At 70.1% G+C, this 55,723-nt stretch carries 53 protein-coding genes (1 of these 53 cut by a window edge); 29 read left to right on the top strand and 24 right to left on the bottom strand.

Features of this window, described 5'->3' with window-relative positions:
* On the top strand, window positions 1-201 hold the 3' portion of the coding sequence (locus ABEA43_RS62010; RefSeq protein ID WP_345578305.1) for a dihydrofolate reductase family protein. The gene continues 384 nt to the left of window position 1, outside the view; the window shows 201 of its 585 coding nt (coding positions 385-585); its start codon lies off the left edge, out of view; it ends in the stop codon at window positions 199-201.
* Between the two features lie 254 nt (window positions 202-455).
* Here ABEA43_RS62010 and ABEA43_RS62005 read toward each other — a convergent pair whose 3' ends face one another.
* The gene (locus tag ABEA43_RS62005) at window positions 456-1,463 is read right to left on the bottom strand and encodes an RNA polymerase subunit sigma-70 (RefSeq protein ID WP_345578301.1); all 1,008 of its coding nucleotides are present in this window, start codon (window positions 1,461-1,463) and stop codon (window positions 456-458) included.
* A gap of 557 nt (window positions 1,464-2,020) precedes the next feature.
* Here ABEA43_RS62005 and ABEA43_RS62000 point away from each other — a divergent pair.
* Window positions 2,021-2,965 (top strand): NADP-dependent oxidoreductase, encoded by a 945-nt coding sequence (locus ABEA43_RS62000; protein ID WP_345578298.1) that lies wholly within the window; start codon window positions 2,021-2,023, stop codon window positions 2,963-2,965.
* Window positions 2,966-3,182: 217 nt separating this feature from the next.
* Here ABEA43_RS62000 and ABEA43_RS61995 read toward each other — a convergent pair whose 3' ends face one another.
* Entirely contained in the window at window positions 3,183-4,418 is a 1,236-nt protein-coding gene (locus ABEA43_RS61995; protein ID WP_345578295.1) for a hypothetical protein, read from the bottom strand.
* Between the two features lie 336 nt (window positions 4,419-4,754).
* Here ABEA43_RS61995 and ABEA43_RS61990 point away from each other — a divergent pair, with 336 nt between their 5' ends.
* The 4 genes from ABEA43_RS61990 (at window position 4,755) to ABEA43_RS61975 (ending at window position 8,292) form a co-directional block, all read left to right on the top strand.
* Window positions 4,755-4,895: a dihydrofolate reductase family protein gene (locus ABEA43_RS61990; RefSeq protein ID WP_345578292.1), complete on the top strand. Its 141-nt coding sequence runs from the start codon at window positions 4,755-4,757 to the stop codon at window positions 4,893-4,895.
* Between the two features lie 44 nt (window positions 4,896-4,939).
* Window positions 4,940-5,263, top strand: coding sequence for a YciI family protein (locus tag ABEA43_RS61985; RefSeq protein WP_345578289.1), 324 nt, complete (start codon window positions 4,940-4,942; stop codon window positions 5,261-5,263).
* The gene (locus ABEA43_RS61980) at window positions 5,260-6,486 is read left to right on the top strand and encodes an RNA polymerase sigma factor (RefSeq protein WP_345578286.1); all 1,227 of its coding nucleotides are present in this window, start codon (window positions 5,260-5,262) and stop codon (window positions 6,484-6,486) included. Before ABEA43_RS61985 ends, ABEA43_RS61980 begins: the two co-directional genes overlap by 4 nt.
* A 375-nt stretch (window positions 6,487-6,861) precedes the next feature.
* Window positions 6,862-8,292: an MFS transporter gene (locus ABEA43_RS61975; protein ID WP_345578283.1), complete on the top strand. Its 1,431-nt coding sequence runs from the start codon at window positions 6,862-6,864 to the stop codon at window positions 8,290-8,292.
* 115 nt (window positions 8,293-8,407) lie between these two features.
* Here the strand turns inward: ABEA43_RS61975 and ABEA43_RS61970 are convergent, their stop codons facing one another.
* Window positions 8,408-9,301 (bottom strand): NADP-dependent oxidoreductase, encoded by an 894-nt coding sequence (locus ABEA43_RS61970; protein ID WP_345578280.1) that lies wholly within the window; start codon window positions 9,299-9,301, stop codon window positions 8,408-8,410.
* Between the two features lie 70 nt (window positions 9,302-9,371).
* Here ABEA43_RS61970 and ABEA43_RS61965 point away from each other — a divergent pair, with 70 nt between their 5' ends.
* The gene (locus ABEA43_RS61965) at window positions 9,372-10,016 is read left to right on the top strand and encodes a TetR/AcrR family transcriptional regulator (RefSeq protein WP_345578277.1); all 645 of its coding nucleotides are present in this window, start codon (window positions 9,372-9,374) and stop codon (window positions 10,014-10,016) included.
* Between the two features lie 57 nt (window positions 10,017-10,073).
* Here ABEA43_RS61965 and ABEA43_RS61960 read toward each other — a convergent pair whose 3' ends face one another.
* The gene (locus tag ABEA43_RS61960) at window positions 10,074-10,667 is read right to left on the bottom strand and encodes a VC0807 family protein (protein WP_345578274.1); all 594 of its coding nucleotides are present in this window, start codon (window positions 10,665-10,667) and stop codon (window positions 10,074-10,076) included.
* 25 nt (window positions 10,668-10,692) lie between these two features.
* On the opposite strand from ABEA43_RS61960, the gene ABEA43_RS61955 reads away from it, so the two are divergent.
* The gene (locus ABEA43_RS61955; protein ID WP_345578271.1) at window positions 10,693-11,016 is read left to right on the top strand and encodes a TetR-like C-terminal domain-containing protein; all 324 of its coding nucleotides are present in this window, start codon (window positions 10,693-10,695) and stop codon (window positions 11,014-11,016) included.
* Between the two features lie 470 nt (window positions 11,017-11,486).
* Here the strand turns inward: ABEA43_RS61955 and ABEA43_RS61950 are convergent, their stop codons facing one another.
* Window positions 11,487-13,022 carry an alpha/beta hydrolase gene (locus tag ABEA43_RS61950; RefSeq protein ID WP_345578268.1) on the bottom strand — a complete coding sequence of 512 codons (1,536 nt, stop codon included), beginning with the start codon at window positions 13,020-13,022 and terminating at the stop codon, window positions 11,487-11,489.
* A 393-nt stretch (window positions 13,023-13,415) separates the two neighbouring features.
* Between ABEA43_RS61950 and ABEA43_RS61945 the strand changes: the two genes are divergently transcribed.
* Entirely contained in the window at window positions 13,416-14,153 is a 738-nt protein-coding gene (locus ABEA43_RS61945; protein WP_345578265.1) for a helix-turn-helix domain-containing protein, read from the top strand.
* A gap of 135 nt (window positions 14,154-14,288) precedes the next feature.
* Entirely contained in the window at window positions 14,289-14,951 is a 663-nt protein-coding gene (locus ABEA43_RS61940) for a hypothetical protein (RefSeq protein WP_345578262.1), read from the top strand.
* Between the two features lie 208 nt (window positions 14,952-15,159).
* Here ABEA43_RS61940 and ABEA43_RS61935 read toward each other — a convergent pair whose 3' ends face one another.
* Window positions 15,160-15,834 carry a hypothetical protein gene (locus ABEA43_RS61935; protein ID WP_345578259.1) on the bottom strand — a complete coding sequence of 225 codons (675 nt, stop codon included), beginning with the start codon at window positions 15,832-15,834 and terminating at the stop codon, window positions 15,160-15,162.
* A gap of 232 nt (window positions 15,835-16,066) precedes the next feature.
* Between ABEA43_RS61935 and vanY-N the strand changes: the two genes are divergently transcribed.
* The gene (vanY-N, locus tag ABEA43_RS61930) at window positions 16,067-16,639 is read left to right on the top strand and encodes a D,D-peptidase/D,D-carboxypeptidase VanY-N (RefSeq protein WP_345578256.1); all 573 of its coding nucleotides are present in this window, start codon (window positions 16,067-16,069) and stop codon (window positions 16,637-16,639) included.
* A 63-nt stretch (window positions 16,640-16,702) separates the two neighbouring features.
* The gene (locus ABEA43_RS61925; protein WP_345578253.1) at window positions 16,703-18,730 is read left to right on the top strand and encodes an ATP-binding protein; all 2,028 of its coding nucleotides are present in this window, start codon (window positions 16,703-16,705) and stop codon (window positions 18,728-18,730) included.
* Window positions 18,731-18,896: 166 nt separating this feature from the next.
* Here ABEA43_RS61925 and ABEA43_RS61920 read toward each other — a convergent pair whose 3' ends face one another.
* The 3 genes from ABEA43_RS61920 to ABEA43_RS61910 form a co-directional block, all read right to left on the bottom strand.
* A complete protein-coding gene (locus tag ABEA43_RS61920; RefSeq protein ID WP_345578250.1) occupies window positions 18,897-19,454 on the bottom strand; it encodes a hypothetical protein in 558 nt (185 codons plus the stop codon).
* Window positions 19,451-21,034 carry an ATP-binding protein gene (locus ABEA43_RS61915; protein WP_345578247.1) on the bottom strand — a complete coding sequence of 528 codons (1,584 nt, stop codon included), beginning with the start codon at window positions 21,032-21,034 and terminating at the stop codon, window positions 19,451-19,453. Before ABEA43_RS61915 ends, ABEA43_RS61920 begins: the two co-directional genes overlap by 4 nt.
* 119 nt (window positions 21,035-21,153) lie before the next feature.
* Window positions 21,154-21,837, bottom strand: a complete 684-nt coding sequence (locus ABEA43_RS61910; RefSeq protein WP_345578341.1) for a response regulator — start codon at window positions 21,835-21,837, stop codon at window positions 21,154-21,156.
* A 662-nt stretch (window positions 21,838-22,499) separates the two neighbouring features.
* On the opposite strand from ABEA43_RS61910, the gene ABEA43_RS61905 reads away from it, so the two are divergent.
* From ABEA43_RS61905 to ABEA43_RS61880, 6 genes are all read left to right on the top strand, one after another.
* Window positions 22,500-23,444 carry a D-alanyl-D-alanine carboxypeptidase family protein gene (locus ABEA43_RS61905; RefSeq protein ID WP_345578244.1) on the top strand — a complete coding sequence of 315 codons (945 nt, stop codon included), beginning with the start codon at window positions 22,500-22,502 and terminating at the stop codon, window positions 23,442-23,444.
* Window positions 23,445-23,496: 52 nt separating this feature from the next.
* Window positions 23,497-23,892, top strand: a complete 396-nt coding sequence (locus tag ABEA43_RS61900; protein ID WP_345578241.1) for a hypothetical protein — start codon at window positions 23,497-23,499, stop codon at window positions 23,890-23,892.
* Window positions 23,893-24,030: 138 nt separating this feature from the next.
* Complete coding sequence (locus tag ABEA43_RS61895) at window positions 24,031-27,243, top strand: MFS transporter (RefSeq protein ID WP_345578238.1); 3,213 nt, start codon at window positions 24,031-24,033, stop codon at window positions 27,241-27,243.
* On the top strand, window positions 27,240-28,955 hold the full coding sequence (locus tag ABEA43_RS61890) for an ABC transporter ATP-binding protein (RefSeq protein ID WP_345578235.1): 1,716 nt from the start codon (window positions 27,240-27,242) through the stop codon (window positions 28,953-28,955). The genes ABEA43_RS61895 and ABEA43_RS61890 overlap by 4 nt, the downstream gene beginning before the upstream one ends.
* A gap of 19 nt (window positions 28,956-28,974) precedes the next feature.
* Window positions 28,975-29,364, top strand: a complete 390-nt coding sequence (locus ABEA43_RS61885; RefSeq protein WP_345578232.1) for a cupin — start codon at window positions 28,975-28,977, stop codon at window positions 29,362-29,364.
* A 177-nt stretch (window positions 29,365-29,541) separates the two neighbouring features.
* Window positions 29,542-29,694 carry an alpha/beta hydrolase gene (locus ABEA43_RS61880; protein WP_345578229.1) on the top strand — a complete coding sequence of 51 codons (153 nt, stop codon included), beginning with the start codon at window positions 29,542-29,544 and terminating at the stop codon, window positions 29,692-29,694.
* Window positions 29,695-29,757: 63 nt separating this feature from the next.
* Here ABEA43_RS61880 and ABEA43_RS61875 read toward each other — a convergent pair whose 3' ends face one another.
* On the bottom strand, window positions 29,758-31,065 hold the full coding sequence (locus tag ABEA43_RS61875; protein WP_345578226.1) for an NAD(P)/FAD-dependent oxidoreductase: 1,308 nt from the start codon (window positions 31,063-31,065) through the stop codon (window positions 29,758-29,760).
* Between the two features lie 133 nt (window positions 31,066-31,198).
* Here ABEA43_RS61875 and pdxR point away from each other — a divergent pair, with 133 nt between their 5' ends.
* Window positions 31,199-32,650 (top strand): MocR-like pyridoxine biosynthesis transcription factor PdxR, encoded by a 1,452-nt coding sequence (pdxR, locus tag ABEA43_RS61870; RefSeq protein WP_345578223.1) that lies wholly within the window; start codon window positions 31,199-31,201, stop codon window positions 32,648-32,650.
* 9 nt (window positions 32,651-32,659) lie between these two features.
* On the opposite strand, the gene ABEA43_RS61865 is transcribed toward pdxR, so the two are convergent.
* Window positions 32,660-34,015 carry an FAD-binding oxidoreductase gene (locus ABEA43_RS61865; protein WP_345578220.1) on the bottom strand — a complete coding sequence of 452 codons (1,356 nt, stop codon included), beginning with the start codon at window positions 34,013-34,015 and terminating at the stop codon, window positions 32,660-32,662.
* A 227-nt stretch (window positions 34,016-34,242) separates the two neighbouring features.
* Here ABEA43_RS61865 and ABEA43_RS61860 point away from each other — a divergent pair, with 227 nt between their 5' ends.
* Both ABEA43_RS61860 and ABEA43_RS61855 read left to right on the top strand, forming a co-directional pair.
* Window positions 34,243-34,995, top strand: a complete 753-nt coding sequence (locus ABEA43_RS61860; protein WP_345578217.1) for an HD domain-containing protein — start codon at window positions 34,243-34,245, stop codon at window positions 34,993-34,995.
* Between the two features lie 134 nt (window positions 34,996-35,129).
* Complete coding sequence (locus ABEA43_RS61855) at window positions 35,130-35,363, top strand: hypothetical protein (protein ID WP_345578214.1); 234 nt, start codon at window positions 35,130-35,132, stop codon at window positions 35,361-35,363.
* Window positions 35,364-35,393: 30 nt separating this feature from the next.
* Here ABEA43_RS61855 and ABEA43_RS61850 read toward each other — a convergent pair whose 3' ends face one another.
* Window positions 35,394-36,245, bottom strand: coding sequence for an alpha/beta fold hydrolase (locus ABEA43_RS61850; protein ID WP_345578211.1), 852 nt, complete (start codon window positions 36,243-36,245; stop codon window positions 35,394-35,396).
* 193 nt (window positions 36,246-36,438) lie between these two features.
* Complete coding sequence (locus ABEA43_RS61845; RefSeq protein WP_345578208.1) at window positions 36,439-36,639, bottom strand: hypothetical protein; 201 nt, start codon at window positions 36,637-36,639, stop codon at window positions 36,439-36,441.
* A gap of 293 nt (window positions 36,640-36,932) precedes the next feature.
* Here ABEA43_RS61845 and ABEA43_RS61840 point away from each other — a divergent pair, with 293 nt between their 5' ends.
* Complete coding sequence (locus ABEA43_RS61840) at window positions 36,933-37,784, top strand: helix-turn-helix domain-containing protein (RefSeq protein ID WP_345578205.1); 852 nt, start codon at window positions 36,933-36,935, stop codon at window positions 37,782-37,784.
* Window positions 37,781-38,179 carry a VOC family protein gene (locus ABEA43_RS61835; protein WP_345578202.1) on the top strand — a complete coding sequence of 133 codons (399 nt, stop codon included), beginning with the start codon at window positions 37,781-37,783 and terminating at the stop codon, window positions 38,177-38,179. Before ABEA43_RS61840 ends, ABEA43_RS61835 begins: the two co-directional genes overlap by 4 nt.
* Window positions 38,180-38,196: 17 nt before the next feature.
* On the opposite strand, the gene ABEA43_RS61830 is transcribed toward ABEA43_RS61835, so the two are convergent.
* Complete coding sequence (locus tag ABEA43_RS61830; RefSeq protein ID WP_345578199.1) at window positions 38,197-41,340, bottom strand: AfsR/SARP family transcriptional regulator; 3,144 nt, start codon at window positions 41,338-41,340, stop codon at window positions 38,197-38,199.
* A 48-nt stretch (window positions 41,341-41,388) separates the two neighbouring features.
* Window positions 41,389-42,273 carry an RNA polymerase sigma-70 factor gene (locus tag ABEA43_RS61825; protein WP_345578338.1) on the bottom strand — a complete coding sequence of 295 codons (885 nt, stop codon included), beginning with the start codon at window positions 42,271-42,273 and terminating at the stop codon, window positions 41,389-41,391.
* Between the two features lie 216 nt (window positions 42,274-42,489).
* Here ABEA43_RS61825 and ABEA43_RS61820 point away from each other — a divergent pair, with 216 nt between their 5' ends.
* Together ABEA43_RS61820 and ABEA43_RS61815 are read left to right on the top strand one after the other, a co-directional pair.
* Window positions 42,490-43,848, top strand: coding sequence for an FAD-binding oxidoreductase (locus tag ABEA43_RS61820; RefSeq protein WP_345578196.1), 1,359 nt, complete (start codon window positions 42,490-42,492; stop codon window positions 43,846-43,848).
* The gene (locus ABEA43_RS61815) at window positions 43,845-44,669 is read left to right on the top strand and encodes an SDR family NAD(P)-dependent oxidoreductase (protein WP_345578193.1); all 825 of its coding nucleotides are present in this window, start codon (window positions 43,845-43,847) and stop codon (window positions 44,667-44,669) included. Before ABEA43_RS61820 ends, ABEA43_RS61815 begins: the two co-directional genes overlap by 4 nt.
* A gap of 12 nt (window positions 44,670-44,681) precedes the next feature.
* Here ABEA43_RS61815 and ABEA43_RS61810 read toward each other — a convergent pair whose 3' ends face one another.
* From ABEA43_RS61810 to ABEA43_RS61800, 3 genes are read right to left on the bottom strand one after another with little or no spacing between them, the layout of a single operon-like run.
* Window positions 44,682-45,338, bottom strand: coding sequence for a maleylpyruvate isomerase N-terminal domain-containing protein (locus ABEA43_RS61810; protein ID WP_345578190.1), 657 nt, complete (start codon window positions 45,336-45,338; stop codon window positions 44,682-44,684).
* Between the two features lie 49 nt (window positions 45,339-45,387).
* Complete coding sequence (locus tag ABEA43_RS61805; protein ID WP_345578187.1) at window positions 45,388-45,987, bottom strand: histidine phosphatase family protein; 600 nt, start codon at window positions 45,985-45,987, stop codon at window positions 45,388-45,390.
* Window positions 45,984-47,189, bottom strand: coding sequence for a PEP/pyruvate-binding domain-containing protein (locus tag ABEA43_RS61800; RefSeq protein ID WP_345578184.1), 1,206 nt, complete (start codon window positions 47,187-47,189; stop codon window positions 45,984-45,986). Before ABEA43_RS61800 ends, ABEA43_RS61805 begins: the two co-directional genes overlap by 4 nt.
* A 60-nt stretch (window positions 47,190-47,249) precedes the next feature.
* On the opposite strand from ABEA43_RS61800, the gene ABEA43_RS61795 reads away from it, so the two are divergent.
* Complete coding sequence (locus ABEA43_RS61795; RefSeq protein WP_345578181.1) at window positions 47,250-47,645, top strand: DNA-binding protein; 396 nt, start codon at window positions 47,250-47,252, stop codon at window positions 47,643-47,645.
* Window positions 47,642-48,277 carry a transcriptional regulator gene (locus ABEA43_RS61790; protein ID WP_345578177.1) on the top strand — a complete coding sequence of 212 codons (636 nt, stop codon included), beginning with the start codon at window positions 47,642-47,644 and terminating at the stop codon, window positions 48,275-48,277. Before ABEA43_RS61795 ends, ABEA43_RS61790 begins: the two co-directional genes overlap by 4 nt.
* A gap of 45 nt (window positions 48,278-48,322) precedes the next feature.
* On the opposite strand, the gene ABEA43_RS61785 is transcribed toward ABEA43_RS61790, so the two are convergent.
* The 4 genes from ABEA43_RS61785 to ABEA43_RS61770 form a co-directional block, all read right to left on the bottom strand.
* Complete coding sequence (locus ABEA43_RS61785; protein WP_345578175.1) at window positions 48,323-49,180, bottom strand: TIGR03619 family F420-dependent LLM class oxidoreductase; 858 nt, start codon at window positions 49,178-49,180, stop codon at window positions 48,323-48,325.
* Between the two features lie 49 nt (window positions 49,181-49,229).
* Window positions 49,230-49,535 carry a sensory rhodopsin transducer gene (locus ABEA43_RS61780; protein ID WP_345578335.1) on the bottom strand — a complete coding sequence of 102 codons (306 nt, stop codon included), beginning with the start codon at window positions 49,533-49,535 and terminating at the stop codon, window positions 49,230-49,232.
* 102 nt (window positions 49,536-49,637) lie between these two features.
* Window positions 49,638-50,075 (bottom strand): VOC family protein, encoded by a 438-nt coding sequence (locus ABEA43_RS61775; RefSeq protein WP_345578172.1) that lies wholly within the window; start codon window positions 50,073-50,075, stop codon window positions 49,638-49,640.
* Window positions 50,075-50,650: a DinB family protein gene (locus ABEA43_RS61770; protein WP_345578169.1), complete on the bottom strand. Its 576-nt coding sequence runs from the start codon at window positions 50,648-50,650 to the stop codon at window positions 50,075-50,077. The genes ABEA43_RS61775 and ABEA43_RS61770 overlap by 1 nt, the downstream gene beginning before the upstream one ends.
* 61 nt (window positions 50,651-50,711) lie before the next feature.
* Here ABEA43_RS61770 and ABEA43_RS61765 point away from each other — a divergent pair, with 61 nt between their 5' ends.
* A complete protein-coding gene (locus ABEA43_RS61765) occupies window positions 50,712-51,662 on the top strand; it encodes a helix-turn-helix transcriptional regulator (protein ID WP_345578167.1) in 951 nt (316 codons plus the stop codon).
* Window positions 51,663-51,679: 17 nt separating this feature from the next.
* Here ABEA43_RS61765 and ABEA43_RS61760 read toward each other — a convergent pair whose 3' ends face one another.
* A complete protein-coding gene (locus ABEA43_RS61760) occupies window positions 51,680-52,573 on the bottom strand; it encodes a class I SAM-dependent methyltransferase (RefSeq protein WP_345578165.1) in 894 nt (297 codons plus the stop codon).
* A gap of 119 nt (window positions 52,574-52,692) precedes the next feature.
* Here ABEA43_RS61760 and ABEA43_RS61755 point away from each other — a divergent pair, with 119 nt between their 5' ends.
* Window positions 52,693-54,492: an alkyl/aryl-sulfatase gene (locus tag ABEA43_RS61755; protein ID WP_345578162.1), complete on the top strand. Its 1,800-nt coding sequence runs from the start codon at window positions 52,693-52,695 to the stop codon at window positions 54,490-54,492.
* A 38-nt stretch (window positions 54,493-54,530) separates the two neighbouring features.
* Here ABEA43_RS61755 and ABEA43_RS61750 read toward each other — a convergent pair whose 3' ends face one another.
* Entirely contained in the window at window positions 54,531-55,307 is a 777-nt protein-coding gene (locus tag ABEA43_RS61750) for a maleylpyruvate isomerase family mycothiol-dependent enzyme (RefSeq protein WP_345578158.1), read from the bottom strand.
* Between the last annotated feature and the right edge of the window lie 416 nt (window positions 55,308-55,723).

Raw genomic sequence — 55,723 nt, 5'->3', positions numbered from 1 at the left:
GACATCTGCGGCGCCACACTCGCCGCGGCGGCCATGCGGGCCGGGCTGATCGACGAGTACGCGATCGTCACCCATCCGGTCCTGGTGGGCGGCGGCACGCCGTTCTTCACCGCCTTGGACAACTGGGTGAAACTGACCCTGGTGGAGACCCGGACGTTTCCCGGCGGCGTGCTGCTGACCCGGTACGAGACGAGGCGATGAGCACGGGCCACATGCTCGGCTCGTGAGGCCGGGTCGAAGTCCTTCCTGGCGTGCTCACCGTGACCCTCGGCGGTGAGGGAACCTTTTCCCGGCCCTTCCTTGCGTTCCGAGTGAGCTGTTGACCGACTCGCTGGAGATGACGATGTTCTTCGAGCATGAAGATGCCCCGCCGGCAACGCCGGCGGGGCGGTGATGGTCAGCTGGTCGGGGTGCTCATTCCGCGCTGGACTCGTCGATGACGGGGACTTGTCTGATCACAGCGTCGCGGGCAGGCTCAGCCATGGTTTGTCGGTGGCGTCGAATCCGGTGAGCTCGGCGATCTTCCCGTCGACGATGTGCAGGACCGCGATGGTGAACAAACGGTATTCCGGGTCGCCGGGGGCGCGGAGGTACAGCGCGGCGGCAGGCATGCGGTTGACTGTCGTGGCGATGCAGCGCCAGTCGTCGTAGCCACGCTGGAAGAGCCCATTGGAGACCCAGCCGTCCACCGCGTCCTTGGCCGTGACGACCAAGGTGCCCGGATCGGGCAGCATCGCGAAGCGCAGGTCGTCGCGCAGCAGGGACATCAGCCCGTCGAGGTCGTTGCGCTCATGGGCGTCCATATACGACTTCACCACGCTGCGCTCGTCATCCGACAGCTCGTGCGTGGCAGGGCTCCGCCAGTCGAGGCGGCGGTCCGGCAGCTGCTCGCGCATCCTCACGCGCGCCCGCTGCAGTGCGCTGGTCACCGATGCGACGGTCAGCTCGAGGGCGTCGGCGGCCTTCGACGCCGGCCAGCCGAGGACGTCGCGCAGGATGAACACCGCCCGCTGCCTCGGCGGCAGGTGCTGGACGGCGACGATGAACGCCAGCTCGATCGTCTCCCGCGCCACCACCGATTCCTGCGGGTCCTCCGGGAGCATCCGGTCCGGGTAGGGCTGCAGGTACAGCACCTCGGAGCCGGGATCCGGCAGCTCGGCAGGCACGGGTGTGCGGTCGTTGCGCTTCTCCAGGAAGTCGAGGCAGGCGTTCGTCGCAATCCGGTGCAGCCAGGTCCGCAGCGCAGCGTGGCCCTTGAACGACTCCCGCTTGTTCCACACCCGCAGGAACGTCTCCTGCGTCATGTCCTGGGCGTCCTCGTAGTTCGCGAGCATCCGGTAGCAGTGCACCTGCAGCTCACGCCGGTAGCGCTCCGTGATGAGCGCGAACTGTGCTGCGTCATTTGAGCGGGCCGCCGTGATGAACGCGGCCTCGTCGTCGCCCAGCAGTCTGGCGTCGGTCATGGTCGTCAATCCTTCCGTGAGTGGCGAGGGGCTACCACAACTGACGACGTGGCGGAGGATTTCTGAGCGGTGAAGCCGCTGGCACCGGGCCGTTCGTCAGGCCGGATGGGTCGGGTCGATCCAGGGTACGTGTTCGGGTCGGGCACACCCTCGATGTCGAGGTGGGTCCCCGTAGTGCTGGGGAAAGATCGGGCGGATACGGCTGGTCTGGCTGATCGCCCAGTGCAGCGGCCGATCCCAGCCGGCGTCGCGGGACACCTGCGGGTAGCGGCGCAGTTTTTCGTTCGCCGACTCCCGCTCGCTTTGAACAGCAGTTCGGTGGTCATCAAGGTGCCGAACAGCTCCGGCACGTCATCCGCGGCCCGCGCCGACAACGCCACCACCGTGGCCACGAGCACCGCGAGCTTGCGCTCCAGCAGCAGCGTCGCCTTTCCGGACATGCCGTGCGTGGCCAGGGCGAGGGCTATTTGCTTCGAGTTCGAAGCAGTGCTATCTTCATCTCAATGAAGTGCTTCGAATCCGAAGCATACTGATTCCCTCGAGGAAAGAAGTTCGTCATGAAGGCAGTGCGATTCCACGAGTACGGCGATGCTGATGTCCTGCGCTTCGAGGACGTGGCGCTGCCCGTCCCGAGGGCTGGTGAGGTTCGCATCCGGGTCGCGGCGACGTCGTTCAACCCGGTCGACGCCGGTATCCGCAGCGGTGGTCTCCAGGGCCCGTTCCCGGTGACGCTCCCGCACACGCCGGGCATCGACGTCGCCGGAACGGTCGACGCGCTCGGTGACGGCGTCGATGCGGTGGCGGTCGGTGACAAGGTCGTCGGATTCCTCCCGATGATCGGCGACGGCGCAGCTGCTGAGTACGTCATCGCGCCCGCCGAGGTCCTGACGGCCGCGCCTTCGAGCGTGGCGCTTGCTGACGCGGCGGCCCTGCCACTGGTGGGCCTGACCGCATGGCAGGCACTGTTCGAAATCGGCGAGCTCACCGCCGGGCAACGCGTGCTCATCACCGGCGCCGGAGGCGCTGTCGGTGCCTACGCGGTGCAGCTGGCGAAGAACGCCGGCGCGTACGTCATCGCCACGGCGAGCCCGCGCAGCGCGGACCGGGTCCGGGCCGCCGGTGCCGACGAGGTCCTCGACCACACCGTGACCGACGTGGTGGGTGCAGTGACCGAGCCGGTCGACCTCCTGCTCAACCTCGCACCGATCGAGCCCTCGCAGCTCGCCGACCAGGCCGCTCTCGTGCGGTCCGGTGGGGCCGTGGTCAACACCACGGTGTGGATGCAGGCGCCGAGCGACGAAACGCGCCATGTGCGCGGGGTCAACGTCTTCGTCCGGAGCGACGCCAAGCAGCTCGCCGGGCTCGTGGCGGCGATCGACAGAGGCGAGCTTCACATCGACATCAGCCGCCGTGTCCAGCTCAAGGACCTCCCGGCCTTCCACGCGGAAGCCGCCGTTGGTCCCGTGTCCGGCAAGGTCGTCGTCCTCGCGCCGACCGCCTGACCCTCTCCTTGAACCGAACGGAACCGTACACGTCCCTCACCCTGGATCCCGAGGTCGCCGAAGCCATGGCCTCAATGGGCGAAGCGATGGCCGGCATGACCCCGCCGGTCGTCGGCGACGTCGGCGGACGACGCGCCATGCGAAGGTGACCCTGCAGGCGATCGGCCGCCCGCCGACGGCCGACATGATCGCCGCCGAATGAATGGCGACTGCCGTACTAGTTGACGATCTTGACTCTGAACTCGTCGCCTTCGATCACTCGATTGTCGTAGTAGAAGACCTGCAGGTCGTTGCCACCCTCCCTGTTCTGGTCCTCGGGGATCATGCAGACGTTGTAGCCACCGGAATCAGTGATCCCTCGCCGCGCGAGCCATTTCACCTTGCAGTCGATCGCCAATTGACCGGTCTGGAAATTGAAGATGAAGAAGGTCCGGCCGTATGGCTGGTTCGCCGCGCCTTGTTTCGTCGATCGGAAGGGGTACTCGTCACACGACATCCCCGGTGGTCGCATATAGAGGGCGCCGTCGTCCGGCGGGCATGCGATCCGGCCGTTTCGCTCCGCCAGCTCCTGGCTTCCCTTTTCCAGCAGGTCCGGCAGTTTATGGTTGATCGCGAGCTCGATGTGCCTGGCGTACTGGGGAAACCTCTGCCGGGAGATCTCGTGGGTCGGTATCACGTCTTCGTAGGCGCAACCGGCCGGCCTGTTGCCGATCGTTGAGTCGCACCGGTGTCGCGAGGCTGCCACCGTGGTCGGATTGCTCTGCAGCGGAGTGCAGAACGGGCAGGTGAAGGTGAAGGTCCACGCCGAGCCTGCGGTCCAGACGTCATCGGACCCGTGGATCTCCGAGTCGAACGTGGCGATGCCGCTGTGTGAAGCGGGCGGCTCCGCCGATCCGCCGACGAGCGTGCCTCCGACGGGTACACATTCGATGACGCACACACCGGTGCCTGCGACGGTCACGCCTTTGACGAGTCCCCACGAGCTGGTGGACGTGATGGTGAAGTTGTGGCGCCACCGGTCGGCTCGGCCGCTGAGGAACACCTCAGTTTTGACGACGTAGTCGATCGTCCCGACGACAACCCCGTCCGGTTTCGTGAAGATGATGAGCCGGCCGGAGTAATCGGTGCACGACGAGAGGCGCTTGAGGATTTCCGCGCCGAAGCAGAGACCTGCTGCTGCCGCCGCGCTGCTCGTGCCGGTCGATCCGGCCGCCGACGAGCTGGAGCGTACGCAGTTGACCATCCCCGATCCGGATTTGTCCGCCCGTTGTAGCAGGTCGGCGATGTGATTCTTGGCATTGGCACAGTCCGGGGCCCGAACAACGGCCTGGTCCGCGAGCGGGGCAGATGACGCGCCGGCCTTTGGCGCGGCCGCGGCCGCTACCGGGGAAACAACGGCGAGCAATCCGAGCGCCACCAGCGCGCCAATGGCCAGCATTTTCTTACGGAGCATCCGTTCTCCTTGTACGTCAATGAGACGGCATGACACGGATAGTTCGCACGAACCGGAGTCGGGGGATGACAGATTCGATCATCTGCGCGAGATGTGCAGGTGGTCGTAGGGTCCACGGGTTGATGTCGTGGGCCGCCGGCGTAGACCGCCAGGCGGGCAACGGACCAGCTGCGGTGTTGGGCGACCAACAAGGTCGCCCACGAGGGCGGCGCCGAGGTGAATGAAGCTGATGACCGTGGCTCAGGTCACCATCGATGGAGCGATGAGGTCCCAAGTACGTTTCGTCGGCCACGTTCTCCGCGCCGCGTTGAGAGGACACGACCGTTCTCCGCGGCCATGGGTGAGCTGCAGGTGCACGGCAGTGGCATCCTGGCCCGGTGGTTGCTGAAGAATGATCTGGTCGACGAGAGGATTCCGATTGTGGTCCCGGGGATCCTCGGCCAGGGCGCGCGATTGTTCCCGGAGGCCGGCCCCTGACCACCGAACCACGCTGTTGTGACACCACAGGAGATGATCTTCAGATGCAATACCTGGTTTCCGTGATCGATGACAAGAGCAATCCCGGCAGCACGGACAGGCGGCCTGCCATCAGCGCGTTCAACGAACGGCTCCAGGCCGAGGGCTACTGGGTTTTCTCGGGTGGACTCGCGGACACCGACGCGGCCACGGTCATCGACAACCGGGGTGGGGAGGCGGTGGTCACCGACGGGCCCTTTCTGGAGTCGAAGGAGTACCTCGCCGGCGTCTGGGTGTGGGAGGCCCCCGATCTGGATGTGGCGCTCAAGCTCGCCGCCGAGGCGTCGAAGGTCTGCGATCGGAAGATCGAGGTGCGGCCGTTCCTGTGAGCGACGTGAAAGAGGCCATCACCCAGGCCCACCAGGAGGAGTGGGCGCGGGTGGTCGCCGCCCTGACCAGGCGTTTCGGTGACCTCGACATCGCCGAGGAGGCGGCCGCCGAAGCGTTCGCGACCGCCGTGCAGCGGTGGCCGGCCGACGGCGTGCCGCCCAACCCCGGCGCCTGGCTGACCACCACCGCCACCCGCAAGGCCATCGACCGGCTCCGCCGCGAGAACAAACGCGAGGACAAGCACAAGGAGGCCCACCTTGCGTACGACACCACCCCACCCGAGCCGGTCGGCGTCATCGACGACGACCGGCTCCGCCTGATCTTCACCTGCTGCCACCCGGCTCTGGCGATGCCGGCCCGCCTGGCCCTGACCCTGCGCATGCTCGGTGGCCTGACCGTGCCCGAGATCGCCCGCGCGTTCCTGGTCCAGGAAACCACCATGGAACAGCGCATCACCCGCGCCAAAGCCAAGATCAAAGCCGCCCGCATCCCCTACCGGATGCCCTCCGCCGACGACCTGCCGACACGTGTCTCCGGCGTCCTGGCCGTGCTGTACCTCCTCTACAACGAGGGCTACCTGGCCACCGGCCCCGGCACCGACCCCATCCGCCACGACCTGACCACCGAGGCGATCCGCCTCACCCGCCAGATCCGCACCCTCCTGCCGCAGGATGGCGAGGTAACCGGCCTGCTCGCCCTGATGCTCCTCATCGAAGCCCGCCGCCCCACCCGGATCACCGCCGACGGCGAACTCATCACCCTCGACCAGCAGGACCGTCATGCCTGGGACCCGGAACTGATCGCCGAAGGGCATCGGCTGGTACGCGAACGCCTCGCCACCGGGATCGCGCCCGGCCGCTACCAGATCCTTGCCGCGATCAACGCCGTGCACACCTCCGCCCGCGACATCCTCGCCACCGACTGGTCACAGATCCTCGCCCTCTACGACCAGCTCACCCACCTCGACCCCTCACCGATCATCGCCCTCAACCGCGCCATCGCCGTCGCTGAACTCGACGGCCCCGAGGTGGCACTGGCCATCATCGACCGCCTCGAACCCAGCCTGGCCGGCTACCACGCCTACCACGCCACCCGCGCCGACCTGCTCCGCCGCCTCGGCCGCGACCACGAAGCACGCACCGCCTACGACCAGGCCATCGACCTGGCCGGCAACACCGCCCAGACCGCCTCCCTCACCCGCCGCCGCGACCAACTGCAGTAGCACCCAAAGGCGACGCGCGAACGCCATTGACCCGTTCAGACGCCGACTCTTCTCGCCGAGCAACGGCGCAGGATTCGGGGGCGCCGGGTTGCGGCGGCCGTAGAGACGCGGTGTCGTCCTCGTGCACCGCACTCGGATCCGTCCTTGCGGTAGGCGTCGAGCCGCCCGGTCACGTTCCCTCTTGCTCCATCGGCCACGCTCCTGCTCGCAGGTGGTCATGTACTGGCCCCACGTCAGGCCCGATATCGATCCAGAGAACGCCGGAAGATCTCGACGAAATTTTTGCGGGCGGTGTCGGATCGGGCCGGGGGTGTTCGTAGGGGTGGTGAGAGGCCGCCCAGGAGGGGCGCCTCGGGTAAGGGAAGGACGTTCCTGATGACCACCTTGACGGAGCCGGGCACCGTCACCACACGCCGCTCCAACCGCCTGATGTGGGCGATCCTGGGACTGGTGCTGCTTGCCGAAGCCCTCGACGTGATCGATGCGACCGTCACGAACATCGCCGCCCCCACCATCGCCCGCGAGCTCCACGGCGGCGAAGGTCTGATCAAGTGGTTGGGAACGTCGTACATGCTCGCCATGGGTGTCCTGCTCCTGGTCGGCGGACGGCTGGGTGACAAGTTCGGCCAACGCCGGCTTTTCCTGATCGGCATGAGCGGGTTCACCCTGGCTTCGGCGGTCGCCGGATTCTCCCCCAACCCGGGCCTGCTCATCGCCGCCCGGGTTGCCCAAGGAGCGTTCGGGGCTCTGCTCATCCCGCAAGGCATGGCGATCATGACGAAAGCGTTCAGCCGCGACATGCTCGCCAAGGCGTTCGGGCTGTTCGGCCCGATTCTCGGCCTCTCCAGCGTCGGCGGCCCGGTCCTGGCCGGATTCATCATCAGCGCCGACCTGTTCGGTCTGTCCTGGCGCCCGATCTTCCTCGCGAACATCATCCTTGGCGGCGTCGGGCTGGTCATCGCCGCCAAGATCCTGCCGCGGGACGACGACAGCGACCGGTCCACCGTCGTCGACGGCTGGGGCTCCGGTCTCCTTGCCGTAGCCATGCTCGGGCTGCTGTACGGCCTGATCGAGGGCTCGACCAACGGCTGGAGCGCCGTCCCCGTCGCCTCGATCACCGCCGGCGGCCTGTTCTTCGCTGCCTTCGCCTACCGTCAGCGCACCGCGACCCACCCGCTCATCACGCCCTCGCTCTTGCAGAACCGGGGTTTCACCTCCGGAATGCTCGTGGGCCTGTCCGTCTTCGCCGCCGGCACCGGCCTGATCTTCGTACTGTCGCTGTTCCTGCAGGAGGGGCTGCACGCCAGCCCGCGGGACACCTCGCTCGGCCTGGTACCGCTCACCCTGGGGCTCATCGTCGCCGGATTCGCCGCCATGGGCGGTCTGGTTGCCAAGCTCGGTCGCACCCTCGTCTTCCTCGGCCTCGCCATCGTCCTCGCCGGTTGCGGTTGGCTCCTGGCCCTCGTCGATCACTCCGGGACGAACGTCAGCCTCTGGGCGCCGGCCCCGGCGTTGTTCGTCATCGGCATCGGCATCGGTCTCTGCTTCGTCACGATCCCCACCGTTGCTCTCGGCGACGCGAGCCCTGAGGAAGCCGGCAGCGCCAGCGGCTCGCTCAGCTCGATCCAGCAGCTCGCTTCAGCGATCGGCTCGGCCGCGGTCACCTCGATCTTCTTCCAAGCCGCGACCTCCGGACTGGACCACGCGATGAAGGTCAGTCTCATCGTCGTTCTGGCGGTCACCGCCCTCAGCCTCCCGGTCGTCGCCCTGATGCCCCGTACGGCACCGTCAGAACCCCACCAGTGAGCAGGCGGCGAGGCTGGCCGGCCGACGGAACCCGTTGACCGGCCATCCTCGCCGCGTGGCTGACCACCACTGCCATCGGAACCCCGCGCGCAGCGGCAACTGTGCAGAAATGGGCTCAGACGACCACGACCCGGCGCCCGCGCGTGTGACCGGCTTGGCTGTCGGCATGCGCGGCCGCGGCTTCGGCGAGCGTGTACGACCTCTCGACCGGGATGTGGAGCTTTCCCTGCGAGATGAGGCGGGCGGCCTCGGCGAGCGCGTCCGGCAGGCTCCCGGCCACGCCGGAGAACCGGACACCGAGCTCCGGCGCACCGAGATCGGCGATGGAGATCACCTTCCGCGGATCCCCGGTCAGCTCGACGAGCTCACGGATCACACCCGAGCCGGCCAGATCGAGAGCCGCGTCGACATGGCCGAGCCGCCGCACCCGCTCGACCCAGCCCTCGCCGTACGTCGTGGCGACGGCGCCCAGGCCACGCAGATAGTCCTGGTTCGCGGCTCCGGCCGTGCCGATCACCGTGATGCGGCGTTCGCGGGCGATCTGCAGCACTGCGGATCCGACGCCTCCGGACGCGCCGCTGACCAGCAATGTCTGCCCGGACTGCACACCGACCTGGCGGATGATGCGCAGCGCGGTCTCCACCACGGAGGGGTACCCGGCCGCCTCCTCGAACGTCAGGCCCTCGGGCATCCGGGCCCAGGCCGACAGCACGGCGAACTCAGCATAGGTGCTCGAGCCTTCGCCGAAAACGTGGTCGCCGGCCTCGACCCCTTCGACACCCTCGCCGACCTCGTCCACCACCCCGGAGGCGTCCAGCCCGACGCCGGCGGGCAACTCGATCGGATGGACCTTCTGGAACTGGCCTTCACGCTGCCTCCAGTCGTAGGGATTCACGCCCGCCGCCCGCACGGCGATGCGTACCTGACCGGGGCCCGCGTGGGGCTCCTCGGCGTCTATGAGTTGCAGGACGTCCGGACCGCCGAACTCGGCGAAGCTCACTTTCTTCATGCGGCCGACCGTAACACTAACGGTTAGTTTTTTGAAACTGATGCACCTTTGTATCTGATAGTGTCAGGGCATGACCGTGCCGTCCGGACGCCGTGAGCGTAAGAAGGCCGCGACCCGCCAGAAGATCGCCGACACGGCCCTGCGGCTCTTCCTGGAGCGGGGATATGACGCGGTGGGCATCCGCGACGTGGCCGCCGAGGCCGACGTGGCTGTCACCACGATCTTCTCCCACTTCGCCGCGAAAGAGGCTCTGGTGTTCGAGCAGGACGAGGACTTCGAGCAACGCCTCGCGCAGGCGGTCATCAACCGGCCGCCGCACGAGCCGCTCATCCCCGCGCTGCGCCGCGAGATCCAGGCCCTGGTGCGCCATTGCACGGCGGACGGCGCCGCCCCGATCTGGCGTATGGTCGACGAATCACCTGCTCTGCGGGAGTACGAGGCATCGATGCGGCTGCGCCACGCGGAGTCGCTGGCAGCGGCCATCGCGGCCGACCCCGGCCTGTCACAGAGCGCAACGGCCTGCCGGACGATCGCGAGGTTCGCGATCGACGCCCATTCGCTGGCTCGTGAGGCGGCCGATCCGGAGGCCGCGGTGGACGAGATCTTCCGGATGATCGAGGCGGCTTGGGAGGTCACGTTCCCTCCTCCACATGCGCGAGAAACTGATCCAGGGGCCTTGTCGCCGCCGCCATCCCACGCAGCTCAAACAAGGTAGTCGCCCCGGTTCTCGGCGATCCACCGCGACGAATACCGGTCCGAGAATCACCACCCCTCACGCCGTTGCGGCCTGCTCGCCGCGCTTGCCGTACCACGCGCTCCAGGCGCCGGGCAGGCCGAGCGTGCCCAGCAGCAGCCCGGTGGACAGGCCCGTCATCACGTCGACGGGCAGCAGGTAGACCAGCGGAATGCGGATCGCGGACTCCGCCAGGAGCCCGGCTGCCCACACGAGGGTCATGACCAGGTAGACGCGACGGAAGGCGGGCCGGTCGGCGTACAGGACGTCCCAGCGGGCCGCGATCGCCGCGTCCTCGGCGCCGAAGCGCTTGGCGATGCCGAAGGCGGCGGGTTTGCGGGCCACGCACGTGCCGGCGAGCACCACGGCCAGGACCGCGGTGGTGAGCGACTTGACCGCCAGCAGGAGCCGCTCGTCACCGGTCACGAACGACAACGCCATGCCCAGCGCGAACACCAGGCCGGTGCAGGCGGCGAAGCCATCCAGACGCCGGTCCCTGATGGCGACCCAGGCCACGCGGGCGGCGCCGGTCGCGGTCGCCGCCAGCAGCGCGACGTACTCTCCCACGCCCGCTGCACGCAGTACGTAATAGGCGGCGACGGCGGGCAGCACGTCCAGCAAGGACCTGAGCATCCCGCTGATCGCCGAGCGCTCAGGAGTGCATCAGGCGACCATCTACCGGCGATGGGGCTCCCTGGGCGCACTGGTGGACGACATCGTCACCGAGCAGCTCACCGTCGGCTCCCCGGTGCCCGACACCGGTACTCTGCGCGGCGACCTGGAGGCTTACGCGGCGAGGGTGGCCGAGGACGTGGCTTCGCCCATGGGCATGCTGTACGTCAGGGCGGCGATGGTCGGCTCGAAGGGGCCTGAGGGCGAGGCGTACCTGGTGCAGCGGGCCATACAGCTCGAAACCATGCTCGAACACGCCACGGCCGGGGTGAGCGGCCGCCGAGCCTGCTGGAGCTCCTGGAGGTGGTGATCGCCCCGCTGTACTTCCACCTGATCTTCTTCAACCGGCCAGTCGAGGCCGGGCACGCACGCATGCTTGTTGACCGGGTCCTGAGCCTTCCGCGCCCGGAGTGATCGCCGCCCGGCATGCCGACCCGTTCGCAACCGCCTTGAGAGCCGCAGGCGGGATGCGGTCAATCCTGCGTGGCGACGGCAGCCGGATCGTCCGGTCACACCGAGCGCTGTGGTTGACGTCGGCGCCCGCGCTGATGAGGTGCTCGACGAGCCGAAGGCAGCCGTTCATGGCGGCGCTGCTGCGCCCGCGGACGTCAGCACGCTTGATCGGCCGGTATTCCGGCCCCGTCCGCTGGGGTCGCCGAGTACCACACCCGGCGCGCGGCCCCCGGCCGGCGCACGAGCGCACGGGGGAGCCGCGATGGCGGATGCGTGCTGCTTTTCCTGGCTATGGACGTGTCATTGGTCTGGTCGTGGCCGTTCGGATCAGAGTTCGCATCGGGTCCCTTCTGCTGGGGTTCTGAGGTCGATGAGGTAGGTGGCCACGGTGTTGTTGATGCAGGTGTTGTTGGTCAGGAGGGCGCCGTGCTGTTCGCCTTCGACGGTGAGCAGGCTGCCTCCCAGTGCCTTGGCCAGGTTGATGCCGCCCTGGTGCGGGGTTATGGCGTCGCCGGTGACGGAGACGGTGAGTGTGTCGGGCAGGCCCTTGATGTCGGTGGCGTAGGGGTAGCCGAGTGTCGGTTTGACGGGCCAGTGTTCGCAGGCGTCGCGGGCTTGTTTGACGGGGAGACCGGGGTCGGTGAACGGTGCCGCTTTGTACCATGCCCGGTTCAGTGCGGTCTCTTGCCGGGGTGTGTGGCGTTCCTCGTCGAGGCAGTTGATCGCCATGGTGGCTTCGAGTGAGTCGGGGTAGACGCCGTCGGTGCTTCGTCCGTGGTAGCTGTCGCGGAGCTTTAGCAGGGTGTCGCCTTTGCCGGTTCTCAGGTCGATGATGCCGGTGATGGCGGTGGGCCAGCTCGCCTTGTTGTACAGCGCGGTCTGTACGCCTTCGATGGCTTCCTGGAAGGTCAGGCCGCGCCCATCCGATGTGCGTGCGGGCTTGCCGATCAGTGGTCGGACGAGTTTCTGGAAGGTCTTGGTGGCGCGGCCGGGGTTGGTGCCGAGCGGGCAGTCCTGCTGGGTGGCGCATGAGGCGGCCAGGCGTTCGAACGCGGCCTGCATTCCGGTGGCTTGCTGGATGCGTCGCTCGTGCGTGCCGGCGAGCGGGTCCATCGCGCCGTCGAGGATCAGGGCGCGGACGTTCTTGGGGAACATTTCCGCGTACACGGCGCCGAGCCGGGTGCCGTAGCTGGTGCCGGCGTAGGTGAGTTTCGCATCGCCCAGGACCTGACGCAGTACGTCCATGTCTCGTGCGACGTCGCGGGTGCCGACGTGGGCGAGGACTTGTGTGCCGCCGGAGCGTTCGGCGCATTGCTGGAGGAGCCGGCGGGTCTGCTGTTCGGTCCAGTCGTCGAGGCCAGCTGGGATGGAGGAGAGCTTGGCGCCGCGGTCGCGTTCGGCGTCGGTGTAGCAGTTGAGTGCCGGGGTTGAGGCGCCGACGCCGCGAGGGTCGAATCCGATCAGGTCGAAGCGTTCGGTGATCGGCGAGGTGGCCCATACGGCGGCGATCAGGGCTGCGTGATCGGTGCCGGGGAAGCCGGGGCCGCCGGGGTTCAGGACGAGCGACCCGATCGGGTCCTTGCCGCGTGCGGGCACCCGCAGTAGCGCGATCTCGGCCTGCTTGCCTGTTGGGTTTCGGTAGTTGAGCGGCACTTTGAGGCGGGCGCACTCGGCTTTGACGGGTGGCGCGCCTGGCGGCAGTCGTGGATCGCAGGGCTTGAATGCCGGCTTCTGGCGGTAGAAGCGGTCCAGGCCGGTGCCGGGGGAGGAGGGGGCGGGTTGCTGAGCGCGGGCGTCGTCGGCCTGCCCGCTGGGCTGGCCGGCGCAGGCGCCGAGCAGCAGTGTCAGCGCTGCGGCGCCCATGACGACGGCCGGTCTCGTGCGATATGACATGCGTTTCTCCTGTCGTCGGAGGTGGAAGGCAATTGCGCGGTACCGCGGAGAGCGTGGCCTGCTCACGACGAACTGGAGGGGCCAAGGGTCAGGTAGCTCCCCTCGTCGCGCTGTTCGCGACACCGAGCTAACAGCGTGCCCTTGGGGCACGGTCAAGGAGCGCCGCACAATTGGTCACGGAGTGGGTCGAGAAGCACCTCAGCCTTCTTGGCCGAACACGCCTTGTGCGGCCGCCACAGCCCCCGACGTTCTGGCGCGTCTGGGCGCCGTTTTGACTGTGCCCTTGGGGCATGGTGTGGACTGCAGCAAGGGGCGCGTGGCGTAGGGCACCTGCGCAGTTGCTGGCGACGAGGAAGGCAGACGATGGCGTGGAGCACCCGGCAACTTGCCGACCTTACGGGTTTGACGGTGAAGGCCATTCGGCATTACCACGAGATCGGGTTGCTGGACGTGCCCGAGCGCGCGGCCAACGGATACAAGCAGTACAAGATCTCGCATTTGATCCGGCTCTTGCAGATCAAGCGGTTGCGCGATCTGGGGGTGCCGTTGTCGCAGGTCGCGGCGATGGGGCGGGCTGACGAGGAGCCGGACGAGGCGATCCGTGTGCTGGATGCCGAGTTGGAGGCGACGATCGAACGGCTCAATCGGGTACGTGCGGAGCTGGCCGTCATCCTGCGACATCGCGCACCGATGCATGTGCCGACCGAATTCGCTCCCATCTCTCGAAAGCTCTCCGACGCGAACCAGTCTCTGTTCTTGGTCTATTCGACGGTTTTCAGCGAGGAGGGCATGGAGGAATTCCGTCAGATCATCGCCGCGAGCGACGACACCGATGACGAATTCGACGTCCTTCCCCCGGACGCCGACGATGCCACGGTCGACCGGATTGCCGAGCGAATTCTGCCGATGGTCCGCAGGATGCGGGAAGAGCACCCGTGGTCGAACGACCCGGTGGCCGATTCGCCACGAGGAACGGAGCTGGCCAACAGCACGTTGGCCCACGCGGTGGTGGAGTTCTACAACCCCGCACAGCTACGCGTTCTGCAGCGCCTGAACGTTCTCCTCGAACAGGCAACGGACACGGACGACGACACGCGCTGACCACGACTCGCGCGCGGGCCTCAACCGGTCAACGCGCCCCAGGCGCTGAGTCGAGCGCCCATTTCTGGAGACGGCCCTCCTCGCTTCTCCCTGCGCGAGGAGACCGCGTAGGGATCGACTGATATGGAGGCTGAGATGTTCAAGGAGCGGCGGAGACGCCGGGCTGTGCAACGGGTCCAGTCGGGAAATGGCCGTCCCCTAAAGCGTTTCCGCTGGTGGCAGCCGCTTTCCCGGGCTTTGTTCTATCTTCCGCTGACGAACGATGATGGCCGGCGGGTGGTCTACGCCATCGACGTCAACTATGTGCAGCGGTTTCTGTCCGAGGATGGCAAAGGCAAGGCCCAGCTGTACCTCGATGGCAGGCATCACGCCGAGTCCAGACTCCCTGCCGTCTTTCCCGTCCCGGGCGGCACGATCGAAGTAGCGCCGACGGCTTTCGGGCTCAAGCGCTGCCATTACGTCACCGCTGAGGGGGCCGAGCACCAGCTCGTCCCGGATCGGCGCTCCAGCGAAGGGCGCCGCGCGCGTCTCGACCGCGCGTACCCCGTATTGAGCCGTTGGATCGCCTTCTGCTCGTTTATCTTGCTCGTCATTCCGCTGCTTCTCCTCATTCCGCAGCTCATCGAAGTGGCCTTCAAGTTTCCCCCTGTAATTGAGCGCTTCGGGACTTTCACCTCACCCATCCGTCTGCCGGTATGGCTCAACATCACGCTCGCGATCGGTGCCGCGGCGGCCGGCTGGGAGCGGGCGTTGCGCCTGCGGTACAACTGGCTGCTGGACTCGATGGCCAAGGGGTGACGGCCAATGCGCAAGCATGTCGTCTCTCCGCCGCGAAGCCGGATCACGGTGAGAGCTCCGTGGCCACCGACGGCGAGGTAGCGCCCGGTCCGATCAACGGCGAGGGAGCGTATCGGTTCGGCGCCACGGGATGTACGCGCAGCCGTTCGGTCCAGGCGGGAACGTCGTAGACGACCAGCTCGCCCGCGCCGCCGGCAACGGCCAGCCATCAGCCGTCAGGGGAGAGCGCCGATCCGCTGGCGGTCTGTGCCCCGGCTGCGTCATCGTCGCCGTAGTCCACCGTGAACACGGTGAAGGTGGCAGCGGGCGGACGTGGACCCGGTACGAGTGGCGCGTCCTCGGGGCGCAGCCGGTCGGACTGGGTTGGGTACGAGGTGGTGGTCCAGTTCTGGCCCACGCTCAGGTGTGCCAGCCAGCGTGGATCGGTTACCCATACGTCGTAGTCGGTTTGGACCAGCAGCTCTTCGTCGGTGAACCAATGCAGGTCGTAGTGTCTGGTCGGCAGATTGGCGATGTCCGTCTTGGTGAACGGCACGTTTTTGGACGTCACCGCTTCGTACCGCTCGATGAACCGCCAGGTGTTGCCATCGACCCAGTCCTCGTCGAGGATCTCATCCAAGCTGACGTGCTCGCCCAGCGGGCCGCCGTCCTCGAATCGGGTGTCGGCCTCGTCCCACAGCACGCGCAGAAAGAAACTCGCATCACCGTCCAGCAGCGCCTGGTCGTACTCATCGGCGTCGTAGTACGTCACGAAGACGCGCAACCGGGCCCGGCGTTGTTCCGGCTCCAGCGCTATCACGCGGATTCCGTACAGATCTGTCATCACATTCCCCATCACGATCAAGGCGCAAGCGTCGATGATCGTATAGGAGCCGATCTGCATCCAAACGGCGATTAACACTCTGCTTGCGGCTGCGCTCAATGAATTTCGGAAATCGCGTCAATCCAGCGGTGATGCCGACGCCGCACAGCATCGACCCGATCGGGTGGCCGAATCGGTGGTCTTGCGCTGAATCTCCCGTACGGCTGGGTCATCCTGTCACGGTCGCCGCCGTCGAGAAACGGTGACATTCGGCTGACAACGCGCGCACATTGGTCGCCCATCGTGGTTGGTCATGAACGAGCCACGCACGATCCCGACTCGGCCCCGTGACCGGCTGTTCGCCGTGGTCACGTGGGTCCTCGCCGTGCTCCTGCTGCCTGCGGCGTTCATCCGCCGTCCCGGCCGTGCCCGTGAGCTGGCCTGCTGCTGGGCGCTGGGGATGCGGTTCCCGGCCGAGGACCTCACCGGGCTCACCGACGGCGCCAGGGCGGCGTTCGCCGCGGCGCGTACCGAGGCGTTCTGGGGTCATGGCCAGCTCATCGGCCTCACCTCTGGACACCGCGATCCCGCTGTCCAGCAGCGGATGTTCGACGAGGAGGTGCGCCGTTCCGGCTCCCCGGCCTTGGCACGCATGCTCGTGCTGCCACCGGCGGAATCCAAGCACGTCGCGGGCGTCGCGCTGGACGTGCGCCCGCACGAAGGCGCGCGCTGGCTGGAGGAACACGGCGGCCGCCACGACCTCTACCGCATCTACGACAACGAGTGGTGGCACTTCGAGTACCGCCCCGGCAGGGGCGGCAGGCCACCACGGCGACGACCGCACCCCGGCGTGGGCCACGTCAGCCAGTACGGGGACCGGACATAGCCCGGATGCGGGCATTCGAGAGGGGCAAGGGGTATGTCATCGGGGAGCGCCACCACGTCCGGATTGCTGGGATGGCGGCTGCACGCAGCGCGCGAGAGGGCGTTTGTGGGGCGGGAGGAAGAGCTCGCGGTCTTCCACACGGCGTTGTACGGCGGCGGCTGCAGCGTTCTGTACGTGCATGGTCCCGGCGGCATCGGGAAGTCGGCCTTGTTGCGGCGGTTCGCTCACGAGGCCGCGATGGCGGGGCGGCCGGTGTCCATGGTGGACGGGCGCATGATGGAGCCGTCGCCGACGGTTGACGCTGAGGCCGAACGGGTGCTTCGCGATGCGGACGCGGTGCTGCTGATCGACAACGTCGAACACCTTCAGCGCTGGGAGGGCTGGCTGCGCGATCGGTTCTTGCCGCGGGTGCCCATCGGGGCGCTGGTGGTGGTCGCGGGGCGAAACCCGCCGGACATGCGATGGCAGGCCGACCCGGGATGGGCGGAGGCGCTGGAGGTGCTGCCGCTGCGCGACCTGCGGGCCGCAGAGGCGCAGGCCCTGCTGGACTCCTGCGGGGTGCCGGCCGAGGTACGCGAGCCGCTGCTGGCCTTCGCCGGCGGTCATCCGCTGGCGCTGCTGTCGGGGGCGGCCGTGGCGGTGAAGGACGACCGGGCCGGCAGACGATGGATGCCGCATCAGGACAGCGGGGCTGGCAGTCGGTGGATGCCGCGTCAGGACGTGGTGGCCACGTTGCTGGATCAGCTGGTGGGCGAGGTGCCCTCGGCGGCGCACCGGCATGCCCTGGAGATCTGCGCCCACGTGTACACGACGACGGAGGACCTGCTGCGGGCGGCCCTGCCGCAGGAGGCCGGGACGGTGTTCCGGTGGTTGCGGCGGTTGCCGTTCGTGGAGTCGAGCAGCCGCGGGCTGTTTCCGCATGACGTGGTACGGGAGCTGCTGGAGGCCGACCTGCGCTGGCGCGATCCTGCGGGGTATGCGGTGATGCACGACCGCCTTCATGCGCAGCTGGCCGAGCGGGTGCGTACGGCCGGCGAGGTGGACGTGGTCGGCGCGGTGGCGGCCCTGCTCTACCCGCACCGCGACCATGGGGCGCCGGCCGAGGTCCTGTTCCAGGAAGAGACGGTACGCAAGGAGGACGTCGGCACGTTGCTCCAGGCGGCGGCAGAAGGTGCGGCGTCGGCGGGCTGTGCCGCCTTCTGGGTCGAACGTCAGCCGGAGGCCTTCCGGCTGTATCGACGGACCGACACCGGCCAGCCGGTGGCGTTCTCGGCGTGGTTGCGATTCGCCGAACCAGATGAGCAGGAGCTGACGGCCGATCCCCTCGTGGCCATGGCGTGGAAGCATGCGCGTGCCACCACCCCGTTGCGCGCCGGCGAACATCTGGCGGTCAGCCGGCTATGGGCGCTGCCGCCGTATCGCGCGACCGCACCGCTGATGGATGTGATCCAGTGGCGAGTGATCGGCAATTGCCTGCGGGCCGAACGGATGGCATGGTCCTATATCGAGCTTCAGGCGTGCGTGGAGCATGTCCGGCTGCATTTCGGAATGGGTGATATCTGCGAGCAGGCGGGGGATGAGGCGTATGCCCTGTTGGCTCATGACTGGCGCGCGGTGCCGCCGCAGGCGTGGCTGGAACAGCTGAGCCAACGGCTCCTCGCGGCCCCCGCCGGTGGCCCCGGCGCCGCCACGGCGGCGCGACTGGTGGTGCTGTCTGAGGCCGAGTTCACCGAGGCGGTACGTACGGCATTGCGCCAGTTGCGGCGGCTGGAGGCGCTGGCGGCGTCCCCGCTGACGCGCACCCGGCTGATCGCCGAGCGGGCTGGGCAGGACCCGGCCGCGGCGCTGGGTGACCTGCTCCGCCAGGCGATCGACGACCTGCGTGCGGATCCGCGCTCGGTCAAGTTCCACCGGGCGCTGTCGGTCACGTTCCTGCGCGGCGCGCCCACTCAGGAACTGGCCGCGGAACGGCTCGGTCTGCCTTTCACCACCTACCGCCGCCATCTGAGGGCCGGCATCGAACGTGTCTGCGCCGGCCTGTGGCACCGGGAACTGTACGGCACCACCGCACGGGCGTACCGATCCACCTGAGCCGCCACATGGTGCCCGCGCGGTGGGCTGAGCTGGGCGAACACCTGCCGCGCCATCCCGCCGCTCCGGCCACGCGACCAACCTGAAGCGAGGGCGAACGTGGCAGCGTCTGCGGTCGCCGCTCTGGCCATCGCCACGCCGAGCGTCGGCTGCTCCGGCGTGCGGTTTACTTCGGGCAGTTTCGGGGGCCGATGCTCTGGCCGGCGCCGGTGAGGGTGATCTTGGTGGGGGTGTGCGGGGTGGTGGCGGTGGTCGTGCAGACGATCTGGTCGATGGCCAGGGCGGACAGGTCGCCGGCCGGGGTGGACAGGGTCACCACCAGCCGGCCGGCCTGTGGGGAGGTCACCGAGAACGGGCCGGCTTCGAGTGGGACGGCGGTGGTGATGCCGTGCGCCTGTTCCGCCATGGTGGGTCCGGCTGCCAGCAGGGCGAGCCTGTCGGTGGAGAGCAGGGGGTGGTTGCTGGGCCGCGTCACCATGCTGAGGCGGCCGTTCTTGACCAGGTAGAGGGTGATCGGCCAGGTGGGGGCCTGGTGTCCGTCCGGGTCAACGCGTCCGCTGGGTGGCTCACCGGCGGCGATGGCACCGCTGGGCTGCACCCCGCAACCCGCCACCACCAGCGCGAGGAGGCCCACGGCCAGCCAGGCAAGGACCGCAGCGAGCACGCGATGGGCGCGCCCCGGCCTTCCACAGGCCCTCGCGCCGGTCCTCATGCCGGTCCTCATGCCGGGCCTGCTTCCGGGCCTGCTTCCGGACCTGCTTCCGGGCCTTCGCCGGGGCCCGTGTCGGTGTCTGCGTGTGTGTCGGTGTCGGGTGATCGGCGGGGCAGGCGCAGGGTGAACAGGGCACCACCACCAGGCGCGTTGGCGACCGTCAAGTCACCTCCGTGCAGCAGCGCGTTCTCCCGAGCGATGGCCAGCCCCAGACCGCTGCCCTCAGACCTGGCCCGAGCCGGACCGGCCTTGTAGAAACGGTCGAACACCCGCGCCGGCACAACCTCCCCCAACCCCGGCCCATGATCACGAACCTCCACCACCAGCACATCCCGGCCCGCCGACAACCGGACCGTCACCGGCGGCTCACCATGCCGCAACGCATTGCCGACCAGATTCGCCAAAATCACATCCACCCGGCGCGGATCCAGCCACGCCACCACCCCCGGCGCCAACTCCGTCTCCACCTGCCCCACCCAGCCCCGCACCCGCAAACTCGCCCCCACCAACTCCGCCACATCCACCTCATTCACCGTCAACGCCGCGACACCGGAATCGAACCGGCTGATCTCGATCAGATCATTGACCAGAACACTGAGGTGAAGCGTCTCCCGGCTCACCAGCCGAGCCGCCTGCCCCGCAGGCCCCGGCAACAGGCCCGCCTCCCGCTCCAGAACATCCGCCACCGCCGTCAACGCCGCCAGCGGAGTACGCAACTCATGGGAGACATCGGCCACGAACCGCCGCGCATCAGCCTCCATCACCCGCAACCGCTCCACATGCCGCTCCAACTGCGCCGCAGTCGTGTTGAACGTACGCGCCACCTCAGCCAGCTCATCCGAACCCCGCACCACGATCCTGGTCCGCAATTCCCCCCGCCCCAGCAAACGCGCCGCCCGCCCCAACTCCCGCACCGGCCCCAGCACCCCACGAACGGCCAGCAACGCCAGCACCACCGCGAACCCCAGCGCTCCACCACCCGTCAACCACGCCCGCGCCGCCAGCCCATCGATACTGCGCTGCTCGGCCAGCAAACTCCGCACCACATACACCTCGATCCCCGACGCCCGCCGGGTCCGATCCTGCCCGGCGATCAGCAACGGCGCACCGATCACCAGATATGGCTCCCCCTGCAGACCGGGCCCACGCGGCAGACCCGATCCGCCCTGCCACACCACCCGCTGCCACGCCACCTCACCCCTGGCCACCACCCGCCGCAACTCCGGCGGGATCATCCCCGGCTCCAAAAACGGCACGCCCCCACCGCCCGGACCACCCGGACCACTACGCCCCAGCGGCGGCCCGGACGGCGAAGAGAGCGAAGCCGGCGGGAGCGGCGCGTACGTCCCCCCATAGACGGCGACCACCGCGCTGTTCCCCTCAATCGCCGCCGCCGCAGCCGCGATCTCCTCCAGCCCCACCTGATCCGGCGTCGCACTTCGCAACGGGAACAAGTCCTCCAAACGGCTCTTCACCGCCTGCACCGCACCATCCTGAGTCCGCTGCAAAATCTCGTTACGCGCCTGCACATAACTCCCACCGGCCACCGCCGCCGCCGTCACCACACACAACAACCCGAACGCGAACAACAACCGGCCACGCAACCCCAACCCCGGCCACAACCCCCGCCACCAACCCGCCCACGACCCCAGCCGCGACGGTGGCTTCGACGCCGTCACCCGACCCCACCAGCGCACACCCTTCACACCGCTCACACCGGCCCGAACCGGTAACCGAACCCCCGCACCGTCTGCACAAACACCGGCGCCGCCGAATCATCCTCGATCTTCGCCCGCAATCGCTGCACACACGCATCCACCAACCGCGAATCACCGAAATACCCGTGCTCCCACACCGACTCCAGCAACTGCTGACGACTGTGCACCCGCCCCGGCGCCCCAGAAAGCTCCAGCAACAACCGCAACTCCGTCGGCGCCAAACTCACCACCGCCCCCCGGACCGTCACCACCAACCCCGCCCGATCCACCGTCAACTCCCCATACCGCTCCAACTCCGCCTGCTCCCGCCCGATCCGCCGCAAAACCGCACGAATACGCGCCTCCAACACCCTGCCCTGCACCGGCTTGACCACATAGTCATCCGCACCCGCCTCCAACCCCGCCACCACATCCACATCCTCACCCCGCGCCGTCACCATGATGATCGGCACCTCACCAGAAGCCCGCACCCGCCGGCACACCTCAAACCCATCCATCCCCGGCAACATCAAATCCAGCACCACCACATCCACACCACCCGCCCGCAACCACTCCAACCCCGCCTCACCCGATCCCACCGCCCGCACCCGATGCCCCAAGCCCGACAACGCCAGCTCAAGACCCTCCCGCACCGCCGCATCATCCTCGATCAGCAACACCCGCGACCCACCGACCATCACCACACCACACTCCAAAACTCATCCCGGCAGGCCAACCCCACCACTCTCGACCCGGCATATCCCCAAACCGTCCACGCCATGTCATCGTCGTGTCACGAACACCCCGACGACACCGACGAACGCGCCGATGGCGGCCGCCGTCGACAAACGGTGACATACGGCGCACAACGCCCGCACATTCGCGGCCAATCGTAGTTCGTCATGGACGAACCACACACGATCCCGCCCCGCCGCAGGACCACGGCGCCCACCCCGGCATGGGTCACGCAAGGTGCCGGCAGCCGTCAACGGCGGGCCGTTCCAGCTCAACACCCCCGGATGCTGACCCATTGGCACGCTCGTAGCACCAAGCGCCCCACGGGATCCCGAGGGCGGCACAACCAGCCGCGAAGGAACCTCGTCTCCCGGCTGTCGAACGGGTGAGATCTGGGCGTTCCCCGGAGCCTCAGAATCAGCTTCTTCGTGAGGTCCGGTGGGTGGTGGCCACCGTGGAGACGGCTGCTCACGTATCGCGGGACGCGATCGGCTTCAGGTCAACGGCAACGAACCCTCGCGCTACGAACTGCGCCCCAAGCCATCGATCACCACTACGCCGATCCCGACGCACGACCCACGGGGGCGCGAGAAGCGCGCCCCGGTCTCCTGGAGGTGCAGAGCTCTTGTCGTCTCGTCTTTCTCTCACTACGCGGACGCTCGGCGTCGCCATATCCGCCGTCCTCGCCATCGGGAGCTGGCTGGTCTACAGCAGCGCGCAGGCCCAGCCACTGTCGTGGCCGAGCTCCAAGCCGCCGCCGATCACCGTGGCCCGGGGGTCGGCGCTGCCCTGGCCGTCGATGGGGCAGGCGGCGGTCGAGTTCACCGGGCAAGCGGACAGCCTCAGCGTGTACGGCAAACAGCGGCCCGTGCCGATCGCGAGCGTCACCAAGGTGATGACTGCTCTGGTGATCCTTCGCGACCACCCGCTCGGCAGGAACGCCGCAGGGCCGTCCATCCGGGTCGACCGGCAGGCGTCGATCGAGTCAGGGAACCGAGACGAGTCCACGGTGCCGATCACCACGGGCCAGAGCTTCACCGAGCGGCAGCTTCTCGAGCTGATGCTGATCCCCTCGGGGAACAACGCCGCACGTCTGCTGGCCCGCTGGGACGCCGGCTCGGAAGGGGCCTTCGTCCGGAAGATGAACGCGGCCGCCGCCAAGCTGGGCATGAAGAACACCACATACACCGGGGCGAGCGGATATGAATCCACCACGGCCAGCACGGCGGTGGATCAGCTCAAGCTGGCCAGGCAGGCCATGAAGAACCCGGTGCTGCGTGACATCGTCGCCACCGCCAAGATCACCGTTCCGGGTATCGCGGGTGAGATCGTCAACACCAACAAGCTGCTCAGGCTGCCCGGGGTGGTCGGTCTCAAGACCGGCACCAGCACGGCGGCGGGTGGAGCGCTGCTGTGGGCCGTTCGTCCCGCTTCCGGAGACCGCGACCGGCTGATCCTCGGGGTGGTCCTGCGCCAAGGCGACCCCGAGGATTCTCTTGAGGAGAAGAAGGAGGCGGCGCTCGTCGCGAGCAGGAAGTTGATCGTGGCGGCCCGGCAAGCCGCAAGGTAGCGGTCGGGGCAAGTACGTGTTTCTTCGGTGGTCGAGCCCGTTCGTAGCCAAGGTGAGAGGCCGGCAGCGAGCCGAATCGGCGCATCCGACCACCGTACTCGAGGAGAACATCCTGCCCGCTACCTGCACCTTCGACGGCTTCGGCTCCTACAGCAGCAGCGGCTACTGGGGCAAGCAAGGCCCCGAGTTCCTCGACCGTCGCCTCGCCCTGTACGCCGAGGAGCAGCGGATGGTCCTCCGAGCCAACACCTTCCGGCAATTCATGCAGGTGCTGGGCCCGGGCACCGAGGAGTCCGAGGTGCCGTTGCGCTCGCACGGCAGCCTGTCGATGAACCGGGCGCTGATGGCCGCCGGCACCGCGGGCGTGCACCTCGTGTTCGGCCGCCGCACGATCCTGAGCGTCGGGATCGGCGCCGCCGTCTACGTGTTCCTCGTCAACACGTTCTGAATCCCGGCGCGGCGTGATCGAGGCCGCCTCACTACTCCCGGCGATGTAGTGGGACCGGGACTACTGCCCAGGTGCCAGCCGGAAGAGCCTCTCTGGGCATGACGACCGCTGACCGGCCCGGACACCACCATGTCCGGTATGCAAACGATCCGAGTGGACGGGGCCGCCGAGCCAGGCGCGCGCCCGGGGATCACCCTGGCCGCGGTGGCCGTCGTCCAGTTCATGGTGTCGCTGGACCTGTCGGTGGTGAACGTCGGGCTCCCGCAGATCGCGGCCGGCCTCGGCTTCAGCGCGGTGGGGCTGACCTGGGTGATCCACGCCTACGCGCTCACCTTCGGCGGGCTGCTCCTCCTGGGCGGCAAGGCCGCCGACCGCTACGGCCGCAAGCGGGTCCTGCTGCTCGGGCTCGGCCTGTTCGCTCTCGCCTCGCTCGCCGGCGGCTTCGCCCAGGACCCCGGCCAGCTGGTCGCCGCCCGTGCCGCGCAGGGCATCGGCGCCGCCGCACTGGCTCCGGCCGCGCTCGCGCTGCTGACCTCGACGTTCCCCACGGGCAGGGCCCGCGTGCGGGCCTTCGGCGTGTGGAGCGCGATGAACGCCGCCGGGGGAGCCCTCGGCGTGCTGCTGGGCGGCCTGCTCGTCGAGTACGCCGGCTGGCGCTGGGTGATGTTCGTGAGCGTGCCGATGGCCGCCGGCGCACTGGCCCTGGCCTGGCGGGGGGTCGCCGCCGGCCCGCCCCCGGTGCGCGGCGGCCGCCCGGACGTCCTCGGCGCGGTGCTGGCCACGGCGGGCATGACCCTGCTGGTGTTCGGCCTCGTCCGCACCGACCAGTACGGGTGGGCCTCGCCGGCGACCGTGGCCACCCTGGCGGTCGCCGCCGCGCTGCTGGCGGCGTTCATCCATGTCGAACGGAGCACCTCCCGCGAGCCGCTGATCCGCCTCGGCCTGTTCGCCAACCGCGCGGTCGCCGGCGCCAACGCCTACAACCTGCTGCTCGGCGCCGCCATGGCCGCGGCCTTCTACTTCGTCTCCCTCTACCTGCAGCAGGTGCTCGGGACCGGGCCGGCCCTGACCGGCGTCGAGTTCCTGCCGTTCGCCCTCGGCGTGGTCGCCGGCTCCGTACTGGCGGTCAAACTCGGATACCGTTTCGCGCCGCGAACCTTGCTGGTCACCGGCGGGCTGCTGACCGCGGCCGGGTTCGCCTGGTTCGGCCTGATCAGCCCCGACGGTGCCTTCCTCACCGACGTCCTGGGGCCCTCGATCGTGGCCAGCGTCGGCTTCGGGCTCTGCCTCGGACCGGTCGTCTCCACCGCGACCGCCGGCGTCGCGTCCCATGAGACCGGCACCGCCTCAGGGCTGCTCAACAGCTCACGCCAGATCGGCGCCTCGCTCGGGCTGGCCACCCTCGGCACCGTGGCCCACCACCGCGCCGGCCAGGCCGCCACGCCCGTGGAGCTCAGCGACGGCTACGCCTTCGCCCTGACCCTCGCCGCCGCACTCCTGGTCGCCGCCGTCCTCATCGCCCTCACCGTCCTGCGCCGGGAGAGCCGGCCGAGCGGCACGACCGTGACAACGTCCCGGCCGGGGACGAGCCTGGCCGGGCTGTTGCGTCCTCACGGATGGGGGTTCGCCACCGTGGTGCTCCTGCAGGTCATCGGGGCGGTCGCGGGTCTGGCGCCGCTGCTCGCGGTGGTGGAGCTGGGCCGGGTGCTGCTGAGGCCCGGCCCCGTCGATCAGGGTCATGTCTGGTTCGTGGTGATCGCGGGGGCGGCTGGATTGTTCGTCCGGCTGGTGTTCACCGCCGCGTCGTCCGGGCTCGGGCATGTTCTCGACGGCCGGGTGCAACTGTCGTTCCGCCGGCTGCTGGCCGCGCGGCTGGGGAGCGTGCCGATCGGCTGGTTCTCCCGGCGCGGGACCGGTGAGCTGGCGAAGGTGGTGGGGGAGGACGTCAGCGCCGTGCACCCGTTCATCGCCCACGCCCCCGGCGAGCTGGTCGCCGCGTTCGTGGTGCCGCTGGTCTCGCTGGTCTACTTGCTCACCGTCGACTGGCGGCTGACGCTGATCACGCTCATCCCGGTCGTGCTGGCCGTGGCGCTGGTCCCGTTGATGATGACGCCGGCCCGGCTGAGCGAGCAGGAGAAGTTCGACGCGGCCATGGGGCGGATCGCGAGCTCCGTCGTGGAGTTCGTGCAGGGCATCGCGGTGGTCAAGGCGTTCGGGGGAGGCGAGCGCGCGCACCGGAGGTTCCGTACGGCCGCGGACGATTTCGTGGACATCTTCCTGCGGTGGGTGCGCGGCATGTCCGGGATCGCCGCGGGGATGCAGCTGGCGCTGTCGCCGCCGTTCGTGCTGCTGGTCGTGCTGATCGGCGGTACGGCCCTGATCACGACCGGCGGCCTGGCCCCGGCCGACCTGCTGCCCTTCCTGCTGCTGGGACTGGGGCTGACCGCTCCGGTGGCGGCGCTGGGCCACGGCTTCGACGACCTGCAGACCGCCGGGCGCGCGGTCGGCCGGATCCGGGACGTGCTCGGCGTGCGGCCGCTGCCGGAGCCGGCGCACCCGGTCGCGCCGCAGGGCCACCGGGTCGAGCTGCGTGATGTCCGGTTCGGCTACGAGGACGGTCACGAGGTGCTGCGCGGGATCGACCTCGTGCTCGAACCCGGGACGGTCACCGCGATCGTCGGGCCCTCGGGTAGCGGGAAGTCCACGCTGGTCCAGCTGCTGCCGCGGTTCTTCGACCCGACCCATGGCTCGGTCGTCCTGGGCGGTGCCGATCTGCGCGAGATCGGCAGCCGGGAGCTGTACCGGAGGGTCTCGTTCGTCTTCCAGGACGTTCGCCTGCTGCGCGCGTCGGTCGCGGACAACATCGCGCTGGCCGTGCCGGACGCCTCCCGCGAGGACGTGGAACGCGCCGCCCGGCTGGCGAACATTCATGACCGGATCCTCGCGCTGCCGCGCGGATACGACACGGTGATCGGTACGGACGCCGGGCTGTCGGGCGGCGAGGCGCAGCGGATCTCGCTGGCCCGCGCGCTGCTCGCCGCCACCCCCGTTCTGGTGCTCGACGAGGCGACCTCCTTCGCCGACCCGCAGACCGAACGAGCGGTGCGCCGGGCCCTGGCGACGCTGCACGGCGAACGGACGATCCTCGTCATCGCCCACCGGCTGGAGACGGTCGCCGACGCCGACGCCGTCGCGGTGCTGGAGAACGGGTCGATCGTCGAGCACGGCAGCCCCGCCGACCTGCTGGCGCGCGACGGCAGGTTCGCCGCGTTCTGGAGATCCCACCGATCGGCGACCGCCGACGAGAGCGACGCCCGCGGTGGCGTCCTGCAAGGAGGCGAGCTGCGATGATCCGAATGCTCCTGCGCGTGCTGGGACACGAGTACGCCCGGCCGATGCGCCGCACCGTCGCCGTGATGACGGCGACCGCGATAGCCGAGGGCCTGTCCTATGCCCTGCTGGTTCCCGTGCTGCGGGCGTTGTTCGGCAGCACGCCGGCGGCTGCCGTGCCCTGGCTGGTCGCGTTCGGGGCCGCGGTGGCCGGTTACGCGGTGCTGCGCTATCGCAGCGATCTGTCCGGGTTCCGCGTCGGGACCACGCTGTTGCGCGGCATGTATCACCGGCTCGGCGACCACCTGGCCCGGCTGCCCATCGGCTGGTACAGCGCCGGCCGGGTCGGGGAGGTGTCCGTCATGGCCAGCCGCGGCCTGCTGGACACGATGGGGGTGGCGGCGCATCTGCTGGCGCCGTTCATCTCCGCCTGCGTGACGCCCCTGACGATCGTCGCCGTGATGCTCGCCTTCCACTGGCAGCTGGGGCTGGCCGCGCTGGCCGCCGTCCCGATCGTGGCGGCGATCCAGATCTGGACGGGACGCTCGATGGCCGCCGCCGATGCCGAGCGCCACGAACGCGACCATGAGGCCAGCGGCCGCGTCATCGAATATCTGCAGGCCCAGCCGGTGCTGCGGGCCGGCGGCCGGACCGGCGAACGCTTCCAGCTGCTCGACGACTCGCTGCGGGAGGTCCAGCGCGCCTCCCGCCGTCTGACGCTGTCGGTGCTGCCCGGTGTGGTCGGGCTGACGCTCGCGGTGCAGACGACGTTCACCGTGCTGCTGGTGCTGGGCGCCTCCCTCGCGCTCGGCGGGCAGATCGGCGTGGCGGAGGTGCTGACGATCCTCGTACTGGCCGCCCGTTGCGCGGATCCGCTGCTGTCGCTGGCCGACATCGGCGGCAAGCTGCGCGGTGCGCGGTCCGAGCTGGCCAGGCTCGACGCGGTGTTGCGTACCGAGCCGCTGCCGGAACCCCGTGAGCCGATCCAGCCGCAACGCCATGACCTGGAGTTCGACTCCGTCTCCTTCCGGCACGGGGACCGTACGGTGATCGACGGGGTGTCGTTGTCCGTGCCCGAAGGGCAGCGGCTCGCCGTGGTCGGACCGTCGGGGGCCGGCAAGAGCACCCTGCTGCAGCTGGTCGCGCGGTTCTACGACGTGGACGCGGGCGCGGTGCGCGTGGGAGGCGTGGATGTACGCGGCGTCGACGCTGAAGGGCTGATGGCGCGGATCGCCATCGTCTTCCAGGACGTCTACCTCTTCGACGGCACGATCGAGGAGAACGTGCGGCTCGGCCGTCCCGACGCCGGCGAGGCCGAGGTACGGGCGGCGGCGACCGCGGCGCGGCTGGACGAGGTGATCGACCGGCTGCCCGGCGGATGGGCGGCGCACGTCGGCGAGGGCGGCGCGCTGCTGTCGGGCGGGGAGCGCCAGCGGGTCTCGATCGCGCGAGCGCTGCTGAAGAACGCGCCCATCGTGCTGCTGGACGAGGTGACCTCCGCACTCGACCCGGTCAACGAGGCCGCCGTCCACGACGGCATCGAACGCCTCATGGCGGGCCGGACCGTGGTGATGGTGGCGCATCGGCTGCGGACCGTCCGGCGCGCCGATCGCATCGTGTTCCTGGACGGGGGCCGGATCGTGGAGCAAGGCAGCCACGACGAGCTGCTGCGCCGCGGCGGCCGCTACGCCGATTACTGGAATCTCTCCCTGGCAACGGCCACGAGTGAATGAGAAGGAAGGTCGTTCCGGCATGACCGTCACGCCGATCGAGCTCTTCGCGTCCGCCATCCACCTGCGCCAAGGCGGGACGATCCAGACCGGGAAGCGGACAACGGACCCCGAGCAGGACGGCTGGCAGGTGACGACCTTCCACGCGAAGACCGGCGCCGACGTGCACGCCGATCACTGGGAGGTCCATCCCGAGGCCGAGGAGGTCGTGTCCTGCCTCATCGGGAAAATCCGCCTCTACCTGCGGCCGGAGCGGCCGGGACAAGAGGAGGAGGAGATCCGGCTGACGGCCGGGACCGCGGCCATCGTCCCGCGCGGGCGATGGCACCGGATCGAGCTGGACATCCCCAGCAGCATCATGGCCGTCACCCTGCCGCGGGGGAGCCGGCTGGAGAAGCGCACCGAAGCCTAGGTGTCCGTCGCCTGTTGGAGGAGGACGTTCAGGCGCTGCAGGACGCGTAGCTGCGCGGGGTTGTAGATCTCCATCACCGCGTGGGCCATGGTGTTCCGGCCAGCTCGGCTCCCAGTGGCGAATCCGCGACCGGGTCGTTCGACCAGGCGCGACATCCCCACCCCCCACCGCGGCGCCGTGCTGCTCCGCGAGAAACTCGGCGACCGCGCCCGGCTGGTGAGCGTCGATGCCGCCGGCCACGGCGGCAACGCCTGCGCGTGGAACACCACCACGAGCTACCTGGTCGACGGCAAGACGCCCAAGCACGACGTAGCCTGCCGCGCGTCCTGACCGTGGCCGAGACCGGCTCGAACGAGTTGATCGACGCCGACCTGGTCGGTGGCTGACTGCTGGTCAGCCCATCACCGTCCCGCTGGAGTCCGGGTTGACCGGCCGCCTGCGGGAGAAGGCCCCCAGGTCGACGGTGAGCCCGGTGTGCTCACCCTGGTACCGCACCGGGTGGGCGTCGTGGTCGTGGCCGTTCTCCACGGCTGTGATGATCTGTGCCATGAAGCGCCCTGCGACGGGCGCGTTCTTGAACTGGTTGCCGCTGGTGCCGATCGCGACGTAGAAGCCGTCGAGCGAGGTGCGGTCGTAGATGGGGGACCAGTCGGTCGCCACGTCGTACACGCCGGCGATGCCGCGCGGCCTCGGCGGCACGCCCAGATCGCCGAAGCGCCGCGCGGCACGGGTCACCTGCGCCTCGAAGAGGGCCTTGGTCGGGTCGAGGCCCGCCTGGTCCGGGTCGTCCAGCCACTGCATCTGGTCGCACTCGGGTTCGGTGCCGCCGACGTAGAAACCGTTGTCGGGGGCGCCGCGCATGTAGGTGCCGAGGTCGAGGTCCGCGATGACCGGCCCAGGCTGGTCGTCGTGGTCGAACTCCGGGGGTGCGGTCACGAAGTGCACCTCTTGCCGCATCGGTCGCGTCGTGATGGTGAAGTCGTCGCCGACGCCCGCCATCTCGTTGAACGCCGACGACCACGGCCCCGCCACGTTCACCACAATGGGCGCGTCCACCCGTTCGCCGTCGGCCAGGTCAACGCCGGCGACCCGGCCGCCGGACCGTCGTATGCCGGTGACCTGGCTCTTGAACACGAACCGCGCGCCCGCGTGGCGGGCGGCGTTCGCGAGGTTGACCGCGGCCAGCATCGGGTCGTCCACGTAGCCCGCGTCCGGAGTCCACAGGGCGCCGAGCCGCTCCGTGGGCTCTGCCCAGAACGTTTCGTCGTCGAGCCTCTTGGGTGGCCAGAACCGGCCCGTGTCGAGTCCCGGCACCCGCTCCGCCAGCACGGAGGGGCTCCACACCTCGTACGCGACGCCGGCCCGGTCGAACAGCGGCACGATCCGCTCCTTCGGCGCCACGTCCACATCGAGGAACACCATGCCGGTCCGGCAGAACCGGGCCATGCCCGCCTGGTCCACGAACCGGAGGTGGTCCGGCCACGCCGCCCAGCAGTGCTTGGCCTCCCAGGACGCGGCGACGCCGGGGAAGGTCGAGTAGTTGAATCGGACGACCGCGCTCGATGCGCTGGTCGAGCCTTGCCCTGGCCCATTGAGGCGATCGACGACGACCACCTGGAGGCCGGCGCGGGCAAGCTCGAGTGCCGTCGACGAGCCGATCACGCCGGCGCCCACGACGACGACGTCTGCGGTAAGAGTCACCACACCATCCTCACCCGCTCCGGCGCCTGCCCATAACCGTCACCTGCCGAAGAAGGGGCCCGCGCGGATCGGGCGCATGCCCGCCTCGGGAGGGACCTGGCAGGAATTGGTACACGTCGGTAAGGTCCGATCTGTGGAGCGATTGAGGACCAATTCCGGGCTGGCCGAGGACTTGCTCATCGAGCTGGACCGCGACGCCGGGGTGCCGCTGCACCGGCAGATCGAGGCGTCCATCCGCGCGTCCATCCGGGCCGGTCGGTTGCGAGCGGGTGCGTCGCTGCCACCCACGCGCACCCTCGCGGCCGGGCTCGGGGTTTCCCGCGGGGTGGTCGTGGAGGCCTACCAGCAGCTCGTGGCCGAGGGCTACCTTGCCAGCCGATCGGGCGGTTACACCCAGGTCGCCACGTCGATGCCGCCGGCCGCCGCCGGCGCGGGGTCCGCAGCTTCGGCGGCGGCTTCGACGGCGCGGCAGGCCACCCGCCGCGTCGGCTTGAGGGTGGACTTCGGGTACGGGCGCACCGACGTGTCGCAGTTCCCGCGGGCCGCCTGGCTGCGCTCGGTCCGTACCGTGCTCACCACCACACCCAACGACCGGTTCGCCTACCTCGACGGGCGCGGCGTGCCGGAGCTGCACCAGGCCCTGTGTGACTACCTCAACCGGGTACGCGGCACGCTGGCCGTCCCCGGCAACGTGGTCATCTGCAACGGTTACGGGCAGGGCATCTCGCTGCTGATCCAGGTGCTCGCGCGGCACGGCGCCAGGCGGATCGCCTTGGAGGACCCCTCGTCCGACGACGATGCCCGGGTGCTGGCCGGGGCCGCGGGACTGGACGTGGTCGGCATCCCGGTGGGTCCGGACGGCGTTCAGGTCGATGCCCTCGACCTGGCCGACGCCGACGCGCTGGTCCTCACGCCGTCGCACCAGTGGCCGACCGGCGGGGTGCTGTCGGCGGCGGCGAGGGCCGAGGTGATCCGCTGGGCGCGGCGCCGCGGCGCGATCGTGATCGAGGACGACTACGACGCGGAGTACCGCTACGACCGGTCTCCGGTGGGCGCCATGCAGGGCCTGGCGCCCGATCACGTCGTCTACTGCGGTACGGCCAGCAAGACGCTCGCGCCGGGGTTGCGGCTCGGCTGGATGGTGGTGCCTCCCCAGTTGGTCGCCGACGTGGCCGCGGCGAAGCTGCTCGCCGACCGCGGTTCGCCGGTCATCGACCAGCTGACGTTCGCCGACTTTCTCGGCCGCGGCGAGTTCGACCGTCACCTGCGCCGGATGCGTCCGGTGTACCGGCGCCGCCGCGACGCGCTGCTGGACGCGCTGCGCACCCATCTGCCGGATCTGCGACCGGCCGGGATCGCCGCCGGGCAGCACGTGGTCGCCTGGCTCCCGCCCGACCTCGACGAGGCGGCGGTGGTGACGGCAGCCGCCCGGAACGGGCTCGGCATCCGGGGCATCGGGCCGTACCGGATCGCCGGCACCGGGCCCGGTGGCCTGATCTTCGGCTACGCCATCCTCAGCGAGAGCGCCATCGCCGAGGGGGTCGCGCTGCTGGCGACGGCCATCCGGGAGGTACGGGGATCCTGACGCGGCCCATCACAGGGCGGGACGGATGTTCTGGTTCAGGTGGAACACGTTCGCCGGGTCGTAGGCGGTCTTCACCGCGGTCAGCCGGGCCAGCTTCGCGGCCGAGTACGCCCGCCGCACGCCGCGCTGCCCATCGGCCAGTTCGTCGGCCGTCAACGAGTTGACGTAGATCCCGCTGGCGTACGGCTCAAGCGAGGCACCCGCGGCGCGGGCGGCGCCCATCCTGGCGTCGTCCTCGTCCGGGTCGCTCCAGCGGGTGCCGGCACCGAACTCGAACATCGTGCCGCGGTGACTGAAGGCCGCGTCCGCTTCCGGGACATCGGCGATCGCGCCGCCGTGCGCCTGCAGGCCGACGCCCGGCAGGTCCGGGCTCGCGCTCAGGTCGGAGCCGCCGCGCAGCAGGAACGCCTCGATCGCCGCGGTGGGAAGGCTCCGCAGGTAGTGCCCCTTGGCATAGCGGCGGTAGGCGTGGCCGCCGGTGGAGTCCTCGCGTCGCTGAAGTTCGAGGTAGGACGGTGTGGTGACGCGGGAGGCAACGGGACGCCCGAGCGCCCGCATCGCGGGCAGCAGCCGGCGCCCGTCGGCCGGGTCGCCGACCCACACGAACCCCAGCGTGGCGATCGGGCCGGCGGGAGTGCTGCCGACACTGGCGGTGAACGTCGCCTGCCGGGGCGCGACGGCGTTCAGGTCGCGCCAGCCCTCGACGACCGGGACGGCGTCCTCGGCACGGAAGTCGAACTCGGCGACCATGGTCCGCGTGCCGGTGCGATGCAACTCGAACTCGAACTCGGTCACGATGCCGAAGTTGCCACCACCGCCGCGCAGGCCCCAGAACAGGTCGGGGTTCTCGGTACGGCTCGCGGTCATCACGTCGCCCTCGGCGGTGACCATCGTGTAGGAGACGACGTTGTCGCAGGCCAGGCCGTACTGGCGGGCCAGCCAGCCCATGCCGCCGCCGAGCGTGAGCCCGCCGACGCCGGTGTGGGAGACGTTGCCGGCGGTGGTGGCCAGGCCGTACGCCTGGGACGCCCGGTCCAGCGCGCCGAGCAGCGCGCCGCCCTGCACCCGGGCCCGGCGACGGGCCGGGTCGACCCGCACGCCGCCCATGGGCGTCAGGTCGATCATGAGACCACCGTCAGGCACGGCGAAGCCGGCGGCGTTGTGGCCGCCGCAGCGCACGCCGATCTCGAGGTCCAGTTCGCGGGCCAGCCGCACGGCGGCGACCACGTCGGCGACGCCCGCCGCGCGGACGATCATGCGTGGACGCCGGTCGATCATGGCGTTCCAGACGGTACGGGCGGTGTCGTAGCCGGCGTCGCCAGGAGTGAGCACCTGGCCGTCGAAGCGGGTTGCTGTCGTTGTCATGCCCTCAGTCTGGCCGGAATCGGTACCCTCGATAAGGTCCGATCCTGCCAGCCAATTGAGGACCAATTCAGGAGCCGGTCACCCCCGGGAAGCGGACACGATGGCCACGAGCGCGTGGTCCTGATCTGTGGGTTGGTGGTCCTTGTGGATCTTGAACCAGGAGCGCAAGGCTTGGCAGTGGCAAAGCTTCGCGCATCCCTTTCATCGACCACCCCGTAGGAGACCCCATGAGTTCAGCCCTGCACCGCCGCACGCTGCTGGGAGCCGCCATCGTCGGCGCGGCAGGCCTGACAGCCGGTACGCCTGCCGCCCACGGCGCGAGCGGGCCCGCCGACCTGGCCTTCCCCACCACGCGCGTCGCCAAGGCGGCCCGGCAACTGGTGACCGACGCGCAAGAGCCGTACCTGCGCAACCACAGCCTGCGCAGCTTCCTGTTCGCCCAGGCGATCGCCGCCCAGGCCGGACGCCTGCCGGGCCGCGACTACGACGCCGAGGTCATGTTCCTCATCTGCGTGCTGCACGACATGGGCCTGACCGGACGCGCCGACACCGGCCAGCGGTTCGAGCTCGACGGCGCCGACTTCGCCGCCCGGTTCCTGGAGAAGCACGGCATCACCGACAGCCGCGTCGACACCATCTGGGACGGCATCGCCCTGCACACCTCCCACACGCTCTCCCAGTCGCCGGTGTTCGCCCGCCGCCGCCCGCCGGAGATCCCGATCGCCCTGAACGGCATCGGCGTGGATCTGACCGGCGGCCCCGACGAACTCCCCATCGGGTACGCCGAACGCGTGCACACCGCCTACCCCCGCCACGGCGGCGCCCGCGCCCTCACCGACGCCATCATCGCCCAGGGCCTGGCCGATCCGCGCAAGGCCCTGCCCATGACACTGCCCGGCGAGATCGTGCACCAGAGCCACCCGGAAGCCCCGTACATCACCTGGGAGGGCTTCCTCGCCGCCAGCAGCTGGGACGACTGACGACAGGTCGTCAGATGAACGGCATTCGCCTGTCGCGCGGACGGGTTGCGCGATGGGCTGCCGTGATGTCAGATCATGCACATGGCCTCGGTCTTCGCTCTGGCCGGGCCGCCCGATCGGCTGGAGGAGCCTCCATGAAGTTCAAGCGAGGGGTTTTAGCGGCGGCGCTGACCGTCGGCGTGCTCGCGCTCGGCGCGTCCCCGGCTCACGCCATCCCCCCTCCCCCACCCGGGGGAGACCTCCTCATCGTCTACACCTACTACAGCGGCGACCAGGTCATCGGACAGCGCTGGTTCGGGTGCAGTCAGCCTCCAGGCCAGTGGGGGACCCTGGACGGCACACTGAAAGTCTTCTTCACGCCCTGCTGAGCAGGACAAGGGCTTTCCGCCTTTAGGACGTCACTTCGCGGCCGCGCGGAGCCAGTCGAGGCTCTCCGCGGCCGAGTCGAGGATCGAGATGTGCCCGTCGCCAGGAGACAGCCGAAGCTCGGCATCCGGGATGCGCCGCGCCAGCCACTCCCCGTACGAGCTGGGCGCGACCCGGTCCCCGTCACCGTGCAGGAGCAGGACGGGCGCGGTCACCTGGGCCGGGTCGCAACCCCAGGGGGAGACGTACGCGAGATCGTCGTCGATCAGCCCGTCCCGTCCCGCCGCCAGGGCCGGGCCGACGACGCTGCCGAACCAGGACCAGGTGCCGTTGAGCGCGGCATGATCCGCCGGGGCGAACATCTCCGGGTCGTACTCGGCCTGCGCCTCATGACGCTCCTTCGCCGCCCGCCCTTCGGTGGCGGCGCGCAGGGTGGCCTGGCCCGAGCGGGACATGCCGGCGAACCAGTCGAGCCCATCGGCGTCGTACGGAGCCATCGGCGCCACAGCGACCACGGCCTGCACCCGCTCAGGCAGCAGGGCGGCGCAGGCGAGAGCGTGCGAGGCGCCGCCCGAGTGCCCCATGACCGCGAACCTGCCGATGCCCAGCGCATCGGCGACATGCCGGGCGTAGCCGGCCGCGGACGCGACGGTCCGGCCGGGCTCCCGGGTGGAGGGGCCGTATCCGGGGCGGTCGTACGACACCCAGCGGAGGCCGAGCCGCTCGGCGGCCGGGAAGAGAGGCTCGGGTGGCGTGCCGAGGTTCGGGGTGCCGTGGTGCCAGAGGACCGGCAACCGGTCGGCGGCGTCGTCCGCGTCCGTGTCGTACACGTGCAGCGTGCGCCCGTCGGCCAGAGCCAGATCGAACTCCTTGATCTTCGTCACGTGAGATGGCCTTTCGGAGAGTGCCCGCGTTCCCGGTGGAGTCCGCGAGGGTGAGCATACGGGCGGGCCGGATCCCTGCCACCGTGCGGAGCTACCTGCTGGCCCGGGTTCAGGTCAGCCAGGGCGGCCGGCCCTGGCCTGTCGGCAAGGCTGGGTCCACCAGCCGCCAGTAGATAGGGATGGGAGAGGGCGTCTACACGGGGAACTGGTCGATGACGCCGTCGTAGGTTTCCTGGGCGGGTCCGAGCGCGATCTTGGAGTAGATCTCCAGGGAGGTGCGGCTGGCGTGGCCGGAGTAGGGCTGGATGAGGGCGTCGTCGATGCCTTGGGACTTGAGCCAGGTGAACAGGAGCTCATCTTCGTCCAGGGTGCGCGCCACGGGTGCCGATCTCACTTCTACGCTCATGAAGGAGGCGGCCGATCGGCCGCCGCTGGCATATCTGCGTGGAAGTGCCGAGTCCCTTCAGCCATAACGCCAGCGCCAGCTTGGACGGGCCGGTCCGGCCGGTCAGCAGGTCCGGCTCCTTACCGATCAGCAGCCAGTGCTCGATCAGCTGCGGAGACGGCACTTTCCTTCTCCGAACTGGGTCCCAGTTGGCAAGTCGGCAGTTTGCTTCGGTGACGTGGGTGGGGTCACGCCCGAGGCGGGAACCGATCGCATCGCCGGGGCGGCCGTACAGTGAAGGGATGACCATCGCGCCTGCTCATCAGAGGTCTGCGGCTCTGGCACCGTTCGTGGCGACACTGAGCGCCTACGAGCTCGGCCCAGGCTTGGTCGGCGTTCATCGCGGGCTGCCCTCGTCCACGATATCGATCACGATCCCGGAGTCGGACTCGGTGGAGATCGCGTGGCCTGGGCGGCACGGCTCGCCGAAACGGTTCCGAGCCGTCGTCGCCGGGCTTCACTTGGACGCAGCCGAGCTGAGGCAGGAGGGCGGCACTCGCGGCGTGTGGTTGACACTCAGCCCGCTGGGTGCCGGTGCGCTGCTGGGAATCCCGGCGTCGGCGGTGGCCGGGCACGTCGCCGATCTCGCCGACGTGGCACCGGCGATGGCGCACCTGCCGGAGCAGCTGGCGGCCTGCCAGTCCTGGGCGCAACGCCGAGCCCTCGTCGAAGGAGCCCTGATCGCCGGACGGGTCCGGCATGAGGAAAGTTCGGGCGGTCAACTGCGCGCCACGCTGGCCGCACTGTCAGGGACCGCCCGGGTGCAGGAGGCGGCTCGGCTTCTCGGGTGCTCCCGGCGTCGCCTGAGCGGCCGGATCAGCGCCGAACTGGGGGTGACGCCGAAGGAGTACCAGCGCCTGCTTCGGTTCGAGGCCACGCGTGGCAGGCTCGTGGCCGGCGCTCGTGCCGGGACGGTCAGCCTGGCGGCAGTGGCCGCGGCGTCGGGATTCGCCGACCAAGCGCACCTCACCCGGGAATGGCGGGCTATGGCCGGGTGCACGCCGACCGAGTGGCTACGCGCCGAAGGCCTGGCATGGGGCGTTCCCAAATCTTCAAGACTCCTGCCTCCGTCAGGCCCGACGATCGGTGCATGACGCCAAATATTCATCTTTCTCCCCGTCTCATCGTGCCCGACCCGGACCGGGCGTCGGCGTTCTACCAGGTTGCCCTCGGCGCTGAGCAGGTGTTCAGCGCGCCAAGGAGTGACGACGATTGCCGGCCCAGCGTCATTGAACTCCGCGTCGGTGAGTCGTCCTTCCGAATCTCGCCGGCCGTCTCATCGTGGGGGTGGCTGTCACCCGATGATCTCGGCGGATCCGCGGTCCTACTCGAGGTCGAGGTCGACGATCCGGACGCGGTCGGCGAACGCATGATCGCCCACGGCGCCGCGGTGGTTGTCTCGATCGAGAACCGGCCCTACGGCAGGCGGTCGGGACGCATCCGTGACTCGTTCGGCCACCTGTGGATCATCACCGGCGAGCTACGCTGAGCCAGCCTCCCCGCCGTTCACCCCGAAGCGAGCGTGATGTCGGCCAGCTCGCGCCAATCCCGCTGCTGTCCCTCGCGCGTCGCCTCGGTGAACGTGGTTTCACCGAGGCGATCGCGCGTGTCCGCGGTGATCCGGGGAACGTCCGGCAGCGAACGATCCGTCGTGCCGCGCACGCCGTCGCTGGCCGCGAGCAAGCGCGCGGCCTGCTCGTACTGTCCCTGGCGCAGTGCGAGATCCGCGATCCCGATCAGCACCTCGGCGATCAGCGGCGGATACGTCGTCTCCACCGCCATCCGAAGCGCCTCGGCCCGATACTCGCGAGACTTCTCGAGATCCTCGGTGAGGTAGCCCTGCAGGTCCATGGTCCTGGCGCGGACCATGGAGCTCGGCTCCGCGTCGCCCAGCATCGCCTGCACCGTGGCCAGGTGCCGGTACGCCTCGTCCGGCTCGCCGCGCCAGCGCGCCAGCTGCGCCTTCGCATAGGCCAGCTCGGCGAGCACGTCCGGCCAGGTCATCCCGCCCGCGTACCGCTGCGCGTCCGCCATGGCGGCCGTGCTGGATCGCTCGTCCCCGAGCAGCCAGTAGAGCTGAGCCTGCCGCGTCCGCAGGCCGACCGCGTCCTCGGTCCCGCCCACCTCGGTCAACGCGGCGACCGCCTCCTCGTAGTGCTCGCACGCGCGGGCGAACTCGCCGCGCATGCTGAGCCGATCGGCCAGGAAGGTCAGCGCCAGCGAGATCCCCCACCGGTCACCCAGCGTGCGGAACTCGTTGAGGGCGATCCCGGTGTCGGTGTCCACGTCGGTCTCGTCGCGGCCGAGCGTGAGCCGCAGCCGGCCACGAGTGAGCCTGGCCTGCGCGCGCACCCATGGATCGTCGCCGGCGATGAGCGGCTCGAACGCGGGCAGGGACTCCGTCGGCTCCTCCAGCATCCGCTCCAGCGGCCCGACGAACCCGAGCACCGGGTGGCGGGACGTGGTGCGCTGGACGTACCGGTGCGCCTGGAGAATCCACTCCCGCGCCTCATACTGATCGCGGCCGGGCCAGGAGGTCACGAGCATGCTCACGATCGCGTACGCCATCGCCCGCACCTCGTCGGACGCTTCACCGGGCAGCGAGGCCGCCGCGATGCTCAGCTCGGTGCCCTCGGCCTTGTGCCCGCTGAGGAACCAGTACCAGCCCACGGCTCCGACCAGCCGCATCGCCTCCTGAGCCCATCCGTCGGCGATCGCCCCGCGCAGGGCCGTACTGATGTTGTCGTGCTCGATCTTGAGCGTGGCCAGCCATTCCAGCTGCTCGGCCCGGCGCAGATGCGGATCGGCCGTCTCGGCCAGCTCGGTGAAGTAGGCAAGGTGCGCCCGGCGTGCCTGCTCGGTCTCCCCGGCTTCGGCGAGCCGCTGGGCGGCGTATTCCCTGATGGTGTTGAGCATCCGGTAGCGCGGCGTGCCGTCGTCGTCGGCGAGCAGCAGTGACTTCTCGATCAACGCGGTCAGCACGTCGAACACGTGCTCCCCGGGGGACGCCTCGTCCCCGCACACCTGCTCGGCCGCTTCCAGGCTAGCCCCGCCGGAGAACACCGAAAGCCGCCGCAGCACCCCGCGTTCGGCCTCGGTCAGCAGGTCCCAGCTCCAGTCCACGACCGCGCGCAGCGTCTTGTGCCGGGGCAGCACCGTACGGCTGCCGCTGGTCAACAGGCGGAATCGGTCGTCGAGCCGATGCGCGAGCTGGTCGATGGACATGCTGCGCAGCCGCGCCGCGGCCAGCTCGATCGCCAGCGGCATCCCGTCGAGCGCCCGGCAGATCCGCGCCATGGCCGACAAGGTGTCCGCGTCGGAGCCGATGTCCTTGCGTACCAGATCCGCGCGGTCGCGCAGCAGCCGCACGGCGGGCGCGGACCTGATCTCGGCGGGCTCAGCGCCCTGCGCGGGCAGCGCCAGCGGCTCCATCTGCCACAGCACCTCCCCGGTGATGCCGAGCGGCTCTCGGCTCGTGGCCAGGATCCGCAGCCTGCGGCACTCTCCCAGGAGCCGGTCCGCGAGCGCCGCGGCCGGCTCGATCACGTGCTCGCAGTTGTCCAGGATCAGCAGGATCGTGCGCTCCCGGATCGCGGTGATGAGCCGATCCGCCGGATCGCCGTCCCGCGCGTTGCCGAGCAGCGCCTGGTCACGCAGGCCGATGGCGGTGAGTGCGGCCTGCGCCAGCTCGCCGCCCGGCGTCGAGGCCAGCTCGACCAGCCACGCCCCATCGGGCAGCTCGGCGAGCATCGTCCGCGCGGTCTCCGTGGCCAGCCGGGTCTTGCCGGAGCCACCCGGCCCCGTCAAGGTGACCAGCCGGTGCTTGATGGCCAGATCGGCGACCGCGGAGATGTCGTCGTCCTCGCCGACGAAACTCGTCAGCTCGGCGCGCAGGTTAGTCCTGCGGCTCTCCGCCCGTTCGCCCAGCTCGCCACGGAGCAGCGCGGTGTGCAGCGCGGACAGCTCCGCCGACGGATCGGCGCCCAGCTCCTCGGCGAGCCGCTCGCGCGTCCGCTGGTACAGGGTCAGCGCCTCGTTCCCACGTCCCGCCTCGGCGAGCGCCCGCATCAGGGCCGCCACGAACCCCTCACGCAGCGGGTACGTGGCGACCAGCTCGGTCAGCTCGGAGACCAGCTCCGAGCCCCGGCCGAGACGGATATCCGCATCCACCCGGTCACCGAGCGCGTTGACGTAGAGCTCGTCCAGGCGCGCGACCGCGGTGTCGAACGCATCGCTGTCCTGCTGCGCGATGCCCGCCATGGCCGAGCCGCGCCACAATGCCAAGGCCGAGCGCAGGAGGTCCGCGCGTTCCGCGGGCTCGGCGGCACGGGCCTGACCGACCAGGCGCTCGAACCGGTGCACGTCCACGGCATCGGGAGCCACGGCCAGCCGGTAGCCGCCGGACTCCGCCTCGATCACACCGTCCGGCAGCACCCTGCGCAGCCTGGACACCAGCGCCTGCAAGGCGTTCACTTCGTCCGCGGGCGGCCGTTGCCCCCAGATCCAGTCCACCAGCCTGGCCCGCGTGACGATCCGGCCAGGTTCGAGAGCGAGTGCGGCCAGCAGTGCGCGTAGCCGGACCCCCGGAACCTCCACCACGGTCTCGTCAGGGTTTCGGACTTCGAACGGTCCCAGCAATTCAACTCGCACAGCAGCAAGTATGGCCGAAACCGACCCATGTCATTACGTGCGCACGGCTCAGCGGCTCACCGTGGTCTCCCGCTCCATACGGGACAGCTTCTCGGGGTTGCGCACGGCGTAGAGCCCGGTGATGAGGCCGTCGGCCACGCGCACCGCCACGACGGTGTCGACCTCACCGTTGAGCTGGACGATCAGCGCCGGATGGCCGTTGACCTGCGCCGGCCGCAGCGTCGCCAGGTCGGCGATCCTGGCCAGCACCTCGGCCACGCGGCCGGCTCCCATGATGGGCGCCAGCGCGGCCTGCACGACTCCGCCGCCGTCGGTCAGGAGAACGACATCGGGCGCGAGGATGTCGAGCAGGCGTTGCAGATCGCCCGTTTCGACCGCCCGCTGGAACGCCTGGAGCGCGTCCCGGGTCGCGGCGGGGGAGACGACCCCGCGCGGGCGGCGGGCGGCGACGTGGACCCGTGCCCGGTGGGCGATCTGGCGGACCGCGGCCGGGCTCTTGTCGACGGCCTCCGCGAGCTCGTCGTAGGCCAGGTCGAAGACCTCGCGCAGGACGAACACGGCCCGCTCGATCGGGGCGAGCGTCTCCAGCACCAGCAGCATCGCCATCGAGACGCTCTCGGCCAGCTCGACGTCCTCGGCCACATCCGGCGCGGTCAGCAGCGGCTCGGGCAGCCAGGGGCCGACATAGGACTCCTTGCGCCGGCCGAGCGTCCGCAGCCGGCCCAGCGCCTGCCTTGTGGCGATCTGCACCAGGTACGCACGCTGATCCCGTACCTCATCGAGGTCGACGCCGGCCCAGCGCAGCCAGGTCTCCTGCAGGACGTCCTCGGCGTCGGCGGCCGAGCCGAGCATCTCGTAGGCGACGGTGAACAGCAGGTTGCGGTGGGTGAGGAACGCCGCGGTGGCGGGGTCGGTGCGGTCGTCCTGGCCCATGTCGTCGCCGCGATCTTCGGGCGCGGTCTGCGGCGTGCCGGGCAAGAGGAGGCTCCTGTTCGTTCTCGACTGTGTCACATCCCATCAGACGCCTGGTCTCGCCGTTTTGTGACACCGCGCCTGTGTGGCGCAGGTCACGTATACGCGGCTGTCACAAGGATCGGGTGGTCGGCATCTTGTGTTCGTTCAGCACGACGATACGAGGAAAGAAACATCATGAGCTCAGCACTTGACACCCTTCGCCGAGACTTCGGCGGTGACATCGTCGAACCGGGCGGAGCCGACTACGCATCGGCCAGCCGCTCGATATTGGCTTCGGGCAGCCCGTCCTGCGTCCTGCGGCCCAAGAGCGTTGAGGACGTGCAAGCAGGCGTCAGATTCGCGGCCGGAGCAGCGCTTTCGCTGTCCGTGCGCGGCGGCGGTCACAGCTTCGCGGGCTTCGGCACCGACGACGACGGCGTCGTGATCGACCTCGCCGCCCTCGCGAACGTGGAGCTCATCGACGAGCAGCGTCACCTCGTACGGATCGGCGGCGGCGCCACCTGGGGACAAGTCGCGGCCGTCCTGGCCCCGCACGGCCTGGCAATCTCCTCGGGCGACACCAAGGGCGTCGGCGTCGGCGGGCTGACGTTGACCGGTGGCATCGGCTGGAAGGTCAGGAAGTACGGCCTGGCCCTGGACAATCTGGTCGGCGCGGAGGTGGTCACGGCCGGGGGAGAGGTCGTGCACGCGAGCGCGGTGGAGAACCCGGAGCTGTTCTGGGCGATCCGCGGCGGCGGCGGCAATTTCGGCATCGTGACCGCCTTCGACTTCCTGGCGCACCCGACGACGGACGTCTTCTACGGCAAGATCGTCTTCCCGGCGTCGGAGGCGGCAGGCGTGCTCCAGGGCTGGGCGGACCACCTCCGCACCGCCCCGGAAGAGCTCACCTCCATCGCGACCTTCGCCAATCCCTTCGCCGGCGGGCCGGAAGCGCCGGTCGAGATCCAGGTCGTCTTCGACGGCGACGATCCGGAGCGCGCGGCCCAGGCCCTCGACCCGATCCGCCGGCTCGGCACGGTGATCGCCGACGACGTCGCTCTGCGGCCCTACGCGGACACGCTCGTCGACGGTCTGGCCCCGCCGCCCGGCATCCGGCTCGTGCCCCGGAGCGCCTTCGTCGACAAGGAGTCGGTGCCCGCGGTCCTTCGGATCCTCACCGAGGCCGGGGCGTCGGAGGGCGCGCCGCTCATCGCCGTCCGCAGCGTCGGCGGTGCGGTGTCCCGGGTCCCCGCCGACGCCACCGCCTACGCGCATCGCCAGGCGGAGCTGATGTTCGTGACCACCGTCCTGGGCCCGCAGCCGGTCATCGAGGCCGCTCTTCCCACCCTGGACGCGCTCTGGCGGACACTCGCGCCCCACGTCAACGGCGCCTACGCGAACTTCCTCGCCTCCGCCACCGAGGAGGACGTCGCCGCGATCTATCCGCCGCGGACCTATGAGCGGCTCGCGGCGGTCAAGCGTCAGTACGACCCCGGAAATCTGTTCGCCCGCAACCACAATGTCCAGCCTGACAAGATCGGAATGACTTCATGAGCAAGGTCTTGTTCGTCACCGGTTCGTCCCGCGGCCTGGGCCGCAACTTCGTCGAGGCCGCCCTGTCCCGCGGCGACCGGGTGGCCGCGACCGCCCGGACCGCCGCAAGCCTGGACGACCTGGTCGCCGCTTACGGCGCGGCGGTGCTTGCGCTGGAGCTGGACGTGACCGACAGGGCCGCGGTCTTCGAGAGCGTACGGCGGGCCAAGGAGCACTTCGGCCGGCTCGACGTCATCGTGAACAACGCCGGCTACGGCCTGCTCGGCGCGGTCGAGGAGCTGACCGAGCAGCAACTGCGCGACCAGCTGGACACCAACCTGTTCGGCGCGGTGTGGGTCGTCCAGGCCGCGGTGCCCGTGCTGCGCGAGCAGGGCGGAGGCCACATCATCCAGATCTCCTCCGTCGGCGGCGTCACCGCGATGCCGCTCGGCGGCGGATACATCGCCTCCAAGTGGGCCCTCGAAGGCCTGAGCGAAACCCTCGCCCAGGAGGTCGCCGCCTTCGGCATCAAGGTGACCCTGGTCGAGCCCGGCTCCTACGCCACCGAAGGGGCCGCCGGCGGTGTCCACGCCGAGGCCGATCCGCGCTACAGCGACCTCCGCGCGGGCTTCGCCGAGCTCTCGAAGACGCTCGACGCCGGCGACCCGGCCGCCGCGGGCCGGGCGCTCCTCAAGGTCGCCGACGCCGACGATCCGCCGCTGCGGGTGTTCTTCGGCATCCACGGCAACCAGATGCTCCCGCAGGTCTACGCCGACCGGCTCAAGACCTGGGCCGACTGGGGGGACCTCTCGGTGGAGGCACATGGGCACACCACCGCCTGAGCGGCCAGGCGATCAGCCGAGGACGAACGGGAGTTTCGCGGCCAGCCCGCCCAGCGCGGCGCGCTCCGCGCCGGTCGGGGCCCGCCGTCCGGTGCCGACCAGCAGCGCGTCCTCGTCGGAGAACGACACGGGGAACGCGGCCCCGGCGATCTTCTCCAGCAGCTCGCGGGCCCCGGCGAGCCCCTCCGCGGGCGGACCCGCCGCATCCGGCAGGTGCGCGACCAGGTCAAGGTGGTGCAGCGTCCACTCCATGACGTACGCGGACAGGTAGTCGCCCGCGGTGAGGACCTCGTCGCGGGTGCCGACCCGGAGGGCCGGATCGGCGAGCCCGGCGGCCCGGCCGGCCGCGGAGCCGACGTCGTCGAGGTGGAACTTGAGCAGCCGGGGCTCCTGGTACGCGGCGGCCAGCCGGACGGTCAGCGCGTCGAGCGGGTCGTCGCCCGTCGGCGGCGTCCTGGCGACCTCCCAGTAGGTCACCGCGTCGCGGGTCGGCTCCGTCTGCGCGGGCGTGACGAGGGTGATCAGGACGTCCTGAGCGTCGATGATCAAATGGCACACCAGGTCCTGGACGAGCCAGTCGGCACAACCGGACGGCTGGGCGAACGCCTCGTCCGGGAGCTCGGCGACCGCCGTGCGCAACGCTGTCCAGGAGCGTGAGAAGAGATCCACATCGGCACGGTAGTGCGGCGCCGCACGGGCGGACAAGCCGCTCGTCCGCTCACGGCCGCCTGCCGCCGGGGAACCCCGTCCAGCGCAGGTCGGCCGGGAGGTGGCTCATGTCGTTGAACATCACGATCGTGGGCGGCAGCGCGTCGCGGTACTCGATGACGGTCAGTGCGGTGTTGGCGCTGTTCAGCCCGAGCCAGCGGGACGGCGGCGCGTCCAGTGCGTGCCGTACCAGCCACGCGATCGGATAGGCGTGCGTCACCACGACTTCGTGCGTGTCGGCCGGTGCGCCGTCGCTCTTCGCGAACCTGGTGACCAGGGCGTCGGCGAGTCTCTGCCCCGAGGCCGCCTCGGCGTCGTCGTAGCCGTCGAAGAAGCCGGCCCACGACGGGGGCGTTTCGGCCGCGCTGGGGACGTAGGGGACATGGTCGATGAGCTCGGCGGCCTCGGCCACGGGCACGTCCGGCAGATGACGGGCGAGCTCGTGCGCGCTGGCCACGGCGCGGGGCAGCGGAGAGTGCCACACGGCGTCCACCGGCACCCCGGCGAGCCGTTCGCCCAGCAGGCCCGCCTGCCGGTGCCCGACGCCGGTGAGCTCCCCGAACGCGTCGGCCGCGCCGTGGCGGGCCACATAGAGGTGTCGTGTCGTCATGCGTGGTCAGGGCTCCTTGCTGTGATGGTGCCGGTGGAGCCGTCGATGGTGATGGTGGTGCCGTCGTGGAGCCTGCTCGTCGCGTCCGGGATGCCGAGGACGGCCGGGATGGCGTGCTCGCGGGCGACGATCGCGGCGTGGGAGAGCACGCCGCCGGTCTCGGTGACCACGCCGGCGGCGATGCGCAGCAACGGCGTCCACGCGGGGTCGGTGAAGGGGCAGACGAGGATGTCGCCGGGCCGCACGCGCGCGAAGTCGCCGGGCCCGCGGACGATCCGCGCGGTGCCGGTCGCGGTCCCGCGGCTGCCCGGCGTTCCGGTGAGGGTGGCGGCAGAAGTGTCGCCGACGCCGGCGGGCGGCGGGGGCGCGGCGGTGACCGGCCGTGCTTGCAGCACCCACGTACGGCCCCCGGCGATCGCCCACTCGATGTCCTGCGGTCCACCGAGCACGGCGGCGATCTCCGCGCCCAGCCCGGCGAGCCGCACGGCGGTCGCGTCGTCGATCGCCGGCCGGTCCCGGGCAGGGGCGGGCACGTCGCGAACGACGAGCTGCGTGCCGCTCCGGTCAAGGCGGGTCCGCTTGTCGGCGATGGTGCGGGTGACCGACCCGTCCCCGGCGACGCGGTAGGCGTCGGGGGTGACCGTGCCTCCGACGACGCTGGGACCGAGGCCCCAGGACGCCTCGATCTGGGTCACGTCGCCGGGGTCCGCGGGTGTGAACATGACTCCCGACACCTCGGGATCCAGCTGGCGTTGCACGATGACGGCCATCACCGGATCGCCGGCGCCCCGGTAGTCGGTGGCGCGTGCGGAGAACAGCGAGGCCCAGCAGGCGCGTACGGCGTCGGCGACCTGGCCGGCACCCTGTACGGCGAGAAAGCTGTCGTGCTGACCGGCCGCCGAGGTCTCGCCGGTGTCCTCGTTCGCGGCCGATGACCGTACCGCCACGGGCGGATCGCCGAGCTCGCCGAGCGCGCGTCCCAGCGCGTCGATCACGGTGGCGTGGACCGGGCGGGCCTCGATCACCCGCCGCGCCTCGCCGGCGAAGCGCCCGAGGTCCAGGTCGCGGACGGCGGCGAGGTAGGCGGCGAACGGGACGACGAAGCCGTCAGGCACCGGCAGACCCGCTCGGAGCAGCGTGCCGAGCGCGCCGGCCTTGCCCCCGCAGGTGTCGGCGGCCGCCTTGTCGAGGGGTACGAGCATCCACCCGGCCTTTCAACGAAATATTGACGATGCCGGGGTTGATTGTGAATCATGAGCTGCATGCCCCGCAAGCAGGACATCGCGCACACCATGCACGCTGATCATCTCCAGGCCCAGCGCGAACAGGACGCGCGTGAGCGTCTCCTGAGCCTGGGCGCTGACGCGATCGACGCTCGTCCGTGGCGGCCCCCGCCCGTCCCGCTGTCGGCGGTCGACCTCACGCAGTTCGCCGCCTGGCGCAACACCGACCTGGGCCAGGAAGACCTTCTGAGCGCGCTCGCCCTCCTGCCCGCCGCCCGCGCCGAGGTCGAGGGAGTCGAGGCCGCCCTGCTGTTCACGGCCCGGAGCGCCGGGCTGACCTGGGCGCAGATGGCGGACGCGATGGGGTTCAACTCCCCGCAGGCGTGCCAGCAGCACTACACCCGCCTGACGGCACGACAGGACGCAGGCTCGTGACGCGCGACTCTTCCCCCGACCTCCTGGCCCTGCACGCCGTGCGCATCACGGGGTACGCGGACACCCCGGTGATCGCTCATCGCTACGGGACCGGCGTGGCCGAGACGAACGAGCTGCTGCTCGACGCCGAGGCACGTGGGTGGGTCGAGCACTCCGCCTTCGCCGGCGTCGGAGGCTGGTCGCTGACCGCGTCGGGCCGGGCCGAGAACGAGCGCCTGCTCGCGGCCGAGCTCGCCGGCACCGGCGGTGACGAGGAGGTCCGTGACGTCTACCGCGCGTTCCTCCCGCTGAACGCCCTCCTGCTACGAGCCTGCACCGACTGGCAGCTCCGGCCGACCGCCGGCGATCGGCTCGCCGTCAACGATCACTCCGATCCCGCCTGGGACGCCAGGGTCCTGCACGATCTCGCCGGCATCGACCGCGCGCTCACCCCGCTCGCGGACCGGCTCGGGAGCGTCCTCGCCCGGTTCCGCGGATACGACACCCGATTCTCCGCAGCCCTGGCGCGCGTCCATGCCGGGGAGGACGCCTGGGTCGATCGCACCGACGTCGACTCCTGCCATCGTGTCTGGTTCGAGCTGCACGAAGACCTCATGGCCACGCTCGGCCTCGACCGGCACGCGCACCCCTGACCTCATCGCCACGCTCGGCCTCGACCGGCACGCGCACCCCTGACCTCAGCCGCTGAGGGCGAACCGCTGGGCGAACGCGGACATCTCCTCCCGCTGCCGCTCCGGTTCCGGCGCGGTGGGGCTGACCAGGACGCGGGTCACGCCTTCCGCGGCGAGGGCCTCGACCTGTTCGGCGGACATGTCGATCGCGCCCCATCGCGTGTACTCCAGCGCGCCGGGGTCGCGGCCGGCCTCGACGGCGGCGGCGCGCGCCAGCTCCCACTGGATCGCGCGTTCCTCGGCGGTGAGCGCGCCGCCCGGGAAGTAGCCGTCGCCGCGCCGCCCGGCGCGGCGTGCGGCCGCCCGGCTCGACCCGCCGACGTGAATCGGCAGGCTCCCACCCCCATGCGGCTTCGGGAAGCTGGTCGCGTCGTCGAAGCCGAAGAACTCGCCGTCGAAGCTGGCCCCCTTCTCGTCGCCTTCCCAGAGCAGCCGCAGCACGTCGATGGCCTCGTCGGTACGGCGGCCGCGCGTGCTGAAGTCGACCCCCATCGCCCGGGCCTCGCCGGGCAGAGTGCCCAGCCCCACGGTCAGCAGCCGCATCCGCCCCTTGGACAGCACGTCGATGGTCGCCAGCCGCTTGGCCAGGACCACCGGGTGATGGTACGGCAGGAGCAGCACGGCGGTTCCGAGCAGGATGCGCTGGGTGGCAGCCGCGGCGAAGGCCAGGCAGTCGAGCGGATCGGGAAAGGGAAGGGCGGGCGGGAAGTCGAAGGTGCCGTACTTGGCGCCGGGATAGAGGACGATGTGCTCGGGCATGTACAGCCCTTCGAAGCCGCAGTCCTCGGCATGCCGGGCATAAGTCACGAGCCGGTCAGGGTCGAGGCCGCTGACCGCGGAGTAATTGATCGCGAATTTCATCATCTTCCTCTGGGATCAAGTTCGCGATCACGCTAGAACCTTGTCACTAGCGTCAAGGCAAATGCCGAGCCGCCGGCGCGTCGGCCGGGCGGGGCTGCACGAGCACCGGCGTGTCCGACACCACCACCACGGAGTACGTCAGGCTCGGTGACGGCGTGCCGGATTCGACCAGGTCGTCCAGAGCGGGAGACTGCGACCGCTGCGCGGGAATGACCAGGCGGAACGGCCCCAGCGGCTGCCCGCCCTCCGCGCAGAACGTCAGCTCGACGTGGGCGCTGCCGGAGCCGACGTTGAACAGGCCGAGCTGGTCACCGGGCAGGCACCCGTCGGCGATCGCCATCTTCCAATGTCCCACCATGGTGCTCACAAGCGACTCCCGTCTGCTGCTGCGGCAGACGTCCTGCTACCCCGACAAGACAGGAAATATCCCCCAAAAGCCTCCCTGCCCGCCCGAGGCTGATCAGTCGAGGCAGAACTCGTTGCCCTCGGGATCCGCCATCACGATGTGACCGGCGCCGAGCGGGGGAGCGGGCTCCTGGCGCCCGAGCCGGGCGGCGCCGCGGGACACGAGCCGCTCGGCCTCCGCCTCCAAGGCCGCCATCCGCGCGTCGCCCTCCAGCCCGGGGGCGGCTCGTACGTCGAGGTGCACCCGGTTCTTGGCCTGCTTGCCCTCCGGCACCCGCTGGAAGAACAGCCGCGGCCCCAAGCCGTCGGGGTCGATCACCGCCGAGGCGTCGTTGCGCCGCTCGGGCGGCACGCCCATGGCCTCCAGAGCCTGCTCCCACGACTCGAAGCCCTTGGGCGGCTCCTGCAGCTGGTAGCCGAGGGTCTCGGCCCAGAACGCCGACAGCCCGGCCGGGTCTGCGCAGTCGAAGGTGATCTGTACGTCGCGGGCCATCAGAGGCTCGCCTCCCGTCGGGTGTGCAGGTAAAGGTCGCGGAGCAGGCAGACCTCGGCCAGATGGTGGATCAGCTCACGGTGGATGTGCAGCACCAGCGCCGCCATGGGGTGCTCGGCGTACGGTCCCTCCGCCTCCCCGCACGGGCGGGCGAGGCCGGTTTCGCCGAGTGACTCGACCCCGGCCAGCCACGTGGCGTACTCCGCGTCGAGCTGGTCCAGCGCCGCGGACGCGGTGGTGGCGTACTCGAAGGACTGGTAGTCGGTGGGCGCGCGGCCGAAGTGCGAGGCGTTGCGCATCGCGAGCACGCCGACGATCACGTGCCCGAGCCGCCAGGCGATCGTCGTGAACGGTGCCGGCTCGGGCACCGGCACCGCGAAGTCGATGGTCATCGCGCCGGCCCCGACCTGCATCGGTGCGGCGCCGGTGCCGCGCGGGCGCACGTTCCAGCAGCCGGGCGCCGGCTCCCAGAAGTACTCCTCGTCGGTGAGTCCTTTGAGGCGGGCGCGCAGTTGTTCGGTCCAGTGCCAGGTGAGCTGATCTCGGAGCAGGGGGTTCCAGGTCTGGTCGGTCATGGTGTCAGCCTGCCGCATAATGCGGACAGGGTCGTTCCTAGATTCGTGGAACGATGAGCGCATGACCGTTGAGGCGACGACCGAGCGGGTGCTGCGGCTGCTGGCGCTGCTGCAGCGCCGGCCCTCCTGGACCGCCGCCGACCTCGCCGCCGAGCTGGGCGTCACCGACCGCTCGGTGCGCCGCGATGTGGAGCGGCTGCGCGCGGTCGGCTACCCGGTGCACGCGGCGCCGGGCGTCGGCGGCGGTTACCAGCTCGGCGCGGGCACCCGGCTGCCGCCGCTGCTCCTCGACGACGAGGAGGCGATCGCGACGGCGGTCTCCCTGCTGATGGCGGCGGGCGGCACGGTCGCCGGAGCGGGCGAGGCGGCGCTGCGCGCGCTGGCCAAGCTCGACCAGGTGATGCCGCCCCGGCTGCGGGCCGAGGTGCGGGCGGTGCACGGCGCCACCGACACCCTGGTCGGCCCGGGGGTCGAGATCGACCCGGAGCTGCTGGTGACGCTCGCGCGGGCCTGCCGCGACGCCGTGCGGGTGCGGTTCCGGTACGCCGGCCGCGGCGGCGAGGAGCGCGAGCGCACGACCGAGCCGGTACGGATGGTCGCGACCGGCCGCCGCTGGTACCTGATGGCCTGGGACGTCGATCGCGACGACTGGCGTACCTTCCGGCTGGACCGGATGCGCGAGGTAACGGCGACGACCTGGCGCTTCCGGGCGAGGGAGCATCCGGACCCGGTCACCTACGTCCAGCGGTCCGTGACCGAGGCGCCGTACCGGTATCTCGCCCGGGTGCGGCTGCGTGCCCGGCCCGATCAGGTGCGCGAGCTGGTGCCACCCCAGGTGGGGCGGGTCGAGGACGATCGCGACGGGTGGTGCGTGCTCGTCGCCGGCGGCGTGGACCTGGACTGGCTCGCCGTGCACGTCGTCCGGCTGGGCTTCGAGGCCGAGGTGCTGGAGCCTCCAGAGCTGCGCGAGGCCGCCGCCCTGCTCGCCCGCCGGCTCGCCGCACTGCACTGACCGGCTGCCCAGTGCGTTCAGGACAGCTGGAAGTGCCAGACGACGGCGACCGGCGTGTTCTCCATGGCCGCGTTCGCGGCCTCCGGGCACCAGTACATGATGTCCCAGGCGCCGTGCGGCGGCAGCGACTCCGGCGGGCGGGTGCCCGCGACCAGCGGCAGGGCCGGGCGGCGGGGCTCCGCGCAGCGGCGAACCTGGAATCCCAGGGGGAGCGCCGCCGCGAGGTAGTCGCTCAGCGGGCGGTGGTGGTCGGCCACGAGCGCGGGGCGGCCGTCCGCGCTGGTGCGCTCCTTCCGCGGCGCCAGATAGGCCGACAGCAGGTGCGGATCGGAGATGACCAGGTGGCCGCCGGGCCGCAGCACGCGCGCGAACTCCGCCAGCGCCCGCGCCAGATCGGGTACGTGCACCAGGGCCAGTGCGCACACGACGGTGTCCACCGCGTCGTCGGGCAGCGGCAGCCGGTGCAGGTCGGCTTCGAGGAGGCTCGCGCCGGGCAGGCGTGCGCGGGCGTGGGCCAGCATGTCGGGTGATCTGTCGATGCCGATGACCTGGTGGCCGAGCTCCGCCAGGTACGCCGTGTGCCGGCCGGTGCCGCAGGCCGCGTCCAGGGCGACGCCGACGGGGAGGCCGTCGAGGATGCTTCGGACGACCGGCTGCTCGGAGTCGATCATCTGGTTGCCGCCGGCGTCGTAGTGCGGCGCCCATGCCGCGTACACCTCTGCCATGGAAACCGCGCCGGGCTCCGCCGTCACACCACCGGCCTCCGCGAGCGCGGGTGTGTCGAGCAGCCTCCGGATCTCGGCGATCCGGGCCTCGACGAACGCGCGGTCCGAGCCGTCCTCCCTGAAGGCCCGCAGGAGTGCGACGCCTTCGAGGCCCAGCAGATATCCCAGACGGTCCAAATAGATCATCAAGCGACGGTACGGCAGGCGGCCCGGCGACTCCACCCGGAGGGCTCCGCCGGCCTGGAGCGCGTGACTTGGCGCTTCTGTGGCGTTGGCCTGAATCGGGAGGGGGAACGTCTGGCTGCATGGCAGATCTTCCCTTTCACGATCGTTCCGACTTCGACAACGCCGAGCGCGGGTTCGTCGCCAAGCTGAGCCCGGCGGTGGTGCGGGCGGCGGACGGCCAGGTGGTGTGGGACGGCGACTCGTTCGGCTTCCTCGAAGGCGAGTGCCCGGACAGCGCTCATCCGAGCCTGTGGCGGCAGGGGCAACTGTGCGCCAAGCAGGGGCTGTACGAGGTGACGGACGGCATCTACCAGGTGCGTGGCCTGGATCTGTCGAACATGACGCTGGTGGAGGGGGAGACGGGTGTCATCGTCATCGATCCGCTGATCTCCACCGAGTGCGCGGCGGCGGCGCTGCGGCTGTATCGCGACCACCGGGGCGAGCGCCCGGTCACCGGGGTGATCTACACGCACTGCCACGGTGACCACTTCGGCGGGGTGCGCGGCGTCACCGACGGCAGCGTGCCGATCCTGGCCCCGGCCGGGTTCATGGAGCACACGGTGTCGGAGAACGTCTACGCGGGCACCGCGATGACCCGCCGCTCGGTCTACATGTACGGCCCGGCGCTGCCGCGGGCGGCGCACGGCCAGATCGGCGCAGGTCTGGGCCTTACGACGTCCACCGGGACGATGTCGCTGCTGCCGCCGAGCAAGGACATCACCCGTACCGGGCAGGAGGAGACGATCGACGGGGTACGGATGGTCTTCCAGCTCACCCCGGACACCGAGGCGCCGGCGGAGATGAACTTCCTGCTCCCCGACCGGCGTGCGTTGTGCATGGCGGAGAACGCCACCCACAACCAGCACAACGTCCTCACACTGCGGGGCGCACCGGTCCGCGACACCCGCATCTGGGCCCGCTACCTGACCGAGGCGATCACGCTGTTCGCCGACCAGGCGGACGTGGCCTTCGCCTCCCATCACTGGCCCGCCTGGGGCCGGGAGAACATCGTCACGTTCCTGTCCGAGCAGCGCGACATGTACGCCTACCTGCACGACCAGACGCTGCGCATGATGAACCGCGGCCTGACCGCCAGCGAGATCGCCGAGCAGATGCGGATGCCGCCCGCGCTGGAGCAGGTCTGGCACACCCACGGCTACTACGGCTCGGTCAGCCACAACGTCAAAGCGATCTACCAGCGCTACCTGGGCTGGTTCGACGGCAACCCGGCCCACCTGTGGGAGCATCCGCCGGTCGAGCAGGCCAGGCGCTACGTCGAGTGCATGGGCGGCAGCCAGGGCGCGATCGCCTTCGCCCGCCGCTACCTGCGCGACGGCGACCTGCGCTTCGCGGCGACGATCCTCAACCACGTCGTCTTCGCCGACGAGCATGACGCCGAGGCCCGCGGTCTGCTGGCCGAGGTCTACACCCGGCTCGGCCACGGCGCGGAGAACGGCACCTGGCGCAACTTCTACCTGATGGCCGCCCTTGAGCTGACCGGCGACATCGTGCCCGCCGACCTCGACACCACCTCCGCCGACATGATCGACGCCCTGACGGCAGAGCAGATCTTCGACTCGCTCGCCATCCGTCTCAACGGGCCCGAGGCGTGGAACGACCGCTTCGCGATCGACTGGCAGCTGACCGATCTCGGCGAGCGGCACCGCACCACGCTGTCCAACGGCGCGCTCATCCAGCAGGCGGACCCGCCCGGGCAACCGGCGAACCTGACGCTCCGGCTCACCAAGGCCCAGCTTTTGAGCCTGCTGGCCGGCCACGACGGGGGCGGCATCGAGCACGAGGGTGACATGGGCGTGCTGCGCAGGCTGTCCGACCTGCTCGACAGCCCCACACCCGACTTCGCCATCGTCACCCCGTAGCGGCGTCACCGGAGCGCGGGGTCGCAGCCGATCGTGGGTCAGCCGGCGATCCAGTCCATGTGTCCGATCCAGTGGTCGAGCAGCGCCCGATCCCCCTGCACTTCCAGCGTGGAAGCCGCATCCAGGGGGCGACGCCTGCTGATCACGAGCAGGAGCTCGGCGGCTGGGCCGCTTACCACGACGTCCGCCTTGGTGTGCGTGCGCTCCAGCACGACCATGTCCGGTTCGCGGCGTGCCACCCACTCGCCGGGCGCGTCGGTTGCGTGGAAATGCAGCGTCTGACCGTCCCCGCGCATCGCGTCGGCGAAGCCCTCCCTGTTCTCCCAATAGCCGCGGGAAGTCATCGTGTCGAGCCAGTCCTCGATGGCCGCGACGGCGAGCTCCGGCGCCAGCTCGTACTGCATGCCGAGCGCCACAGCCGCGTCCGCGCGATGCACGCAAACCTCGCCCAGCAGCCGGCGTGACCAGAACGGCACGCCTGCGGCGGCACCCGACGGATCCCACACCGGCGTGTCATCGGCGACCGTAGTGAACGCCTGTCGCGCCTCGGCCGCGCAATCGCTCAGCCAGGCGCGCCACTGGCCCGAATCGGTCGGACCCGGGACGTAACCGGCGAACGCCTTGCTCGGCTCGGTCATCTGCTCGCCCACGAGCATGGTCACCATACGCTGTACCGCTCCGACATGGTCGACGAGATCGGCCAGCGTCCACTCCGGACATGTCGGCACCGGGGCCGCGGCATCCCTGCCGTGCACCCAATCGGCAAGCGTGCTCGTCTGCTCGGCAACGGCCGTCAAATACGCGGATGTGTCCATCGCTGCACCTCCATGTGCTTTGTGATCTCTGCGATCGAGCGTGCGCCGAGGTCGGGGCTGATCATGCGGGACACTCCGTAACTTATCGGCTCTGCACGTGCGGAGCCGGTGCCCGGAGCGTTTGCCGGAGCACTGGCGGGATCAGCGCCGGCAGCCTTCTCAGATACCTCATCGTGCCCTTCCCGCCGGACCGGCCCCGCGGCGCCGCGGGGTCAAGTATGGAATGCGGCTGAAGGCCGGTCGAGGGCTGGAGCCGGACATTCACGGGGTGCCGGTAAGAAACGTGTCAGTGCGCCATGGAAAGCGCTGTTTGTCCGAACGGAGGTGAAAGACCACCGTCGCTCTGCCGTCGTAGCGGTGGGGTGAAGCTGGAGGCAGCCTGATCCGGGGATCACCGGGGAGGGTGGGAGCAGCCT

Origin of the sequence: Nonomuraea rosea (genome assembly GCF_039539705.1) — a bacterium.
Lineage (GTDB): Bacteria > Actinomycetota > Actinomycetes > Streptosporangiales > Streptosporangiaceae > Nonomuraea > Nonomuraea rosea.
This window is presented reverse-complemented; position numbering and strand designations above follow the sequence as displayed.

What these genes read in the sequence shown, in the direction of transcription:
- ABEA43_RS62005 (WP_345578301.1), bottom strand. Translation starts at nt 1,463, where the DNA reads ATGACCGACGCCAGACTGCTGGGCGACGACGAGGCCGCGTTCATCACG.
- ABEA43_RS62000 (WP_345578298.1), top strand. Translation starts at nt 2,021, where the DNA reads ATGAAGGCAGTGCGATTCCACGAGTACGGCGATGCTGATGTCCTGCGC.
- ABEA43_RS61995 (WP_345578295.1), bottom strand. Translation starts at nt 4,418, where the DNA reads ATGCTCCGTAAGAAAATGCTGGCCATTGGCGCGCTGGTGGCGCTCGGA.
- ABEA43_RS61990 (WP_345578292.1), top strand. Translation starts at nt 4,755, where the DNA reads ATGGGTGAGCTGCAGGTGCACGGCAGTGGCATCCTGGCCCGGTGGTTG.
- ABEA43_RS61985 (WP_345578289.1), top strand. Translation starts at nt 4,940, where the DNA reads ATGCAATACCTGGTTTCCGTGATCGATGACAAGAGCAATCCCGGCAGC.
- ABEA43_RS61975 (WP_345578283.1), top strand. Translation starts at nt 6,862, where the DNA reads ATGACCACCTTGACGGAGCCGGGCACCGTCACCACACGCCGCTCCAAC.
- ABEA43_RS61970 (WP_345578280.1), bottom strand. Translation starts at nt 9,301, where the DNA reads ATGAAGAAAGTGAGCTTCGCCGAGTTCGGCGGTCCGGACGTCCTGCAA.
- ABEA43_RS61965 (WP_345578277.1), top strand. Translation starts at nt 9,372, where the DNA reads ATGACCGTGCCGTCCGGACGCCGTGAGCGTAAGAAGGCCGCGACCCGC.
- ABEA43_RS61960 (WP_345578274.1), bottom strand. Translation starts at nt 10,667, where the DNA reads ATGCTCAGGTCCTTGCTGGACGTGCTGCCCGCCGTCGCCGCCTATTAC.
- ABEA43_RS61950 (WP_345578268.1), bottom strand. Translation starts at nt 13,022, where the DNA reads ATGGGCGCCGCAGCGCTGACACTGCTGCTCGGCGCCTGCGCCGGCCAG.
- ABEA43_RS61945 (WP_345578265.1), top strand. Translation starts at nt 13,416, where the DNA reads ATGGCGTGGAGCACCCGGCAACTTGCCGACCTTACGGGTTTGACGGTG.
- ABEA43_RS61940 (WP_345578262.1), top strand. Translation starts at nt 14,289, where the DNA reads ATGTTCAAGGAGCGGCGGAGACGCCGGGCTGTGCAACGGGTCCAGTCG.
- ABEA43_RS61935 (WP_345578259.1), bottom strand. Translation starts at nt 15,834, where the DNA reads ATGCAGATCGGCTCCTATACGATCATCGACGCTTGCGCCTTGATCGTG.
- vanY-N (WP_345578256.1), top strand. Translation starts at nt 16,067, where the DNA reads ATGAACGAGCCACGCACGATCCCGACTCGGCCCCGTGACCGGCTGTTC.
- ABEA43_RS61920 (WP_345578250.1), bottom strand. Translation starts at nt 19,454, where the DNA reads ATGAGGACCGGCATGAGGACCGGCGCGAGGGCCTGTGGAAGGCCGGGG.
- ABEA43_RS61910 (WP_345578341.1), bottom strand. Translation starts at nt 21,837, where the DNA reads ATGGTCGGTGGGTCGCGGGTGTTGCTGATCGAGGATGATGCGGCGGTG.
- ABEA43_RS61895 (WP_345578238.1), top strand. Translation starts at nt 24,031, where the DNA reads ATGCAAACGATCCGAGTGGACGGGGCCGCCGAGCCAGGCGCGCGCCCG.
- ABEA43_RS61890 (WP_345578235.1), top strand. Translation starts at nt 27,240, where the DNA reads ATGATCCGAATGCTCCTGCGCGTGCTGGGACACGAGTACGCCCGGCCG.
- ABEA43_RS61885 (WP_345578232.1), top strand. Translation starts at nt 28,975, where the DNA reads ATGACCGTCACGCCGATCGAGCTCTTCGCGTCCGCCATCCACCTGCGC.
- ABEA43_RS61865 (WP_345578220.1), bottom strand. Translation starts at nt 34,015, where the DNA reads ATGACAACGACAGCAACCCGCTTCGACGGCCAGGTGCTCACTCCTGGC.
- ABEA43_RS61860 (WP_345578217.1), top strand. Translation starts at nt 34,243, where the DNA reads ATGAGTTCAGCCCTGCACCGCCGCACGCTGCTGGGAGCCGCCATCGTC.
- ABEA43_RS61855 (WP_345578214.1), top strand. Translation starts at nt 35,130, where the DNA reads ATGAAGTTCAAGCGAGGGGTTTTAGCGGCGGCGCTGACCGTCGGCGTG.
- ABEA43_RS61840 (WP_345578205.1), top strand. Translation starts at nt 36,933, where the DNA reads ATGACCATCGCGCCTGCTCATCAGAGGTCTGCGGCTCTGGCACCGTTC.
- ABEA43_RS61835 (WP_345578202.1), top strand. Translation starts at nt 37,781, where the DNA reads ATGACGCCAAATATTCATCTTTCTCCCCGTCTCATCGTGCCCGACCCG.
- ABEA43_RS61825 (WP_345578338.1), bottom strand. Translation starts at nt 42,273, where the DNA reads ATGGGCCAGGACGACCGCACCGACCCCGCCACCGCGGCGTTCCTCACC.
- ABEA43_RS61820 (WP_345578196.1), top strand. Translation starts at nt 42,490, where the DNA reads ATGAGCTCAGCACTTGACACCCTTCGCCGAGACTTCGGCGGTGACATC.
- ABEA43_RS61815 (WP_345578193.1), top strand. Translation starts at nt 43,845, where the DNA reads ATGAGCAAGGTCTTGTTCGTCACCGGTTCGTCCCGCGGCCTGGGCCGC.
- ABEA43_RS61805 (WP_345578187.1), bottom strand. Translation starts at nt 45,987, where the DNA reads ATGACGACACGACACCTCTATGTGGCCCGCCACGGCGCGGCCGACGCG.
- ABEA43_RS61800 (WP_345578184.1), bottom strand. Translation starts at nt 47,189, where the DNA reads ATGCTCGTACCCCTCGACAAGGCGGCCGCCGACACCTGCGGGGGCAAG.
- ABEA43_RS61795 (WP_345578181.1), top strand. Translation starts at nt 47,250, where the DNA reads ATGCCCCGCAAGCAGGACATCGCGCACACCATGCACGCTGATCATCTC.
- ABEA43_RS61785 (WP_345578175.1), bottom strand. Translation starts at nt 49,180, where the DNA reads ATGATGAAATTCGCGATCAATTACTCCGCGGTCAGCGGCCTCGACCCT.
- ABEA43_RS61780 (WP_345578335.1), bottom strand. Translation starts at nt 49,535, where the DNA reads ATGGTGGGACATTGGAAGATGGCGATCGCCGACGGGTGCCTGCCCGGT.
- ABEA43_RS61775 (WP_345578172.1), bottom strand. Translation starts at nt 50,075, where the DNA reads ATGGCCCGCGACGTACAGATCACCTTCGACTGCGCAGACCCGGCCGGG.
- ABEA43_RS61770 (WP_345578169.1), bottom strand. Translation starts at nt 50,650, where the DNA reads ATGACCGACCAGACCTGGAACCCCCTGCTCCGAGATCAGCTCACCTGG.
- ABEA43_RS61765 (WP_345578167.1), top strand. Translation starts at nt 50,712, where the DNA reads ATGACCGTTGAGGCGACGACCGAGCGGGTGCTGCGGCTGCTGGCGCTG.
- ABEA43_RS61760 (WP_345578165.1), bottom strand. Translation starts at nt 52,573, where the DNA reads ATGATCTATTTGGACCGTCTGGGATATCTGCTGGGCCTCGAAGGCGTC.
- ABEA43_RS61755 (WP_345578162.1), top strand. Translation starts at nt 52,693, where the DNA reads ATGGCAGATCTTCCCTTTCACGATCGTTCCGACTTCGACAACGCCGAG.
- ABEA43_RS61750 (WP_345578158.1), bottom strand. Translation starts at nt 55,307, where the DNA reads ATGGACACATCCGCGTATTTGACGGCCGTTGCCGAGCAGACGAGCACG.